At 60.4% G+C, this 47807-nt stretch carries 42 protein-coding genes and 1 rRNA gene; 21 read left to right on the forward strand and 22 right to left on the reverse strand.

Annotation, left to right across the window (positions count from 1 at the left end):
* Positions 1-367: 367 nt before the first annotated feature.
* From GSQ77_RS24125 to GSQ77_RS24195, 15 genes are all read left to right on the forward strand, one after another.
* On the forward strand, positions 368-1339 hold the full coding sequence (locus GSQ77_RS24125; protein ID WP_254067762.1) for an AraC family transcriptional regulator: 972 nt from the start codon (positions 368-370) through the stop codon (positions 1337-1339).
* 294 nt (positions 1340-1633) lie between these two features.
* On the forward strand, positions 1634-3427 hold the full coding sequence (locus GSQ77_RS24130) for an alpha/beta hydrolase (protein ID WP_158905540.1): 1794 nt from the start codon (positions 1634-1636) through the stop codon (positions 3425-3427).
* A gap of 24 nt (positions 3428-3451) precedes the next feature.
* Complete coding sequence (locus tag GSQ77_RS24135) at positions 3452-4858, forward strand: bifunctional enoyl-CoA hydratase/phosphate acetyltransferase (RefSeq protein WP_158905542.1); 1407 nt, start codon at positions 3452-3454, stop codon at positions 4856-4858.
* Positions 4855-6048 (forward strand): acetate/propionate family kinase, encoded by a 1194-nt coding sequence (locus tag GSQ77_RS24140; protein ID WP_158905544.1) that lies wholly within the window; start codon positions 4855-4857, stop codon positions 6046-6048. The genes GSQ77_RS24135 and GSQ77_RS24140 overlap by 4 nt, the downstream gene beginning before the upstream one ends.
* 8 nt (positions 6049-6056) lie before the next feature.
* A complete protein-coding gene (gene fabI, locus GSQ77_RS24145; protein WP_216854953.1) occupies positions 6057-6818 on the forward strand; it encodes an enoyl-ACP reductase FabI in 762 nt (253 codons plus the stop codon).
* A 17-nt stretch (positions 6819-6835) separates the two neighbouring features.
* A complete protein-coding gene (atpD, locus tag GSQ77_RS24150) occupies positions 6836-8329 on the forward strand; it encodes a F0F1 ATP synthase subunit beta (protein WP_174246485.1) in 1494 nt (497 codons plus the stop codon).
* On the forward strand, positions 8326-8745 hold the full coding sequence (locus tag GSQ77_RS24155) for a F0F1 ATP synthase subunit epsilon (RefSeq protein ID WP_158905548.1): 420 nt from the start codon (positions 8326-8328) through the stop codon (positions 8743-8745). The genes atpD and GSQ77_RS24155 overlap by 4 nt, the downstream gene beginning before the upstream one ends.
* Positions 8742-9053 carry an AtpZ/AtpI family protein gene (locus GSQ77_RS24160; RefSeq protein WP_158905550.1) on the forward strand — a complete coding sequence of 104 codons (312 nt, stop codon included), beginning with the start codon at positions 8742-8744 and terminating at the stop codon, positions 9051-9053. Before GSQ77_RS24155 ends, GSQ77_RS24160 begins: the two co-directional genes overlap by 4 nt.
* Positions 9046-9327 (forward strand): ATP synthase subunit I, encoded by a 282-nt coding sequence (locus tag GSQ77_RS24165; RefSeq protein ID WP_158905552.1) that lies wholly within the window; start codon positions 9046-9048, stop codon positions 9325-9327. The genes GSQ77_RS24160 and GSQ77_RS24165 overlap by 8 nt, the downstream gene beginning before the upstream one ends.
* Complete coding sequence (locus GSQ77_RS24170) at positions 9324-10031, forward strand: F0F1 ATP synthase subunit A (protein WP_158905554.1); 708 nt, start codon at positions 9324-9326, stop codon at positions 10029-10031. The genes GSQ77_RS24165 and GSQ77_RS24170 overlap by 4 nt, the downstream gene beginning before the upstream one ends.
* The gene (locus tag GSQ77_RS24175; protein WP_158905556.1) at positions 10028-10276 is read left to right on the forward strand and encodes a F0F1 ATP synthase subunit C; all 249 of its coding nucleotides are present in this window, start codon (positions 10028-10030) and stop codon (positions 10274-10276) included. The genes GSQ77_RS24170 and GSQ77_RS24175 overlap by 4 nt, the downstream gene beginning before the upstream one ends.
* A gap of 13 nt (positions 10277-10289) precedes the next feature.
* Positions 10290-11039 (forward strand): F0F1 ATP synthase subunit delta, encoded by a 750-nt coding sequence (locus GSQ77_RS24180; RefSeq protein WP_158905558.1) that lies wholly within the window; start codon positions 10290-10292, stop codon positions 11037-11039.
* Positions 11020-12639: a F0F1 ATP synthase subunit alpha gene (locus GSQ77_RS24185; protein ID WP_158905560.1), complete on the forward strand. Its 1620-nt coding sequence runs from the start codon at positions 11020-11022 to the stop codon at positions 12637-12639. Before GSQ77_RS24180 ends, GSQ77_RS24185 begins: the two co-directional genes overlap by 20 nt.
* Entirely contained in the window at positions 12636-13532 is an 897-nt protein-coding gene (locus GSQ77_RS24190) for a F0F1 ATP synthase subunit gamma (protein ID WP_158905562.1), read from the forward strand. Before GSQ77_RS24185 ends, GSQ77_RS24190 begins: the two co-directional genes overlap by 4 nt.
* Before the next feature lie 53 nt (positions 13533-13585).
* On the forward strand, positions 13586-14527 hold the full coding sequence (locus GSQ77_RS24195; RefSeq protein WP_158905564.1) for a LysR family transcriptional regulator: 942 nt from the start codon (positions 13586-13588) through the stop codon (positions 14525-14527).
* A gap of 41 nt (positions 14528-14568) precedes the next feature.
* Here GSQ77_RS24195 and GSQ77_RS24200 read toward each other — a convergent pair whose 3' ends face one another.
* The 6 genes from GSQ77_RS24200 to GSQ77_RS24225 form a co-directional block, all read right to left on the reverse strand.
* Positions 14569-15483 (reverse strand): alpha/beta hydrolase, encoded by a 915-nt coding sequence (locus tag GSQ77_RS24200; protein WP_158905566.1) that lies wholly within the window; start codon positions 15481-15483, stop codon positions 14569-14571.
* 84 nt (positions 15484-15567) lie between these two features.
* The gene (locus tag GSQ77_RS24205; RefSeq protein WP_158905568.1) at positions 15568-17094 is read right to left on the reverse strand and encodes a tripartite tricarboxylate transporter permease; all 1527 of its coding nucleotides are present in this window, start codon (positions 17092-17094) and stop codon (positions 15568-15570) included.
* Between the two features lie 54 nt (positions 17095-17148).
* Positions 17149-18138, reverse strand: a complete 990-nt coding sequence (locus tag GSQ77_RS24210; protein ID WP_158905570.1) for a tripartite tricarboxylate transporter substrate binding protein — start codon at positions 18136-18138, stop codon at positions 17149-17151.
* Between the two features lie 97 nt (positions 18139-18235).
* A complete protein-coding gene (locus GSQ77_RS24215; protein WP_158905572.1) occupies positions 18236-18772 on the reverse strand; it encodes a hypothetical protein in 537 nt (178 codons plus the stop codon).
* A complete protein-coding gene (locus GSQ77_RS24220) occupies positions 18765-20075 on the reverse strand; it encodes an aconitase family protein (RefSeq protein WP_158905574.1) in 1311 nt (436 codons plus the stop codon). Before GSQ77_RS24220 ends, GSQ77_RS24215 begins: the two co-directional genes overlap by 8 nt.
* Positions 20076-20294: 219 nt before the next feature.
* Positions 20295-21581, reverse strand: coding sequence for a RidA family protein (locus tag GSQ77_RS24225; protein WP_158905576.1), 1287 nt, complete (start codon positions 21579-21581; stop codon positions 20295-20297).
* A 259-nt stretch (positions 21582-21840) separates the two neighbouring features.
* Here GSQ77_RS24225 and GSQ77_RS24230 point away from each other — a divergent pair, with 259 nt between their 5' ends.
* Genes GSQ77_RS24230 through GSQ77_RS24240 form a run of 3 tightly spaced genes read left to right on the forward strand, consistent with a single transcriptional unit; the run spans position 21841 to position 25872 of the window.
* Positions 21841-22953, forward strand: coding sequence for an ABC transporter substrate-binding protein (locus tag GSQ77_RS24230; protein ID WP_158905578.1), 1113 nt, complete (start codon positions 21841-21843; stop codon positions 22951-22953).
* Between the two features lie 27 nt (positions 22954-22980).
* The gene (locus GSQ77_RS24235; protein ID WP_158905580.1) at positions 22981-24744 is read left to right on the forward strand and encodes an iron ABC transporter permease; all 1764 of its coding nucleotides are present in this window, start codon (positions 22981-22983) and stop codon (positions 24742-24744) included.
* A 30-nt stretch (positions 24745-24774) separates the two neighbouring features.
* A complete protein-coding gene (locus GSQ77_RS24240) occupies positions 24775-25872 on the forward strand; it encodes an ABC transporter ATP-binding protein (RefSeq protein WP_158905582.1) in 1098 nt (365 codons plus the stop codon).
* On the opposite strand, the gene GSQ77_RS24245 is transcribed toward GSQ77_RS24240, so the two are convergent.
* The 12 genes from GSQ77_RS24245 to GSQ77_RS24300 all read right to left on the reverse strand — a co-directional run bounded on the left by GSQ77_RS24245 (position 25863) and on the right by GSQ77_RS24300 (position 38258).
* Positions 25863-26378, reverse strand: a complete 516-nt coding sequence (locus GSQ77_RS24245) for a hypothetical protein (protein WP_158905584.1) — start codon at positions 26376-26378, stop codon at positions 25863-25865. The genes GSQ77_RS24240 and GSQ77_RS24245 overlap by 10 nt on opposite strands.
* Before the next feature lie 192 nt (positions 26379-26570).
* Positions 26571-28910 carry a xanthine dehydrogenase family protein molybdopterin-binding subunit gene (locus tag GSQ77_RS24250; protein WP_158905586.1) on the reverse strand — a complete coding sequence of 780 codons (2340 nt, stop codon included), beginning with the start codon at positions 28908-28910 and terminating at the stop codon, positions 26571-26573.
* The gene (locus tag GSQ77_RS24255; protein ID WP_158905587.1) at positions 28907-29401 is read right to left on the reverse strand and encodes a (2Fe-2S)-binding protein; all 495 of its coding nucleotides are present in this window, start codon (positions 29399-29401) and stop codon (positions 28907-28909) included. The genes GSQ77_RS24250 and GSQ77_RS24255 overlap by 4 nt, the downstream gene beginning before the upstream one ends.
* A complete protein-coding gene (locus tag GSQ77_RS24260) occupies positions 29398-30267 on the reverse strand; it encodes a xanthine dehydrogenase family protein subunit M (protein ID WP_158905589.1) in 870 nt (289 codons plus the stop codon). Before GSQ77_RS24260 ends, GSQ77_RS24255 begins: the two co-directional genes overlap by 4 nt.
* 90 nt (positions 30268-30357) lie before the next feature.
* Complete coding sequence (locus tag GSQ77_RS24265; protein WP_158905591.1) at positions 30358-31185, reverse strand: phytanoyl-CoA dioxygenase family protein; 828 nt, start codon at positions 31183-31185, stop codon at positions 30358-30360.
* A gap of 36 nt (positions 31186-31221) precedes the next feature.
* Positions 31222-31728 carry an aromatic-ring-hydroxylating dioxygenase subunit beta gene (locus GSQ77_RS24270; RefSeq protein ID WP_158905593.1) on the reverse strand — a complete coding sequence of 169 codons (507 nt, stop codon included), beginning with the start codon at positions 31726-31728 and terminating at the stop codon, positions 31222-31224.
* Positions 31721-33049 (reverse strand): aromatic ring-hydroxylating dioxygenase subunit alpha, encoded by a 1329-nt coding sequence (locus tag GSQ77_RS24275; RefSeq protein ID WP_158905595.1) that lies wholly within the window; start codon positions 33047-33049, stop codon positions 31721-31723. The genes GSQ77_RS24270 and GSQ77_RS24275 overlap by 8 nt, the downstream gene beginning before the upstream one ends.
* On the reverse strand, positions 33000-34196 hold the full coding sequence (locus GSQ77_RS24280) for an ABC transporter ATP-binding protein (RefSeq protein WP_158905597.1): 1197 nt from the start codon (positions 34194-34196) through the stop codon (positions 33000-33002). Before GSQ77_RS24280 ends, GSQ77_RS24275 begins: the two co-directional genes overlap by 50 nt.
* Entirely contained in the window at positions 34196-35269 is a 1074-nt protein-coding gene (locus tag GSQ77_RS24285; protein ID WP_158905599.1) for an extracellular solute-binding protein, read from the reverse strand. Before GSQ77_RS24285 ends, GSQ77_RS24280 begins: the two co-directional genes overlap by 1 nt.
* A 77-nt stretch (positions 35270-35346) precedes the next feature.
* A complete protein-coding gene (locus GSQ77_RS24290) occupies positions 35347-36240 on the reverse strand; it encodes an ABC transporter permease (RefSeq protein ID WP_158905601.1) in 894 nt (297 codons plus the stop codon).
* Positions 36237-37085 carry an ABC transporter permease gene (locus GSQ77_RS24295; protein WP_158905603.1) on the reverse strand — a complete coding sequence of 283 codons (849 nt, stop codon included), beginning with the start codon at positions 37083-37085 and terminating at the stop codon, positions 36237-36239. The genes GSQ77_RS24290 and GSQ77_RS24295 overlap by 4 nt, the downstream gene beginning before the upstream one ends.
* Before the next feature lie 429 nt (positions 37086-37514).
* Positions 37515-38258 carry a GntR family transcriptional regulator gene (locus GSQ77_RS24300; protein ID WP_254067764.1) on the reverse strand — a complete coding sequence of 248 codons (744 nt, stop codon included), beginning with the start codon at positions 38256-38258 and terminating at the stop codon, positions 37515-37517.
* A gap of 370 nt (positions 38259-38628) precedes the next feature.
* Here GSQ77_RS24300 and GSQ77_RS24305 point away from each other — a divergent pair, with 370 nt between their 5' ends.
* Positions 38629-39756 carry an alkene reductase gene (locus GSQ77_RS24305; RefSeq protein WP_158905607.1) on the forward strand — a complete coding sequence of 376 codons (1128 nt, stop codon included), beginning with the start codon at positions 38629-38631 and terminating at the stop codon, positions 39754-39756.
* A 104-nt stretch (positions 39757-39860) separates the two neighbouring features.
* Here the strand turns inward: GSQ77_RS24305 and GSQ77_RS24310 are convergent, their stop codons facing one another.
* Both GSQ77_RS24310 and GSQ77_RS24315 read right to left on the reverse strand, forming a co-directional pair.
* Entirely contained in the window at positions 39861-41507 is a 1647-nt protein-coding gene (locus GSQ77_RS24310) for a thiamine pyrophosphate-binding protein (protein WP_158905609.1), read from the reverse strand.
* Positions 41508-41615: 108 nt separating this feature from the next.
* On the reverse strand, positions 41616-42611 hold the full coding sequence (locus GSQ77_RS24315) for a tripartite tricarboxylate transporter substrate binding protein (RefSeq protein WP_254067765.1): 996 nt from the start codon (positions 42609-42611) through the stop codon (positions 41616-41618).
* A 311-nt stretch (positions 42612-42922) separates the two neighbouring features.
* Here GSQ77_RS24315 and GSQ77_RS24320 point away from each other — a divergent pair, with 311 nt between their 5' ends.
* Together GSQ77_RS24320 and GSQ77_RS24325 are read left to right on the forward strand one after the other, a co-directional pair.
* Positions 42923-45334, forward strand: a complete 2412-nt coding sequence (locus GSQ77_RS24320) for a DNA polymerase II (protein WP_158905611.1) — start codon at positions 42923-42925, stop codon at positions 45332-45334.
* Positions 45335-45452: 118 nt separating this feature from the next.
* Positions 45453-46775: a TIGR00366 family protein gene (locus tag GSQ77_RS24325; RefSeq protein ID WP_158905613.1), complete on the forward strand. Its 1323-nt coding sequence runs from the start codon at positions 45453-45455 to the stop codon at positions 46773-46775.
* A gap of 88 nt (positions 46776-46863) precedes the next feature.
* Here the strand turns inward: GSQ77_RS24325 and GSQ77_RS24330 are convergent, their stop codons facing one another.
* Both GSQ77_RS24330 and rrf read right to left on the reverse strand, forming a co-directional pair.
* The gene (locus GSQ77_RS24330) at positions 46864-47496 is read right to left on the reverse strand and encodes a 3'-5' exonuclease (protein WP_158905615.1); all 633 of its coding nucleotides are present in this window, start codon (positions 47494-47496) and stop codon (positions 46864-46866) included.
* Between the two features lie 69 nt (positions 47497-47565).
* Positions 47566-47678 (reverse strand): 5S ribosomal RNA (gene rrf / locus GSQ77_RS24335).
* Positions 47679-47807: the final 129 nt, after the last annotated feature.

Genomic DNA, 47807 nt, shown 5'->3' on the forward strand with positions numbered 1-47807 from the left:
CGACATGACGTTTCCTTTCACTGAGGTAGCTAGAAGTTTTGGCAGACCGCATCGATTCGTCGCACATCGCAGAGAGCGACATCGCTTCTCATCCGCTTCTCATCCGATTCGCGCCCCGGTGCATCCACCCCTAGCTTAGGCGCCCCGCTTGCGCGAGCGCCAGTTAAACCTTGTTAAAAATTCAACCTGCACCGCACCGGCGACAACGTGCGTGTACCCGACGATTTAACAAGTTTTTACTAACATTTGAGACCACGCGACTCTACGATAGCGGCTGTTGATCCGTTAGCGCCTGAGCCACACGGAGGGCCATCGTTCGATCAATCGATCGAACGTTTGTTCTATCGATCAGTTATCGGAGTCAAAAATGGTTATGACTAAACGGTTCGAGTTCGAGCCTTCACGCTCGATGCCCCCGGGCATTGGCTCGGAACGGCAATGGCGCTGCCCCGCCAGCATCGAAAACGGATGCCTCCCGCTCGATGACAATCTGGTGATCTCGAGATGGAAGCGAGATGACGTCGATGTCACCGAGCTCACGCCCCAAGTGGGCAGCCGCTACCACACGATCGCCATCAACCTGAAATCCACCCGAGTGACGTTTTATCAATGCGACCGCCTCATACACGACGGATCCGTGATGCCAGGAACGTTGCAGGTGACGAGCCCAGACAAACCGGTACGCGCTGTGTTCCATTCCGCCTGCGAAGTGTTGCATCTGTATGTGACGCAACCTCTGCTGGCAGAGTGTTATGAAAGTGCATTCGGAACCGCGCCGGCGTCGGCTATCGTAGTCTGCGACCCATCATTCGTGCGCGACCCCGCGATCGAGCGCCTCGGGCTGGCACTGATCAATGCGAGCAATGACTGTGGCGCTTTCGGGCGCGTCTATGCGGACAGCGTCGGGCTCGCTATCGTCTCGCGCGTCCTCGCTCGAGAGTTCAACCACGTTGGGCGTTTGGCCCCGGCATTAGCGAATAGCTTGCCGGTTTGGCAACTCAAACGTGCGATCGATTACATCGACGCGCATTTGAGCCGCCCGATCGGCTTGGCCGATATTGCTCGAAGCACAGGGCTCTCACGTATGTACTTCGCAGCGCAGTTCCGCATAGCGACCGGCTTGCGTCCACACGAATTTGTTTTGCGCCGCCGTATTGAGCGCGCCCAAACGCTGTTGCTTCAGTCCGAGTCAACCTCACTGGATATCGCGTTGAGCACCGGCTTTGGATCGCAATCTCACTTCGCGACTGTATTCAAGCGTCTGGTCGGAGAGTCCCCCGCTCGCTGGCGCACGAACGCTCGCAACAAATCGTGCGCAGAAGCGATGTCGATTGAATGATTATGAGAACGTTCACATGACTTCGGGTTAACCTGATCCGGGCCGTGCGTGTACCCAAGGTGCAATATCAGCCGGCACTTGATCCAGATCAACCGTTCCCGTACTGCGCCCGACTAAAGTCATCTCAATCGCCGAGTTTCAGGGAAGTCAAAGGAACCTCAAATCCTCGGGCTTGCCACCGAAAACTCCACGCACCAACAGCCCTTCTCTCTCGTCCTGGTCGTCCGGATCGCAAAGACTCGCACGCCGGCTCGTCCACATCGCTACAAGACCAGCAAGACTTAAAGGAACTTCATGGACACGCGCTCGCGAACCATTCCGACCGATCATCCCGTGCTTGCACCGCAACCGGTTGCGCGCCCTGCCACCAACCCCTTCCGCGCGCTCGATTACAGGAAGGAGGCCGCGATAGCGCGCTTCACGAGCGGTCTGTCGCCGGCATCGCTATCGCTGGCCTTCGCTGACTGGTTCATCCATCTCGCATCGGCACCGGGAAAACGGGCGGAACTAGCATCGCTATGGGCCGCGAACGCGGGCCGGATTAACGACTACCTGCTGCACGGCTTGGCCGGCGATACGACCAGGATGCTCGCGGCGCCCACGCCAGCGGACCATCGATTTCGCGCCGACGCTTGGCAGACCGAGCCTTTCAAGCTCTGGTCCCAGATGTTCCTGCTCACCGAGCAATGGTGGAGTTGCGCCACCCACGACGTGCCGGGTGCGACCCAACATCATGAAGCCGTCGTCGGTTTTGGCGCGCGGCAGTTGCTCGACATGGCCTCGCCCGGGAATTCACCGTTCAGCAACCCCGAGGTCGTACAGCGAACCCAGGCCACGCTCGGCGGCAATCTGCTGCAGGGTGCCTGCAATATGCTGGAAGATGCACGACGCCAAGCAAATGGCGAGCCAGCCGCAGGCGTCGACCAGTTCAAGGTCGGTGTCGCGCTCGCCGTGACGCCCGGCAAGGTGGTCTTTCGCAATCGACTGATCGAGCTGATCCAGTACAGCCCCACGACCGAAAAGGTTTACGCCGAGCCGATCCTGATTGTGCCCGCATGGATCATGAAGTACTACATCCTCGACCTCTCGCCGCACAACTCGTTGATCCGCTTCCTGGTCAGTCAAGGCCACACGGTGTTCTGCATTTCGTGGCGCAACGTCGACGCCGACGATCGTGAACTCAGCCTGGAGGACTACCGCCGGCTCGGCGTCATGGCGGCACTCGATACGATAAGCGAGATCGTGCCGGACCAGAAAATCCATGCGACCGGCTATTGCCTTGGCGGTACGCTGCTGTCGATCGCGGCAGCAGCGATGGCGGGCGCCGGCGACGAGCGGCTGGCATCCGTGTCGCTGCTCGCGGCCCAGACAGATTTCACGGAGCCTGGAGAGTTGCAGCTCTTTATCGACGACAGCGAGGTCTACTTCATCGAAAGCATGATGTGGTCCAAGGGTTATCTCGATGCCAGTCAAATGTCGGGCGCGTTCCAGATGCTGGAGTCGAACGACCTGGTCTGGTCGCATGTGATCCATGACTACATGCTGGGCGACCGCACGCCGATGTTCGACCTGATGGCGTGGGATGCCGATTCGACGCGCATGCCGTATCGGATGCATTCGGAGTATCTGCGCCAGTTGTTCCTCGGCAACGACCTGGCAGCCAGCCGGTATTGCGTCGACGCACGGCCCATCTCGCTGCGCAACATCCGTGTGCCGATGTTCGTGGTCGGCACCGAGCGCGACCATATCGCGCCGTGGCGCTCGGTCTACAAGATTCACTATCTGTCGAGTACCGACATCACGTTCGTGCTGACCAGCGGCGGCCACAACGCCGGCATCGTCAGCGAGCCGGGGCATGCGAACCGTCAGTTCAGGATCGAGTATGCCGCGGGCGCCGACCTTCGCGTGGGCCCCGACGAATGGATCGCTGCGGTCGAACCGCGCGACGGCTCGTGGTGGCTTGCCTGGACCGACTGGCTTGCCGGCCGTGGCGCCGGGGAGCTCGTCGCGCCGCCCCACATGGGGCCCGCAACCCAGGAGCTGGCAGACCTCGTCGATGCCCCCGGCACCTACGTGCTGCAAGATTGAAAACGAAAGCGCACTGAGACCCCCATGGACGACAACCTTCTTCACAACCGCACCTTCGATGAACTCGCGATCGGCGAGTCGGCCTCGCTGGTGCGCACCGCCGGGCTCGACGATATCGAGCTGTTCGCCGCGATGTCCGGCGACGTGAATCCTGCCCACGTCGATGCCGCCTTCGCCGCGCACGACATGTTCGGCCACGTCGTCGTGCAGGGCATGTGGACAGCCGGGCTTATTTCCGCGCTGCTGGGCACGCGGCTGCCGGGGCCCGGCACGATCTATCTCGACCAGGACCTGCAGTTCCGTCATCCGGTCGTACCTGGTGATATCGTGACGGCGACCGTCACCGTCAAGGAAAAGCGCGCCGACAAGCGGATCGTGATACTCGATACGCGTTGCACCAACCAGCGAGGCGAAACTGTCCTGATCGGAGTGGCGACGGTAATCGCGCCGGCTGAAGCCATCGTCTGGCCACGGATCGCACGCCCGGATATCTCGGTGCGACGACACGATCGCTATGACACGTTTATCCGCGAAGCCCGCGCGTTGCCCGCCTTGCGCACGGCGATCGTGCATCCCTGTTCTGCGGACGCCATCAAAGCCGCGATCGAAGCCCGCGACCAGGGCATGCTAGATCCCGTCCTGATCGGACCGGAAGCGAAGATCCGTGCGGCGGCCGAACTGGCGCAGGTGAGCCTGGCCGGCGTGACCATCGTGGCGGTCGAACATAGTCATGCCGCCGCCGCATGCGCCGTCGAAATGGGTACCGCTGGCAAGGTCGCCGCGCTGATGAAAGGCAGCCTGGAGACGAGCGAATTGCTCGCGGCGATCGTGAGCCCGGCCTCGGGTCTGCGCACCGGAAGGCGCATCAGCCACGTCTATGCGATGGACGTGCCCGCCTATTCCAAGCCCTTGTTCATCACCGACGCCGCCGTCAACGTCACGCCCTCGCTCGAACAGAAACGCGATATCTGCCAGAACACGATAGACCTGCTGCATCTGCTCGGCATCGAGCAGCCGCGCGTGGCGGTGCTCGCTGCCGTGGAAACCGTCAATGCGCGCATGCCGACCACGCTCGACGCCGCTGCGCTCACGGTGATGGCCGCACGCGGCCAGATCCGCGGCGCACTGGTCGATGGCCCGCTCGCGTTCGATAACGCCATCAGCCTCGCCGCGGCAAAAACGAAGGGCATCGTCTCGACGGTCGCGGGCCAAGCCGACATCCTGCTGGTACCTGACCTCGAAGCGGGCAATATGCTCGCCAAGCAACTCGTGTACTTCGGTGGCGCCGACGCCGCAGGCCTGGTGCTCGGTGCTCGCCTGCCTATCATCATGACCAGCCGTGCGGACAGCCTGAGGGTGCGGTTGGCTTCCGTCGCGTTGGCGAGCATCGTCGCACAGCGCACGCTACGTACCGTGGCATTGCAACCATGAGCGCCCCGCTGCTGCTGACATTCAACCCCGGCTCATCGAGCGTCAAGATCGGCCTGTTCAGCGTCGGAGCCGATGGCGCGAAGCGTATCGGCATGGGTTCGATCGACTTCCGGCACACCCCCTTGTCGCTGCACCTCATCGACGGCGACAAGGTTCGTGACATCGCGCTAAAAGCGGTCGTCACCGAGGATCTGCATGAAGTGCTGGACGAAACGCTGAACTGGTTCGCGACGCATTTTACGCTGACGGACCTTGTCTCAGTCGGTCATCGCGTGGTGCATGGCGGCGACCGATTCGCCGGGGCCGTCGCAATCACCGATGAAACGCTCGCGGCCATCGTCGAGCTGGTTCCGCTCGCGCCGCTGCATCAGCCGCAGAGCGTTCGGCTGATTCGCGCGATTCGACATCTGCGCCCTGACCTCGCGCAATCGGCCTCGTTCGATACGGCCTTTCATCGCACGCAAACGGATCTGGTACGCCGCTTCGCGCTGCCGCGCCGTCTCTTCGATAGCGGCGTCAAACGGTACGGCTTTCACGGTCTCTCGTATTGCTTTATCGCCGGCGCGCTCGCGCGGCAATTTCCTTTGCTCGCGCGCAGCAAGGTCATTGCCGCGCACCTCGGCAGTGGCGCGAGCCTATGTGCACTGAGCGAGGGTGCGAGCCGCGACACCAGCACAGGCTTCTCGACCCTCGACGGCATTCCCATGGCTACGCGCTGCGGCGCACTCGATGCGGGCGTGCTCCTCTACTTGATCGAGCAGCAAGGCATGAGCACAGGCGCGATCGAAAAACTCCTGTATGAGCAGTCCGGTTTGCTCGGTGTCTCCGGGATCAGCGCGGACAGCCGTGAACTTGCCACCAGTACACGGCCGGAAGCACGCGAAGCGCTCGAACTCTTTACGTTTCGAATCGCAGGCGAAGCAGCACGGCTTGCGACCACGCTTGGCGGCCTCGACTGCCTGGTGTTCACCGCCGGGATAGGTGAGCACCAGCCTCAGATTCGGGCTGCCGTGTGCGAGCGCCTCGCGTGGCTCGGCATCGAACTCGACGGCCTAGCAAACACCGCCAATGCGAGCGTGATCAGTTCGGTGGCCAGTCGCGTCACTGTGCTGGTCCTCGCGACCGATGAGGAGCAAGTCATCGCTGATGAAGCCGTTTCGATTCTTCATCGCCAAGGAGCAATGGTATGAGTGGCATCATCGATCTATCCGGTAAGCGAGGCCTCGTCGTCGGTATCGCCAACGAGCACAGCATCGCTGCGGGGTGCGCACACATGTTTCGCGCCGCCGGCGCTGAACTGGCGATCACCTATCTGAACGACAAAGCGCAGCCCTATGTGCGCGCGGTCACGCAGACGCTGTCGGCGGCCCTCGTCATGGCTTGTGACGTCACCGTGCCAGGCCAGCTTGAAGCCGTCTTCGAACAGATCAAAGAGCAATGGGGAAAGCTCGACTTCGTGCTCCATTCGATCGCTTTTGCGCCCGCTGCCGATTTACATGCGAGCCTCGTCGATTGCTCAGCCGAGGGCTTTGCGCTCGCGATGGACGTGTCATGCCATTCGTTCATCCGTATGGCAAAGCTCGCCTTGCCGCTGATGACCGATGGCGGCAGCCTGATGACGGTGAGCTTCTACGGCGCTGAGCGAGCGGTCGACCACTACAACCTGATGGGGCCGGTGAAGGCAGCACTCGAATCGAGCGTGCGTTATCTGGCTGTCGATCTCGCGCCGCGCCGGGTTCATGTCCATGCCATTTCCGCAGGGGCAGTTAAAACACGCGCGGCATCCGGGCTAGACCACTTCGACGTGCTCCTCGACGAGGTTCGCGCCCGCACACCGGCGCAACACCTGGTCACGATCGAGGAAATTGGACGCGTCGCGGCCATGCTCGCAAGCGACGCCGGCATGACGTTGACCGGCTCGACCCTCTACGCCGATGGCGGCTTTCATGTGGAGGCCTGACACATATGGATAAGCCCATGGATAAGCGCGTGGACCCGATATCCCCCGACCAGACCGCCCCGCTGCACGATGCGCAAGCGGATGAACCGCATGGCCGGGTGACTGCGGTGCGCGGCGCGGTCGTCGACGTCGCCTTCGATGCAGGCGCGCTGCCAATGATCGAAGAAGCGCTCGTCATCATGACGGACGACGGCCCACCGATACTCGCCGAGGTACAAGCCCATCTGGACGAAAGCACCGTGCGCGCCCTTGCCTTGCGTTCCACGAACGGGCTTCGGCGCGGCGCCCCCGTGCGCGCGTCGGGTGGCCCGATCGAAGTACCGGTCGGTGAGGCGATGCTCGGTCGCCTGATAGACGTGACCGGCGTGCCGGGTGACAACGGCGCACCGTTGCCGCCCGACGTGCCGCGCCGGGCGATTCATCGCAAGCCCCCGCCGCTCGCGTCGCAAGGTGCGGACACGAAGATTTTCGCGACCGGCATCAAGGTGATCGATCTGCTCACGCCGCTCGCTCAAGGTGGGAAGGCCGCGATGTTCGGCGGTGCGGGCGTGGGCAAGACCGTACTCGTGATGGAGTTGATCCACGCGATGGTCCAGCGTTATCAGGGCATTTCGGTCTTCGCCGGGGTCGGCGAGCGCTGCCGCGAAGGCCACGAGATGCTCACGGACATGCGCAACTCTGGCGTGCTGCCGCGCACGGTGCTCGTCTACGGCCAGATGAACGAGCCACCCGGTGCGAGATGGCGCGTGCCGTTGACCGCGCTCACGGTCGCCGAATATTTCCGCGACGAAAAGCATCAGAACGTCCTGCTGCTGATGGACAACGTGTTTCGCTTCGTACAGGCCGGTGCGGAGGTGTCGGGCCTGCTTGGGCGCCTGCCCTCGCGGGTGGGTTATCAGCCCACGCTCGCCACCGAGGTGGCGGCGTTGCAGGAGAGGATCGTGTCGGTGGGCGATGTGTCGGTGACCGCGATCGAGGCAGTCTATGTGCCCGCCGACGACTTCACCGATCCGGCCGTGACTGCCATCGCCGCGCACGTCGATAGCATGGTGGTACTGTCCCGCGCGATGGCCGCCGAAGGCATGTATCCGGCCATCGACCCGATCGCATCGTCATCGGTGCTGCTCGATGCACTCGTGGTCGGCGAAGAACATGCGCAAATCGCCACGGAAGTGCGGCGCGCGGTCGAGCACTACCGCGAGTTGCAGGACGTGATTTCGCTGTTGGGGGTGGAAGAGCTGGGCGCGGACGACCGGCGCATTGTCGGCCGCGCGCGGCGCTTGCAGCGTTTTCTGACGCAACCGTTCGCGGTGACCGAAGCGTTCACCGGCGTGCCCGGCCGATCGGTCGCAGTCGCCGATACGCTCGCCGGCTGCAAGGCGATCCTCGATGGCGAGTGCGACGACTGGCAGGAAAGTTCGCTCTACATGATCGGCAAGTTGGACGAAGCGCGCGAGCGGGAACACGCGACGCAGCAGGCAAAGTCGGTCGACGGGAGCGTAAAGACATGAGTTCGACGCTGCACTTAACGCTCTCCACACCTGCGAGCATCCTCGCCGATGCCGAAGCGATCGTCTCGCTGCGCGCCGAAGATGAGAGCGGCAGCTTCGGCATCCTGCCTGGACACGCCGATTTCCTGACCGTGCTGACGCCATCGGTGCTGCGCTGGCGCGACGCGGAAAACGTCGAGCGCTTTTGCGCAGTGGAAGAAGGCGTGCTCAGAGTATCGGAGGGATGCCGCGTGAACATCGCGTGCCGCAATGGCGTACTCGGCGATTCGCTTGCGGCGCTTGAAGCGCAGATCGACGCAGCGCATGCCAGCCAGATCGACATTGCTCGTAACGCGCGTGTCGAACAGACCCGCTTGCATGCGCAAGCCGTGCGGCAGTTGTTGCACTATCTGCGCCCGAACCGGAGCGACGCATGAACGAGCCCGAGGAACAGAACGATAGCGATCGCATCACACGCGCCGCCCGGCAAGCCAGCTTGCGCGAACGCCAGGGCCGTGACGAACCTGAGCCCTCGCTCGGCAGCCGTCTGGGGCAGATCGGCATTCTCGGCTGGTCTATCGTGATTCCGACGCTGCTCGGACTCGTCATCGGCCACTGGCTCGACCGGCACTTTGGCACCGGCGTGTTCTTTTCCGCCCCGCTTTTGATGATCGGCGCCGCGTTTGGCCTGTGGTCGGCGTGGAAATGGATGCATCGCCAGACACGGAGCAAGCATCATGATTGAACACCTGACGTTGGCCGCACAAGTGCCCACCGGCTTGATCGCCGGCTTCGCCGCGGGCCTGGTTCATTTTTCGACCCTGCACCGCAACGTTCGGTTGCTCGCGTTCGGCTCGGCGAGCAAAGCGTTGGCAATGCAGCTCGCGCGCATGGGACTGATGCTTGTGGTGCTGTTCGTGTTGGCGAAGCTCGGACCCTGGACCTTGCTATGCGGCGCACTCGGCGTGCTGGTCGCCCGGTCGGTCGTGTTGCGCCTGGCCCGTGTGGTGACGCCATGATCCACTCTCCACTTCTCACGACGCCGCTGTTCCATGCCGGCCCGATTCCGGTTACGGCGCCGGTCGTCACGACGTGGGCGATCATGGCGATCCTCGTCATCGGCGCTGCGCTCGCGACGCGTCGATTGTCGCTCACGCCATCGAAATTTCAGACCGTGCTCGAACTGCTGGTCACCACCATCGATGCGCAAATTCTCGACACCATGCAGACCGAACCGCAAAAGTATCGGTCGCTGATTGGTACGCTGTTCCTGTTCATCCTGATCAGCAATTGCTCGTCGCTGATCCCCAACGTGGAACCGCCAACCGCCCACTTGGAAACCGATGCCGCGCTGGCGCTAGTCGTCTTCTGCGCGACGATCTTCTACGGCATACGCACGCGCGGCGTGCTGCGCTATCTCGCCACCTTTGCCGAACCCACCTGGATCATGATCCCGCTCAACGTGGTCGAGCAGATCACGCGAACCTTCTCGCTCACCGTGCGCCTCTTCGGCAACGTGATGAGCGGCGTGTTCGTGGTGGGCATCGTCCTGTCGCTCGCGGGGCTGCTGGTGCCGATTCCGTTGATGGCGCTCGACCTGCTCACCGGGGCGGTCCAGGCTTATATTTTCACGGTGCTGGCGATGGTCTTCATCGGTGCAGCACTTGCTGATAGCTCAAGTTCAGACAAACCCACGATACAACAAGGAACAGGAACGCCATGACCAATCTCATCCAGGCGATCAGCATACTCGCCGCTGCCATCGCCGTCTCGTTTGGTGCGATCGGCCCAGCGCTGGGCGAAGGCCGGGCCGTCGCCGCCGCGATGGACGCCATTGCCCGCCAGCCCGAATCGGCCGGCACCATCTCGCGCACCCTCTTCGTCGGCCTCGCGATGATCGAGACGATGGCGATCTACTGCCTCGTGATTGCGCTGCTGGTGCTGTTCGCGAACCCGTTCGTCAAGTGAGCCCGGAGCGATCATGCACATAGACTGGTGGACGCTCGGGTTGCAAACGGTCAACGCGCTCGTACTCATCTGGCTATTGGCGCGCTTCCTGTTTCGTCCGGTCGCGAAAATGGTCGCCCAGCGGCAGCAAGCAGCCGCAACGCTCATGGCCGATGCGGTGCAGGCAAAAGCAGCGGCGCTCGCTGAACAAAGCCATGCGGCAGAAGAAGCGGCCCGCATTGCACAACAGCGCGGCGATATGCTCGCGGCAGCCTCAGCGGAGGCGGAAAAATTGAAGGCATCACTCGAAAGCGCCGCTCACGCCGATGCCGAGCATCTGCGCGCAGCCGCCAAGGTCGACATTGCAAGCGCCCAGCAAGCGGCAGCGGCGGCCGACACGGACCGAGCTTCGCGGCTCGCGATTGACATTGCGGCGAAGCTGCTCGACCGATTGCCGCAACAAACACGGATTATGGGCTTTATCGACGGGCTCGCGGACGAACTCGCCAAGCTGCCCGACTCGACTCGGGCGGAGCTGGGTCGTGATGGCGTGGCGGCCCGCCTGATAGCGCCACGTGCGCTCAAAGACGATGAACTCGCCGCCTGCCGAGCAGCGCTCACGCACGCGCTTGGCCGTGACTTGCCGCTGCGGGTCAGCGTGGACCCAACCTTGCTGGCGGGCCTTGAACTCGAAACGCCACATGCGATCGTGCGCAACAGTTTCCGTGCCGATCTGGCCTATCTCCAAACCGAACTTCTCGCCCATGATACCGACCACGCCTGACCCCGCCGCAGACGCCTGGCTCGAGCGCGGCCGCGCGGCGCTGACGAAAGCCCAACCCGGCGCGCACGCCGACGCCGTCGGCCGCGTCGAGCACGTCGCCGATGGCATCGCGCTCGTCTCGGGTCTGCCCGACGTACGCTTGAATGAGTTGCTGCGCTTCGACGGCAAGTGCTTCGGTTTCGCCCTCACGCTGGACGCCGACACCATTGGGGCAGTGTTGCTAGACGATGCCGACGCGATCGCCGCCGGCTCAGTCGTCACCGGCACGGGGCAGGTGGTACAGGTGCCCGTCGGGCCGGGCTTGCTCGGGCGCGTGGTCGATCCGCTGGGCCGGCCGCTCGACGACGGTGGCCCCGTGCGGGAAGAGGCGCGGATGCCGATCGAAAGGCCGGCGCCAAGCATCATCGAGCGCGACCTTGTAACCGAGCCGATTGCCACCGGCATTCTGTTGATCGACGCGTTGTTTGCGATCGGACGTGGTCAGCGCGAGTTAATCATCGGCGACCGGGCGACGGGTAAAACCGCGATTGCGATCGACACGATCGTCAATCAAAAGCACAGTGATGTCATCTGCGTGTACGTGGCGATCGGCCAGCGCGCGTCGGCCGTCGAGCGCGTAATCGCGGCCGTGCGCGAGCACGGTGCGCCCGAGCGCTGCGTGTTTGTGTTCGCTTCGGGCGCAGCATCGGCCGGGCTGCAATGGATTGCGCCATTTAGCGCGATGACGATGGCCGAATATTTTCGCGATCGTGGGCAGCACGCGCTCGTCGTGATCGACGATCTGACCAAGCATGCGGCAACTCACCGCGAGTTGGCGCTGCTCACGCGCGAGCCACCGGGGCGCGAGGCCTATCCGGGCGATATCTTCTATCTGCACGCACGACTACTCGAACGGGCGGCGAAGCTTTCTGCCGAGCGCGGCGGCGGTTCATTGACGGCATTGCCGATCGCGGAAACCGATGCCGGCAATCTGTCCGCGTATATCCCGACCAATTTGATTTCGATCACCGATGGCCAGATCGTCTTGAACACCGGCCTGTTCGCGGCTAACCAGCGACCCGCGGTCGATGTCGGCTTGAGCGTGAGTCGCGTTGGTGGCAAAGCGCAGATGCCGGCCTTGCGCAACGTATCGGGGCGCTTGCGTCTGGATTATTCGCAGTTCCTGGAGCTGGAGATGTTTTCGCGTTTCGGCGGCCTGAGCGACGCACGCGTGAAGGCCCAGGTGGTGCGCGGTGAGCATATCCGTGCGTTGATCACGCAGCCGCGCTTTACGGCTCTACGCCCCGTCGATGAAGTGGCACTTCTTGCGGCATTGGCCGAGGGCGTGTTCGATCGACTTCCGGCTGAAAGCATTGCCACGATACGAACCCGTCTTGCGGCGCACCTCGATGCGCATGGCGGCAATGCGGCAGCTACCTTGAAAGAGACCGGCACGCTCGACGCGACCGCTCAGGCGACGCTTGTGGCGGCTGTGCGGGATCTAGCGCAGGCCTGCGCAACGACAGCGCCTGTCTTAGCGGAGGTGCCGAAAAAGCCAGCACCTCCGGCTGCGACCGTGACAACCTCGGCCACTACCGCAGCCCGCCCGAAATCATCATGAGCAACAAGCTTAGCGAAGTTCAGGGCCGTATTTCGAGCGTGCATCAGCTCGAATCGGTAGTGAGCGCGATGCGCGGCATCGCCGCGGCTCGCTCGCGCGAAGCACAAGCCCGCATCGCCGGTATCCGTGCATGCGCGAGCATGATCGCCGACGCTATCGGCGACGCCCTGACTCTCGATCAGAGCGACGAAGCGAGAGCACATCTGAAGGACACTGTCGACGCCGAGGTCGTCATCATCCTCTGTGCAGAGCAGGGATTCGTGGGCACCTTCAATGAACACGTGGTCGAGGTCGCAACGCAACGTACTCCATCGCGTTCGCCTGAATACTTTCTGCTCGGCGATCGCGGTGTACCGGTCGCCATGGAGCATGGCCTGACGATAGCCTGGTCTGCGCCGATGGTAGCGCACGCCGACGAGGTCTCGGCTCTCGCGGATCGCATCACCGAGGCTCTTTATGAGCGTCTGAACGCAGGGAAAGCCGCGCGGGTGACGCTGCTGCATGCGGTACCGAACCCGTCGGAGACAATCGAGGTGATCGAAAGCGCGTTGTGGCCGTTCGACTTCACGCGCTTTAAGCAGACGCCTCGTGGCTATCCACCGCTCGTCACGCTGGCGCCAAAGAAGCTGCTCGCCAAACTCGCCGAAGAATACATTTACACGCAGTTATGCGAGGCGGTCATGCTGTCGTTCGCCGCCGAGAACGAGGCCCGCATGCGTGCGATGATCGCAGCCCGAACCAACGTCCACAACACGCTCGACGGGTTGATCCAAGAGTCTCGCCGCCTGAGGCAGGATGAAATTACGTCGGAAATCGTCGAATTATCATCGGTCACGCTGGCGGCCGCGACCGCGCCGCGAAAACGTCATGGGGACCACAAGAACCTACCGTAGAAGTTATTTTATAAGTAGAATTTTTACTTTCTGCTAATTCATTGTGAAACCCTATGAATGTAAATATCCGTCAACTCGAGGGTTTCATCCAGGTTGCACGGTTGGGCGGCTTCTCCCATGCCGCAAATCGCCTGCATTTGACCCAAGCCGGCTTGAGTATTCTGATCCGCAAGCTCGAGGAAAGTCTCGATATGCGACTGTTCGAGCGCACGACACGCAGCGTAGTGCTGACTGCGGCCGGTCGCGAAATCCTACCGGCGGTAGAACGGATCCTGGCCGATGTCCAATCGCTCGAAACCACCGCTCGCGACATCGGTGCATACCATACCGCGCGCGTTACGCTGGCCCTGCCGCCAAGGTTGGCCGCCACCCGTCTACCCCGCGTGCTTGCGCGGTTCAGCATCGACTACCCCCACGTGGCGGTCACTTTTCGCGAATGCATAGACGAGGAATTGATCAGTCGTGTGTACACGCGCGATGTCGACTTTGGCCTTACATTCGACATCGAGTCCAATGACATGCTCGACTGCGAAGTGTTGGGCGAGGACGCGCTGGTTGCAGTGTGTGCGCCCGATCATCCGTTGGCGCGCAAGCGCACGCTGCGATGGCTTGACCTGGTGGGCCATCCGATCATTACGCTGCCGACCGCCAGCGCCGCGCGAACCCTGATCGAACAACAATTTGCCGCGATAGGCCACCAGCTCAGGCCCGTCTATGAGGCCAATACCCTTGTCGCAATGGAATTCGCCAAGGAAGGGCTAGGCGTTGCCATCGTATCCGCCACAACGCCGGTTCACAATCCGTACACCGACCTCGTCCAACACGTGTTGCGTGGACCCATCGTCAAGCGACAATTGCTTGCCGTGACACGACGAAAATCAACCTTGTCCGAACCGGCACGCGCCCTGATCGATCTGTTTGCAACGGCCACATCGAAAAACGTCAAATCGGCCGTTGCGCCTCGCCGTGCTCGCACGGATGGCAGAGCGCCTTAATAACGCTCGCTATCCGCGATCGAGAGTTGAAGACAGATCGTTCAGGCGAGGTAGACCGGCTTAGGCACCGTAAAGAAGCTGTGCAGCAGGTGATAAACCGTCATGTAGTTCTTTTGCTGGAAACTCGCATGCGAGATCCCGGCCATCACGCTGAATTGCTTGTCCATATTGGACAAGCCCCGGAAGAATGCCAGCAGATCGTCAATACTGGCGATCCCATCGTATTCGCCACGCAAGATCATCGACGGCACTGTGATTTTTTGCGGATCGACCAGCGGTAATTTCGAGCACATGTCGACGTAGGTGCCCGTGGGCATCGAGTCGTCGAGCGTCAAGATAGCATCCGCAAACGCGTTCACCGTTGCTGCGTCCGCGCATTCGGCATGGTCGCGGCTGAATATGCTTTGTACGAACGCGCGATCGATCGGGCGTCGGTTGTTCGCTTTGAAGTCTGCCAGCTTCTTCGTGCGCTCTCGCAAGGTCGGACTGCCTTCGCCTGTCCATACAAAGGCGTCGAGCACCAGCCTCGCAACGCGTTCCGGGTGGCGCTGCGCGAACAGCGCGGCCTTGAGCGCGCCGGACGAGATCCCATATACCAATAGCTTGCCGCCACCAGTGCGCTCAAGGATGTATTCGCTGCCGGCGGCCAGATCGTCGGCGCCATTGCTGATATCGAAGTTGATGGGACGCGATTTATCCGAGCGGCCATAACCCTCGTTATCCATGCACCACGTATTGAAACCACGCTCGGCGAACCAATCCATCGCCGACGAATGCGGGCGGCCGGGCACATGAAGATCGAAGGTCGGCTGCCCCGCCATCGACGAGCCGTGCACGAAAAGAATGGTTCCCGCCGGTTTCGCTGCCGGTGCAGCAGGTTTTTCCCATAGAAACAACCGGACATCGCCCTTCTTGATCCAGTGTTCGTTGCCACCGTTCCACTTCACATCTGCCATAAATAGCTCCTTTAAAGAACGCCTACCTCGGGCTCGGGATTGCGCCGCGAACTGCCGCCGTCAGGGAATGAGACGTTCGATGCCTCATTGAGCCGACACTGCTTCAGCACGACGTGGCGCCTGCCGAGCCTGTTTCGCGCGAAAGAAAAATTGACCAGCGATCAACAGCGCACTGGCTGCGATAAAAGCAGCGCTGATCGGGTGATCCAGGAAGACCATCATGTCGCCGTGCGACTGCAGCAGCGCGCGCCGGAAATATTCCTCGACCATCGGTCCCAGCACATAGCCGAGTAGAACCGGGGCGACGTGGAAGTCCAGCGCGGCGAAGATTGCCCCAGCTATGCCAAAGACCAACACCTCCCCGACTTCGAACAAGCTGTTGTTCGTGCTGTAAACACCCACGGCAATAAAGAACAACGCCGATGGATACAGGTAACGATAGGGAACCTGGAGCAGCTTTACCCACACACCGATCAATGGCACGTTGAGTATCACCAGCAGCACATTGCCGATCCAGAAGCTGGCGATCAAACCCCAGAACAAATCCGCATGTTCGCTGATCAGTTGAGGGCCCGGCTGGATCCCCTGGATCAACAGCGCCCCGAGGATCAACGCCATCACGGGATCTCCCGGAATCCCGAGGCTCATGGTCGGAATGAAGTCGACCTGCGTCTTCGAATGCGACGAAGCTTCCGGTGCCGCGACACCCGCCAGCGCACCGTGCCCAAACCGTTCGGGCTTTTTGGATATTCTTTTTTCTATGGCGTAAGCGATGAACGTCGTGATGGTGGGACCGGTGCCGGGCATCGCGCCAAACACCGTGCCGACCAGAGTGCCACGCACCATCGGCAAGAACGATTGCTTGAGTTCCGCGGCGCTCGGCCGCATATCACGCAGGCGCACCTTGGTGCCACCGCCGATGACCTTCATCCGATTGACGTTTTGCAGAAATTCGGCGACGCCGAAAAGACCGAGCGCCAACGCAACGAGTTCGACCTTGTCAGAGAGTTCCGGCAAACCGAAGGTAAAGCGCATGACGCCGCTGCTGACATCGGTGCCGACGATGCCCAGCAGCAACCCTATCGCCGTCATGGCGACGCCCTTCAGGGCCGACCCTTTCGATAGCGTGGCGCCGGCCAGCAAACCGAGCAACATGATCGAAAATAATTCTGCCGGGCCGAAACTGAATGCAACGCGCACCAACAGCGGCGAGGCAAAGATCATGACGACGATGCCGACCGACGCCGCGAAAAACGACGAGATCATCGTGATGCCAAGCGCTGTGCCGCCCTTGCCTGCCCGAGTCATGGGGTAACCGTCCAGACAGGTCACAGCATGCGGTGGGTGGCAAGGCAAGTTCAGCAGGATTGCGCCTATCGCGCCGCCGTACTGGGAGCCGTAAAAAATGCCGGCAAGCATCAATATCGCCGGTATCGGATGCATCGTGTACGTCAGCGGCAGCAACAGGGAAATCGCCGATAACGCGCCCATGCCCGGCAGTACCCCGATGAGATTGCCGATCAATACGCCAAAGAATGACCACATCAGGTTGTGCGGCTGCAGCGCAACGCCGAAGCCCTGCATCAGGTTGAGTAGCGATTGCTCGATCACGATCGGCCTCGCTCAGACACACACGCTGGTGAATCGGGACTCATGACTCGGGCCTCATTGCAATTGAATCCCGTAGGTATGACCCAGCGTTCTCACATTCGCGATGTACTGCTTGAGCATCGCGTCGAACTCGTCGGGCGTGCTCGACACCGGCTCTCCTCCGATCGCAGTCAGGCTCGCGCGCACCTCAGGCAGCGTCAAGATTCGGGCGATCTCACTGCTCAATTTGACGCGGATATCCTTCGGCGTTTTAGCCGGCACCAGTGCGCCGTACCAATCGTCGCCGGGGTCCCCCGTGACCCCAGCCTGTTCCAGGGTTTGCACTCCGGGCGCGAACTTGTCGCCTAATGCCGAGGTGGTTGCGATGATGGTGAGCTTGCCGTCTTTGGCGAACGGTAACGCGTTCGGCCCCGGCGAAAATGCATAGTCGATACGGCCCGCAACCACATCATTGACGGCTTCGGGCGTACCGCGATACGGCGCGTGCTCGCCCTTGAAACCACCGCCGGTCGCAACCAGCAGAGCATGCAAATGACCGGTGCTGCCAGTGCCGGCGGAGCCGTAGACGAGTCCAGCCGGCTTGGTCTTCGCATAGGCCTGCAACTGCGCGATAGTCTTAATGCCACGTGCCGACGGCGTCACCAGGAAGCTCGGGGTACGCGCCATCAAAGTGACACCGGCAAAGTCGCGCAACGAATCGTAGGGCAAGCTGTTGCTAAGGCCTGACAGCACGCCAAATGCGCTAGGCGCCACCAGGACCGTTTGCCCGTCCGGTTTGGCCGCCGCAACATAGGCCGCACCGATTTCTCCGCCGGCTCCCGCGCGATTCACGACCACGACCGGAACACCCCATGCCTTGCTCAATTGCTGGCCGACCACACGGGCCACAATATCGGTCGCGCCTCCCGGCGTCGCGCCGACAACAAAGGTGATGACGCCGTTGGGATAGGTCGCAGCGGACGGTTCCGCCGCCGCCGACAGTCCGATGGACAATCCCAACAACACGATAGAGCCCGCGACGCGGCGAAGTAGTTTGATCGGCATGGCGCTTCGGAACCTTTCTTTCAAGGGGTTAAGCAACGCGGGTTAAGTCATGCTGCACGGCTGTCCATGTCGGACCGCGCTTATGCAGCGCACTTTTTCAAGCTTGCTGCCTGGCGCCCACGGTCTGCCACCAGTGCGCCAACCACCCTTTGTTGCCACCCTCGGCGATCAGCTCGCGTAACTCTTCAGGCACCGGTGGAAAATCATGGGTTTGCTTGCGCGTGTGATTGGTAAAGCGACCGGTAAAGAAATTGCATTCGATATCGTCACCGGTGTCGCATAGCGTGGTTATGCCCGTGCAATGGGTGAGAACTCGCAAGCCATTGCAAATCGCGGCGCGGTACGACTGCACGGAAGTGGATTCGCACAACAACCCGAGACCGAGCGCCTGCATCGCGACATAGCCATTGCCCTTGGGGCCCATGCCAAAGTTGCGGCCGGTCACGATCAGGTCGCCTGGACGGCAACGTGTATGAAAGCCGGGATCGATGCGCTCGAATAGATGCGGGATCAACACATCGGGATTCATTTCGCGGCCGGTCACGAAGCTGGCGGGAATGACGTCGCCCGCATGGGGCACGTCGTCGCCCAGCTTGTAGCAACGTCCTCGCAAGACCCAATTGAATTCAGACATAAGCACTCTCCATTCGGTCGCGCAAAGCCGCATCGGCCGGCATCGTACGGGGATCAGTGATTTTTCCTGCGAGCGCGGAAGCGGCCACGGTCGCCGGACTGCCGAGGAACAGGCGTGCGTCGATCGGGCCGAACCGTCCATGATTGTTATTGGTCGCGGTCGACAGCGAAACCTCGCCCCGTGCGACAGGTCCAACCACCGCGTCATTGCATGGACCACAGCCAGCCGGCAACAGCATTGCGCCAGCGTCGAGGAATATCTGCATCAAGCCTTCCTCGACAATGCGTCGAGTCGAACGTTCAGAGCCGGGCACGATGAACAGCCGCACGCCCGATGCGATCCGTCGGCCCTTTAAAAAGCTGGCCGCACATAGCAGGTCCTCGTACATGCCGGAACCGCAAGAGCCTATAAACGCATGATCGATAGCGGTGCCCGCAGCCTCGCCGACATCCACGGCGTTTCCGACGTTACCGGGCAGCGACACCTGGGGCGCAATCGCGCTCAAGTCGAATGAGAACCGCGCTTCGTAAGTGGCGTCCGCATCGCTGAACACCGGCGTGAACGCACGTTTGGCATGTTTGGTGCAGTATTCCAATACCGCGGCGGAAGGCGGCACGAACACACCAGCCGCGCGCATCTCGGTGGGTGTACTGCACAAGGCAACTCTGGCGCCTAGCCCGAACTGATCGAGATCGCCCGCGTATTCGAGCACGCGATAGTCGAGATCCACCGATACTTTGCCGGACTTCACCTGTCTCGCGAGATAGAAACCGATGTCTCGCGCTTGCACGCCGTTGGGCAACTTGCCCTTTAGCTCGAGCTGTACGGTCTTGGGCACTTCGACCCAGGTCGTGCCCGTGGCCAGCACCCGCGAGATCTCGTTGCCCACGCGCAACCCGAATGCGCCGACCGCACCCGCGTTCGTCGCGTGCGTGTCGTTGTCGAAATAAAACATGCCGGGCAACACAGAGCCTTGCTCCATCGGGAAGATGTGCCCGTGGCCGCCACGACCTGCATCGTAGAAACCCTCGATACCCCACTGCGCCGCGGCCTTGCGGTTAAATGCGCCGCGCTCGGCAGCACGATCGCTGCCGTACAGCACGTCGTGGTCACTGACCATCATCACTTTCTTGGGTGCTGCGACTTGCTTGATTCCGATCGCGTCGAGTTCGCCCTTGGCTTCGCGCACCAGACCGTCGTGGATCATGACCATGTCGGGATCGGGATACAAGATGTCTCCAGCGTGCACATGCTCACGACCGCTAGTACGCGCCAGAACCTTTTCTATTGCTGTAAATCCCATGAAGCTCTCCGGCTAGGTGGTCTCATCCAAGTAGCCAATTATCGAGAGATTAATTTGATAATAAAAACAACAATTTTTTATCGATTAATAACTATCTGTATTGAATTTGACATGGCTGTGCCGAGCGCGGGTTCTGGCCGCGATTTGAACCGCTTTATCAGGAGGGCCGGCAGCGAGGGCGTGTATTGGGAGCGGATCGGTTGGCCTGTCTGCCCCGCATCAACGCTCGGGGATGAAACCCCATAGGTCGAGAATCAGCGTCGTGCCGGGAACGAACAGCCGCTCGTTGACCTGGATCGCGCTAAACGGCAATCCGATGTCGCCGATGTGCTTTTCCCATTCCCGATAGGTGTCGTAGAAATCGGCAAGATCGGTATGGAAGTGCAGGGCCCGCACGACCTGACTGAGATCGCTGCCCGCCGCCTCGAAAATCGTTTTTGCCTTGCCCAGGATGTCGGCCATTTCGGCGGCCGCGTTCGACTGGTAGAACGGCATCGACGCATCGCTGCGCGCGGCACCGACCACGCCCTCACTATCGATAGCCATCAAGCCTGACACGAACAGCAGACCGTCCAAAGCCCGGGCCGGGGCCATCCCTGGGCAGACCAGCTCGACGTCGCACTCGATCTGCTTGATCCGGTCGCGCGCGCTTTCATTGGCGGCGATTACGTTGACTTCGATCGTTGCGTCCTGGGTGCCGAAGCCCGGATGCTTGACAGGGACGATCGTCGTGGGCGGCACATTGCCGTCGAATGCCTCGCTCCAGGCCTGCCAGAATGCCGGCAGATCGTCGACCCGGCTCAGATAAACCTGCGCCTTGAGCACCAGATCCAGATCGCTACCCGATGCCTGCAGCGCAGGTTGCAAGCGCTGCCGCACTAGGTAGCTGGTTTCCAGCTTGATACGCGTGCCTTTCCACAATTGCCCCACTGGCACCTGGGCTTCGGGCGCCAGGCCGCCGGTTTCGTCACGTGCCAACTGCCCGGCCACGAACACCAGATCGCCCACCCGCAGCGACGCGCTATAGCCGGACTCTTTCGGTGCGCCCACTCGGGCGACGTTAATCGGCTCAGGCGTGAGCCCGCTGTCTTTTGTCACCGCTAACACCTGGAGGTCCATTTGGGCATCCAGATTGAGCAAGCGCTCCACGAGTATGGACGTGCTCGGCGCGACGACCTTACCCAGCGCATTCTTGCGAGCGACGTGATAAGGATCGACCGCGCTCCAATGCGGGTAGTACTGGTCCACGCGCACGACATGGCCAAGACTGCTACCGGCTTGCGCGAGATCGTTACGCAGACGATCGAAAATGAACTCCGCCTCGCGTTGCGCGCGCGGCGGTACCGACAGCGGATGCCCGTCACGCCGCACACCGGCGTCGATGAGGCCGCTCTCGTCGCTAGCCCGCAGCCCCGTGCCAAATACCCATTTTCCGGCACGAACCACGGCCGCGTGGCGCACTCTGCCGCCCGCATAGGAGCGGACTCCAAATCGTTGAATTCCCATTGTGAAACCACTCTCCGAGACGTAAGTTCGAGACGGGAAATGATCAACCCATGTCGTCGGAACTGTCAATCGAGAATATAAGCAGAGAATATAAGCACGCCCCCCGAAGTCCGGGTCAACGGACTGTTCCCCCTGGGCTTATGATTTTGACTGATTGACATGAATCACGGCTATGGTCGATCATTTTTGTAGCGGATGTCTGACTTGCACTGCGGACTTGCATTGCGTTTTTGCTCGAAGAACCTATACGGAAGTGAATATGGCGACAGCTCGTTTCAAACGTCTTTTCCAACGATGCATCGTTCCCGCAGTCGCCACCTTGTGCCTGCAAATGCTCGCGCCATCCGCAAGCGCGCAAGGTGCACCGCCGCAATCGGGTGCCGCGGTCTGGACTTATCTGGCCGCCCTTCCCCCCGCGCAACGTATGACCGTGTTGCAGCAAGAGGCCACGCGCGAAGGCAAGCTCGTGCTGTACGGCGCGATTGCGATCGAACGCGCGCAGATCCTCATCGATCTGTTCCACAAGGATTATCCCAACATCGACGTGCAGTTCGTCAGGCTTACGACAACTGACCTGCCGCAACGCTTGATGATCGAGCAGCGCGCCAATCGCGCGAACGCCGACGCGGTCATCATCACATCGGACCGGCTCGACATCATGTCCGCAGCACTCGCGCCTTACGAGCCGACGAGTTGGTCGGATTTCGATCCACGCTTCTTGAACGGCGGCAAGAACAAGGGTTGGACCGCAGTGAACTACGAAGTGATGATGGAAGCCATCGCATGGCGTACTGACCGGATCTCCAAAATCCAGGCGCCTAAGACGCTCGATGAGGTTGCCGATCCGAAGTGGAAAGGACGCACCGGTACGGTGACTTCGCTGGAACACCTGGTGGACAGCTACGGAACGCTCTACGGCCAAGCGGTGGCAACTGAAAAAGTCGGCAAGCTTGCCGCCCTCGATAACCACCTCTACCCATCGATCGCGGGGTTGTCGGAAGGTCTCGGCTCCGGTCAGATCGACCTTGCGTGGGGCGTATCGGCCATGCGGATCATACGGTTGCAGAAAGCAGGCGCGCCCGTGGACTTTGTGTACGAGTCCCCGGCGTTCGGCGTACCCGACGCTATCGCCGTCACCACGCAAGCCAAAAACCCCTATGCAGCAGCACTGTTCATGGAGTTTCTCACGTCGGCGAAAACCCTCGAAGCCGTCGACAAGACCGAACCCGGCTTGGTGTTCGGCAATCGCAAAGGCACCTACAGCAAACCCGTGGCAAGCTTGCAGGGCCTGACGATCTTCGGTCCGATCTCCGAATCCAACTATCGCACCGAGAATCGCGAAGTGCAGAGCTTGTTCATCCGCAGAAATTAAGCCGTCCAGGCCTGAAGGAATCTCGTCATGTCTGCGCCAGGCGTTGAAACCACAATCGCGTCGAAAGCGCCGGTGAGCTCCCCCCGGCGGCGCCAACTTCCAACGCTCGCACGCAACCTGGCGCTCGCCGCGCTGATTCTTGTCGTCGGCTACCTGATCATTCCACCGATCGGTGCATTACTGCTTGGCAGTGCTACTGATACGCCGCCCGGCGTTGCTCCGCACTTCACGTCCAGTTCGCTGGTGTATGCCTACACGCAGCGTGACCATTATGCGTCGATGCTGCTTTCTGCGGAATTCGCGGCTTGCACGGCGACACTCGTGCTGCTGGTCGGCGGCGCGCTGGCGTGGATCGTCGCGCGCACCGATTCGCCGTTGGGCCGGATGGCCGACATCTTCACGCTAGTGCCTATCCTCGTGCCGGCAATATTGTTTGCGACGGGATGGTTGCTGTTGTTGGGGCCGCGCGGTGGCATGCTGAACCTGTGGGCCATGCAGATCTTCGGGCTCAAGTCCGCACCGCTGAATCTGTACTCGTTCTGGGGCATGGTCTGGGTGGGCGCGTTGCAGGAAATCCCGCTCGCCTTCCTGTGGTTTTGGCCCGCGTTCAAATCGATGAACTCGGATCTCGAAGACGCGGCGCTCATGTCGGGCGCCTCGGCATTGACGGTAATCAGGCGCATCACGATCCCGTTGTTGCGTCCGGCCGTCGTCTCCGGCTGGATCATGTTCTTCATCTATGGTCTCGGTGCTCTTGCGGTGCCGCTGATGATCGGCATTCCGGCGGGCTACGTGATGTATTCGACCGAGATCTACCTGGCCGTGCAACGCATTCCGTCCGACCTCAACCTGGCCAGCGCCTATAGCCTTGCGCTGCTCGCGGCCAGCTTGATCGGCGTGTATGTTTATCACCGCGCCACGCGCGATCTCTCGCGCTTCACTACCGTCACCGGCAAAGCGTTTAATCCGCGCATACAGCGCCTGGGGCGCTGGCGCCCGGTGGCCACGGCATTCGGTATCCTGATGCTGTTCTTGGTGGCGTTGCTGCCCATGCTGGTTTTGCTGTGGAACGCGTTCATTCCGTTTTCACAGCTCCCGTCGATGGCGGCGTTCAAGCTGATGAGCTTGAAAAATTTCCGGGCGGCGCTCGAGTATGGCGAGGCTATCCAGGCGCTGATCAATAGCGTCGTACTGGGAATCGCCGCCGGCTTTATTACGACCGTGCTCGGCTGCACGATCGCGTGGTGCACCCTGCGGCTCAAAGGTCCCAAGTTCCTGCTGGCTACACTGGATCAGATGGCGACGTTGCCAGTCGCCATGCCGGGGCTTATCGTCGGCGTGAGCGTGCTGTGGTTCTACTTGCTGCTGCCGCTGCCCATTTATGGATCGCCCTGGATCCTGCTGATCGCCTACATCACGCTGCACCTGCCCTATGCCGTGCGCATCTGCGGCTCGGGGCTCGCGCAGTTGCATCATGAGCTTGAGGAAGCCGCCGCCATGTGCGGCGCGCACTGGTTCACCGTGTTTCGCCGCATCGTGCTGGCACTGCTTGCGCCTAGCCTGCTGACCTCGGTGATCTATGTCGGGCTGCGCTCGTTCCGCGAATATTCGGCGTCTATCCTGCTCGCCAGCCCGGGCAATCAAGTGTTTTCCGTGATGGTGCTGGACATGTGGGACGGCGGCAACCTCAACATCCTGTGTGCTTATGTGACGATGGTCACGGCTGTGCTGGGCGTGATGGTGGCGCTGCTCTCCTGGGCCGCCAGGCGGTTCGGCGTGAAAGTGGCTTAGTGAATTGACTCAACTAAAGAGCAGGCAAAAGTGATCACCATCAAGCATCTAATCAAGCGCTTCGATTCGGCCTCCGGCGCGACATTGGCGCTGGACAACTTGTCGATCGATATCGAGCCGAATACGTTCTTCACGCTGCTCGGCCCGAGCGGATGCGGCAAGAGCACGCTGCTGCGTTGCCTCGCCGGCCTCGAACACCCTGACGAAGGCGAGATCATCATTGGCGACGCGACCGTATTTTCTTCGGCTGGAAATACCTTGGTGCCGTCCAACCGCCGCAACATCGGCATGGTGTTCCAGTCCTATGCGATCTGGCCGCACATGACGGTAGGTCAGAACGTCTCGTTCCCGCTGGAGGTGCAAGGCCAGAAGGACATCCAGCGGCGCACGCTGGAAGCGCTCGATCTGGTCGGCCTCGGCGGCCTGGACAAGCGCTATGCCTCCAAGCTCAGCGGCGGCCAGCAGCAACGCGTGGCGCTGGCGCGAGCGATCGTAGGCAAACCGAAGGTGCTGCTGTTAGACGAACCACTGAGCAACCTGGACGCCGCCTTGCGTGACCAGATGCGCGCCGAACTGCTCAAGATCCAGCGCGCACTGAACGTGACCACGATCTATGTCACGCACGATCAGACCGAGGCTTTGTCGATGTCCGACCGAGTGGCGGTGATGTCCAAGGGGCGTTTCATCGAGGTTGCCACGCCGCAGGAACTCTACAGTCGTCCACGCACCGCTTTCTCCGCACGCTTCGTGGGTGGCGCAAACATCCTTGAAGGCCGGGCAACCCGCGATGGCGGCCGAACTTCCATCGATACCGGCCTGGGACGCTTGATGTCAAGCGAACCGGCACAGGACGGGCCGGTCACGCTGTTTATCCGACTTGAAAAAATCGTCTGGCTCGATCAACGCAATGGCCAAGGCGCGGTGCACGACGGCATGAATCGCTTCGCTTGCCGGATTGTCGGACGTCGTTACGCCGGCGACACGTCAGAGTTCGATCTGTCGCCGCTGGACGGCGACCCGCAGACCGTGCTGCGCTGCAGATTCCCCGCGCAGATCGGTGGAGCGCCGGGGGACACCATCAGCATCGGCATCGAACCCGAACATGTCCACCTGCTTGCTCAGGAATGAAATCGGAATACGGCCGGATCCGTCTCTTTGTCGCCCAGTTCGCGCAACATCTTGCGCGAGCGATCCAATATCTTGTCGAATACCTTCACGGTATCTCTGTGGTATTCGATCCAGAAATCCAGACTCTTGATATCTTTCGACACCACGTTCAACCAGTTGAAACGCGCGATCAGATGCCGACCACCGGCGGACAAGTGCAGATAGCGGGTGCTTTTTTCGCCGAGATCCGATAGCGATAAAGGGTCGCGACACGAAATTAGAAAACAACTGTTATCCAGACTTCTTCTGAATAGGTCAGGAAGCGGGCTGTTCTCTTTCGCGCTTTTTTCTTTCACATTCCTCAGCACGTCCAGATGGCTTTTCAACTCCGCGTAGATCTCTCCGGCGTTGTTCAACCGGTCCCAGAACGTGAGGATTTCCGCTACGCAGGCGTCACGAATGGCGGCTTTTCTTTCGGCGCTTGGCATGCCGCCTGACAGGTCGTCAGAAACAGGGATTGCGAGCATGGCGGCTTCCTTATGCGAGTACTTCGCGAGTACTTGGTGTACGGCGCCTCGGATGTCCGAGTGATCTGCGCCCCAAGTGGCCGATTTTACGCAACATTGCCCCCGGATGTACACGAGGATATCAAATGATGGCTAGCCACCCGACGAAACGCATCCAAGGTGCCGCATGAGGTCTTGCCTCGGCCCAACGTCTCACATGATATTGGCTTTGTTGATGAGATCAAGCAAACGCAACGGCGTAATCGGGACTTCGTCGATACGGATGCCATAGCCCGTCAGCGCGTCCTCGATCGCCGAAGCAATCGAAGACGCGACCGGCAGCACGCCGCTTTCGCCCGCGCCCTTGACGCCGAGCGGATTGACTGGCGAAGGGCTCTCATGAAGCAGCACCTCGATATGCGGAATATCGGTGGCGGTGGGCAGCAAATAATCGGCGAGCGTCGTCGTGGTCGGCTGCCCATACTCGTCATAGCGCATATATTCGAACATCGCGTTGCCGATGCCGTGGACGATGCCGCCGTGGATCTGCCCTTCCACCATCATCGGATTGATCAGCTTGCCGCTGTCGTGCATTGCGATATACCGCATCAGGCGGATAAAACCTGTCTCGATGTCCACCTCGACTTCGCAGACATGAAACGCATTGCTGTAGGCCAACTGATCGACCCGAAAATGGAAGGTCGCTTCGAGACCCGCTTCCGCGCCCTCCGGAAACGCGTAACCGGGCAATCCTCGCAAACGCAGTGCCACATCGGCCAATGGCACGCCCGAACCCGATTTGCCCGGCATGTGAATCACCCCATTTTCAATCGTCAGATTCGCCGGCAGTTCGTCGAGCATCTGCGCCGCCACCTTGATCGCCTTGTCGCGCACCGCCAACGCGGCGAGGTGCACCGACGAACCCGCCGTCACCGTTTGCCGGCTGGCAAACCCGCCCATGCCGAGGCTGACGAACGATGTGTCGCCGCAGATCACGTCGATATCCTCGATCCGCACGCCGAGGCCCTGCGCACAAATCTGTCCCAATGCGGTCGCCAGCCCCTGCCCCATGGCCAAGGCGCCCGTGAATACGCTGACTCGACCGTCGTGCGACACCCGCACCGTTCCCGATTCGAACGGGCCGCGACCGGTTCCCTTGACGGCCGCAGCGAACCCGATGCCGAGGTACTGCCCGCGACTTCTTGCTTGCGCCTGGCGACGCCGGAAGCCGGGCAGATCCGCTTCGGCCAGGGCTTTTTCGTGGCAATACGCGTAATCGCCACTGTCGTAGGTGATCGGCGCACCCGCGCGATTGACCATGGGCGTCGGGTAAGGCATCCGATCGCGAGGGATATAGTTGCGTAATCTCACTTCGCCCCGATCGATCTTCAACGCATCGGCGACACGGTCGAGCAGTCTTTCCATCGTAAAGCAGCCCTGCGGATACCCCGCGCCACGAATCGGAATGACCGGCACTTTGTTGGTTCTCGCGACCGCGACATCCAGCTCGTAGGCGGGCAGTATGTAAGGCCCGGGCAACGAGGTGGCCGAGTTATAGGGCACATTGATGCTGTGCGGTGCAAAAGCCCCCTGATCGTGCACCATCTGCCCGCGCACGCCGAGCAACCTGCCTTGCGAGTCGACCGCCGCCTCGACGCTCCAATACTGTTCACGTTCCTGAATCGCCGACAAGAAATGCTCGCGTCTATCCTCGATCCACTTCACGGGGCGCTTCAAGGCATGCGCCGCTGCGGCGACTGCCACGTCTTCCGGATAAACCAGATATTTGGAGCCGAACGCACCGCCGACATCGGGAGCGATTACGCGCACTCGCGTTTCCGGCAAGCCCAGCATCTTGCATAGCGTATGGGCTAGCTCGTGCGACATCTGCGTCGAGGCCCAGACGGTGAGCGTTCCAGTGGCTTGATCGGGGTTGGCCAGGATGCCGCGGCCTTCGATCGGGTGCGCCGCACCACGATGTTGACGCAACTCGACCTTCACCACCTTGTGGGCATCCTTGAACGCTTGCGCCGCATCGCCGTAGGCAATCTTGAATCGCTTGAAAAGCTGAATGGGATCGGCGACACAGGCGAGCGGCGATTGAGGGTCAAGCGCCTCCCGGCAATCGATCAAGGCCGGCAACTCCTCGTAATCGATATCGACCAGCGCGGCGGCATCCTCGGCGATCGAGCGCGAATGCGCGACGATCATGACCAGCGCTTCGCCGACATAGCAGGTTTCCGACTCCGGCAAAACGAAGGGCATTGCCTCAGGTCCGAGCTGCCCTTGCGGAAATGCAATTGGCAACCTAGGCTGAGTCAGCAGGCTCGCCATCGTGCTTGCCGTGTAGCACGCGACCACGCCGGGCAGCGCGAGTGCCGCGTCGATATCGATAGCGCCGAGCCGCGCATGCGCCAGTGAGCTGCGCACGAAGGCGGCATGCAAGACACCCGGCATGGGAATGTCATCGACGAAACGACCGGCGCCCTGCAGCAGCTCGGGATCTTCCTGGCGGCGCGCGCGGCGTCCAATGACCTGCGTTGGCTGCGTCATGGTGCGGGCCCCCGCATCTGTGCAGCGGCCTCGAGCGCCGCGGCCACAATATTCTGATAGCCAGTGCATCGGCACAGATGCCCGGAAAGCACCTCGCGGATCTGCGCCTCGCTCGGTTGCGCATCGGCTTGAAGCAACTCCACCAGCGAGATCAGAATGCCCGGCGTACAAAAACCGCATTGCAAGCCATGCTTGTCCCAGAACGCTTGTTGCAGCGGATGCAGCACGCCGTTGCATGCCAAGCCTTCGACGGTCGTGATCTTCGCGCTGTCGGCCTGCGCTGCCAACATCAGGCAAGCGCGAGCGGATATGCCGTCGACCAGCACCGTGCAGGAACCGCATACACCCTGCTCACATCCGACGTGCGTGCCAGTCAATGACAAATTCTCACGCAGGAAATCCGCCAGCGTCTGACGATGCTCCACTTCGCGGTCGTATAGTTGCCCATTGATTTCGACTCGCACCGCAATGTGCGAAAGCGATGTGCTCATAAGGGGGCTCCGGCTAGTCGGGCGGCATCCACCAATGCCCGCCGTGTCAGGACTCGCGCGAGTTGCCGCCGGTACCAGGCAGGCGCGTTGGCATCATCGAGAACCTCGATATCGTCGACCATGGCAGCGGCCGCATCGAGTCGGTCCAGCTTCGGCGTTGCACCCAACAGTTGTGCTTCGGCGAGCGGCCTGCGCAATGGCGTAGATGCGATGCCGCCCAGTGCGATCGCGACGCGATCGATTTTTCCCGCTACGTCGAGCGTCATCAGAACGCCCACTGAAACTACCGCCCAGTCGCCCTTGCGCCGCGCGAACTCATGAAAGCCGTAGCCATGAGTCGATGGCCAGGGCGTGAGCCGTACGGCGTTCAACAATTCGCCGGCCCCCAGCGCAGTAGACATGAAGCCGAGCGCGAACTCGCTCATGGTCACACATCGGCTGTGCCCCACTTTATCGACGACCATCACGCCATCGTAAAGACACGTGACCAGCGCGAGTTCGGCTGCCGGGTCCAAATTACAAAGACTCCCGCCTAGCGTGCCGCGGTTGCGCGTCTGCCGGTGCCCGACGTGGCGTATCGCCAGCGCAAGCAAAGGCAGCTTCGCAGCAATAAGCTCGGAAAACTCGATGGTGCGCTGACGTGTCATCGCGCCCATCGAAATAAAATCGCCTTCCTCGCGGATATGATCGAGTTCCGCCAACCGATTGATGTCGATCAAATGAGCGGGTGCCGCCAGCCTCAGGTTGAGCAGCGGCATCAAAGACTGGCCGCCGGCCAGCACCATGGCATCCGGCGTGTCGGACAGTAAATGCAGCGCTTCGTCCAAGGCGTTTGCGCGGTGGTAGATAACCGGAGCGAGTTTCATTGCACGCTCACCAGGCGCGCGGGCCTGTCGGCGCCACAGAGGCCGCACCGAGTATCGAGCATCGTCGCGCGCCTCACCTCGGCTCGGGCGTTATTTCGCAACATATTCGAGCGGGTTGTAAGGCTTGTCGAGGAACTTCTTGTTCGCAGCGCTGGGGCGCATGCCCACTTCCAGGATCGCGCTATCGGGCACCTTCTTCAGCGGGTTGTACTGAGGGTGGTGATGCTTGATTACCGGATCGTTCGATTTCGCGTTGTAGCAGGAAATCAACACCCATCGCCGCTTGGGCGAGTCGTTACGTGCCGAGGTGTGCAGCATGTTGCAGTGAAAAAATATCACGTCGCCCGGTTCCATCACGCACTGCACCGTTTCGAGTTGCTTCACCAGATGCTCGACACGCGCCGGATCAGCCGACACCTGCTTGCCCGACTGCACATGATCGACGCGGCCCACGAGGTGCGAGCGTCTGAGCACCTGCAGGCAACCGTTCTCGACCGTGCAGGGATCGAGCGCCATCAGGCACGACGCCATCATCGGGAACAGGCAGCCGTTGTTGTACCAATAGCCGTAGTCCTGATGCCACTCCCATGCACCGCCCTCGAACGGCTCCTTGGCATTGAGTTTCGAGTTGTAGTGATACACCTCGTCGCCGATCAGCGACTCCATCGAATCGACAATGCGCTCGCTGCGCGAGAACATGCCGAAGATATCGTCGCCCGGATCGCTCCAGACCGTCATGCGTGTCTGGCTACCGGTCGTGTCACTGCGGATATAGGCCGACTTCTGCATCGCCTCGTCGGTTTCGGCGGTTCTCAAGATGAGGTTCGCCTCTTCGGTCGTAAACATTTTCCGGGCGATCACAAAACCTTCGCGGTGATACTCGGCGATCTGTTGCGGATTCAATGCTAATGCGGACATGTGCGCTCCCCGTGCCTTCGTAAGCTATTCAGATGATCAGATGTATATCGCCATCGCGGTGAAAGACCCCGAACAGTCGACCAGCGTCGCCTTCTTCATGCGGATCTTGAAATCGCTGCCCTGACGTAGCAGGTGAAATTCATAGCGGCCTGCGTACCACCTCGGCTCCGCACGCCGGAACTCGGCGAGCACGAAGCAAGCGTGGGCTCGCCATTCGCCCGATGACTGCGGCTCGGGATCCAGTTCGATATTGGTGACGAGGTGGGTGGTATGCGAGGGCGGCGCCTGGATATGGACATCGGGGTGAGCCAGACGCTTGATGCGGGCGTGCATGGTGTCGCGCGTGTCATAGAAAATCGACACCGCCTCGTCCGGGCTGCTCTGATCGTGTAGCGTGGGAACCCAATACACGCCGTCTTCGGTGAACAGCGCCGACCACTCCTCGAAGCGGCGCTCGTCGAGCAGACGCGCCTCGCGATACAGGAACTGCTCCACCTCGCGCAGCTCGGGCGCGTGTTGGACAACCGCGGCGATGCTATTCATGGCCGGCTCCTTCGCACATGTATGTCAGCCAGTGCTTGTACTGAATCCGGGAAACGAACTCCGAAGTGCCCAGACCTCTCCAGCCACCCTCCTTCCAAGGCTCTTCAGTGCCCATGTGTCCGGCGAACATCACCCATTCGTTTGCGCCGGTAGAAAGACCACGCTGTGCTCTTTCGAAAATTTCCACGTCGTCGGTCTGAATCAGCGAGGCCGCCGAATGCGTCGCGGCAATCGAGCGGATGGCATCGCGGTTCATTTTTTCCGGCGCGCCATCGAGCCACACCGGATAGATGCTCACCTCCGTGCGATCGACCGCGATCGGACGCACCACACGAATATGCTGGCCGAAAGCCTGGAACGTGAGGCTCGGATAGATCACGCTATTGAAGCGGTCGTATTTGAGGATCGCTTCGGTATCGGCTTTGCCATGCTTGGCTTCGAGCGAGGCGACATACGCTTCGTACACAGGCCCGGACGGCAAGGTTTCCACCGGTGGACGCCCCTGATAACCATGGCCGAAATCGAAACCGACCACGCCGAACGCGTCCCAATCGATCGCGCGACGTTTGCCTTCCATCAGTCGTGGGCCGCCGCCGTGCCGTGAGAATTGGCGGCCATCCTCGTCCAGCGTCGAAGCATGCGCGTAGCTCGCATGATGCAGGTCGACGCCGTTATCGATCTGCGTTTTCCAGTTGGCACGCACGGTGTACCGGCTCACTCCGCCGCGAAGCGAAATGGTGCCGTCCGGCGCGCGATCCACCAGATCGTCCAGGCTGTGCTTGATACCGTTGAGGTAAGTCGCCAAATCCGGACCGTCGGTACTCAAGCTGGCGAATACAAAGCCGCGGTAGCTGTCGACCCGGGGCACACGTCGCATCGACCACTGCGGATCGTCGAAATCGAGGTCCTGTGGATAGCTCTTGCGCTGCGGTATCGCTGCAAGCGCGCCCGAGCTACGGTAAGTCCAGCCGTGATAGGGGCAGCGGAACAGCCGCGCATTGCCGTGCGCCGCGCTGCAAACCTCGACGCCGCGATGGGCGCAGCGGTTGAATATCACGTGCAGCTGGTTGTCCTCGTCGCGCGTGAGTAGCACCGGCTCGCGACCGAGCGTGGTCGCCAGGAAGTCGTTGGGCTGGGCCACTTGCGATTCGTGGCCGACGAAAATCCAGGCGCGGCCGAAAACACGCTCCATTTCGAGTTCGAAAATGGCCGGATCGACGTAAGCGTAGCGATGCACCCGGTCCGGCTGTACCAGCGCGCGAATCTGGTCGTCATTCCAGAGCGTCTGCGGTCGGCGCTGGATTTGGATAGTACTGAGCATTTCGACTCCTTGAAGTATCGGCAGACACCACGGCACCTGCGCCAAGTTCCGCCGCATCGCGTTCGAAAAGAATAGCGTGATCGGGTTTCCAGCAAAGATGAATTTCATCGCCTTGCACCGGACCGGCAGCCCCGGCACGACTTTCGACCGTGACCCGCAGCCCAGCCGCAAGCTCGATCACCAGATTCACAAAGTTGCCGACGAAAATGCTTTCGACCACTCGGCCGCGCACGCTGTTGTCCCCCGCCGGCAGCTCGTGCGCGCGCACCACGTGCAGATGCTCCGGACGAATCGCGAGTGTCATCGGATGCCCGTGCGCATGAACCCGCACTTGGCCAGGTGCAGCAACGGGTACGCCCGCGAGCGCGATAGCCTGACCCGTACCGGTATGCACCACGGTCACCGGCAAGAAATTGATGCGCCCCACAAACTGCGCGACGAAACGCGAAGCCGGTCGGAAATAAATATCCTCGGCGCTGCCCGTCTGTTCGACCCGGCCTTGGTTCATCACGACGATGCGATCGGACATCACCATGGCCTCGGTCTGATCGTGCGTGACATATAGCGTTGTGATCCGCAATTTCCGCTGTATCGCCCGCAGCTCATGCTGCATCGATTCGCGCAACTTGAGGTCGAGCGCTCCAAGCGGCTCGTCCATCAGCAATACCTTGGGCGGATGCGCGACCGCGCGGGCAATCGCTACGCGCTGACGCTGTCCGCCCGATAGCTCGGCTGGATAGCGTTTTTCGGTGCCCTGGAGTTTGACCAGGTCAAGCAACTCGGCAACGCGAGTGCGCTGCTCGCTTTCGGTCGCGCGCCGCTGCTTCATGCCGAACGCAATGTTCTGGGCCACCGTGAGGTGCGGGAACAGCGCGTAATTCTGGAACACCATGCCGATTTCGCGTCGGTTCGCAGGGATACTCGTGACGTCGCTACCGTCCATCATGATGCGACCGGCACTGGGTTCGACGAAGCCGGCGATCATGCGCAGCGTTGTCGTCTTGCCGCAACCCGACGGGCCCAGCAACGTCAGGAACTCACCATCCTCGAGATGCAGGTCGAGCGCTGCAAGTATGGTGGTGTCGCCGTAGCGCTTCTCCACTTTATGCAGTTCGACCTTGGCCGTTGAAATCGGATTCTTTTGCATCACCGCGCACCTATCTTCCGATTCCACTTCTGCACGTACGATGCCTGATCGACCTTGGCGTAATCGATCCGGTACATGCCCGCGATCTCCTGCGGCGAGAGCTTCAGGTAGTCCAGCGATTTGTCCTTTTGCAATTGCTCCAACGCCACTTTGCTGCTGGGGATCTGTCCGCCTTCGGTGGAAGTGGCAAGTTGCATGGGCAGCGACAAGAATTGATTAACGATCCAGTCGACCGCTGCGGATTGTTTGGTGCCTTTGATCTTGACCAGGTAACCCTGCTTGAGCACACCGACCTTGCCGTTCACGGGCATGTATGCCATGCCGAGTGATACTTTGCCCGAGAGACGCTGGATGTTCCCGGCTTGCGCGGCGGCCGCCCACACGTCGCCGTCGGTCAACTCGGTTTGCAGATTCGACGACGACGACCAGTAGCTCGCCGGTGCGATGGCGCCAATCAAGTTCAACGCAGGGTCGATATTGGATTCGCTGCCGCCTGCTTCCCAGGCCATGCCGACGATGGCGGGAATCGCTCCGCCTGCGCTGACGTCGGGTAGAGAAACCTTGCCCTTCAGTTTGGGATTTTCCAGATCCGCGTATTTGCTCGGAGCCGGGATTCCGGCTGCCTTGAATTTATCCAGGTTATAAACGATGCCTTCTTCCGTGGCCCATATCATGACTTTGTTCGAATCATATTCATCGGCGGGCAGACTATTTGCATTGGGAATCGCTTTCAAATTCAGCGGTTCGACAAAACCTCCATCCGCCAGGATGGGTAGAAAGTTGTCCATCGTTTCCATGATGTCGAATGGCGCCGGTTGACCGCGCGCGGCAATCAGCTTCGCCATGTTCTGCGCCGGCTGTCCCAACACGTATTCGATTTTTCCGCCCTCGGCCTCGAACGCTTTCCCGACGTGCGCCTCGACAATGTCGCGCCAATTTCCGCCGAACGTCGCGAGCCTGACGGTCACCCCATCAAACTGCCCGGCGAATGCCGGCGCAGATCCCAGCACGAGCACGCTCACCAGCAGCAGCGACGGCGTCCATCCGGTGACATATGCGCATTTCCGTTTCAAGGTCTGCTCCAGATAAATTTGAAAAAATTCGTGGGCGATTGCAAGGCAACCGAGCAAACAACTAAGCAGCCGACTCGTCAGTCCGCTCCGCCCGTCTTGACGAACACGTCGAGTCCCACCATGCGCTGCACCAGCAATACACAGGCAAGCGACAAAACCGTCACCACGGTAGAGACCGCCAAAATGGTGGGCTCGAAATCGAACTGCATCGCGTTGAAGATCTCGACCGGGAACGTCACGTGATCTGCACCGGTCAGGAACACGCCTATCGGCACATCAGTAAAGGAAATCATGAATGCGTAGAGCGCACCGGTGAACAACCCTGGCTTGAGTACCGGCAAGGTGATTTGCCGGAAGGTTCCCCACGCGCTCGCGCCGAGCACCAACGCGGCCTCTTCCAGGCTGTCGTCAAAGCGCTGCAGTAGCGCTACAAGCGTGCCGATCACGAAGGGCGTCGCCGCGAAAGTGTGGGCAATCGCCAAGCCCCAGAACGTGCCGGTCGCATACCAGCCCGTGGTCGCGCCGATCGCGTAGTAGGCTTGCAGGAAGGCGAGTCCGGCTACCACGCCGGGAATCTGCAGCGGTACTCGCAGCAGTGCGAGCAGAAATGACTTGTAGCGTAGATTCGAGCGCACCAGTCCCAGCGATGCAGGAATACCGATCAGGCAAGCCATCACCGTGCAAGCGACCGCCACCTTGACCGAAAACCAAAGTGCTTCGTAGTACTTGAATGGAATGTTCCGGTACGCATCCAGCGTGAAGTGCTCAGGCGGGAATACCACGTAGGCGCGCTGCCCGTAGTCGAACGAGGCCAGCGCCACAAACAGGATAGGCCCGAGTAGGAACAGGTAGGCGAACGTCAATATGCCGCCGTTGATCAGGTTACGACGCAGGTTACGGCTCAGGTGACGGCCGAGGTACTCACCAGGGCTGAAACCCAGGCGATGGCGGATGTCGTGCAAGGGCGTCACAGGATCAGCCCTCGACGAATCCGCGACACCACCGCTACCGACGCGAGGTTGATGATCAGCACGGTGATAAGCAAGAGCGCAGCCAATGCGGCGGCCGTGCCGTAGTTGTTCTCCAGCAGCATGGTTCGTTCGATGACTACCGGTATCGTCAGTACCTTGCCGGCACCAATCAAGGCCGTCGACGTAAAGCCCCCCATGCTGACGTTGAAGATCACTAGCGCACCGCCAACCAGCCCGGGCAGACACATCGGCAGGATCACTTGCCGGAACACCCCGGCCCGGCTAGCTCCCATGCCTTGCGCCGCCTCTTCCAGCGAACGCGGCACGGTGATCACCACGCTATAGAAAAGTAATACGGCAAAGCCCAACGAATAGTGCATCAGGCCAAGCACGACCCCCGTCAGCGTGCCGATCAAGGAGACGGGCGCACCGATCACGCCCATGGCCATCAGCAACTTGTTGAACGGGCCGTTGGCACTGAAGATCAAAATCAGCCCCAGTACTTTGACGACAATGGATACAAACGAGGACACCACGACGGCTGCCAAGAGCGCCATTCCCCAGCGCGACTTCATGCGCGCAATGATGTAAGCGACGGGAAATGCCAGTAGCAAGGTCAGTGCAGTCGCGATCGCCGACACCTCGATCGAGAGCTTGAGCGTTGCCAAATAGTAGCTATCGGATACGAGCTGAGTGTAGTTGTCCAAGCTCAGCGCATGCGCCAGGCGACCCATGCCGAGGTCGCGATGCAGGCTTCCCGTCAGGAAGATGAATTGCGAGGTGCCGAGCAATGCCAGGGAAATCAGCATCGCTGGAAGAAGTACGAGGTCCCAACGCAATTTCATAGTCATATCCCTCGACTACGAAAAGCGGCGCAGATCCGCGTTGGACTCGCGAGCATCAAACCGACGCCCGCCGCAGTCGCCCCGCTACTAATGACCCAGTTCAATTCGCCAACCGACATCGCACACCTTCGTGAGAGAGACACCGTTATAAGGCACCTGCTTCTTGGGCAAAACAAAGCGATTGGAATAAGGGTATGACGCAAGCCGCCCTAACCTTATGATCGTCTTTGAGTAGCAGGTGTCGCAAGCTCCGTGCCAGAAATTGTATCCAATTCCATGTTCGGCGCTCGACGTTCTTAAACAGGTCTTCTCAAGCAGGGACAGGTCATCTCGGCGAAATAGCCAAGCAGATCGTCAGCGAACTCGCAAATGCGACGCACTGATTTGGGTACAAAATCTGGGGTGCTCAGCCCAAGCTGGTGCGTAACTTCATCCAAATAGCGCGTCGGCCAAATCGACCTCTTCATACACGCCATCCAGATTCAGAGCCCGTTCGATGTGATGCAGATGCTCTATGGCCAGTGCCTCTGCGCGCCGCGTGTCGCCGGCTTCGATCGCGTCCACCAAGCGGGCATGTTCGTCATTGGGACATGCCGCCACAGTCGGCGCCTCGAAGGTCAGGATGGCCAAGCATGTCAGCGGGGTCAATTCACGCATGATGCGTTCCGAAATCCGGCTGCCCGAAAGATCGGCAAGCAGAATATGGAATTCTCCGGACAAGCGCACTGCGGTGCGCCTGTCCCCGCTTTCTCGCGCCCGCTCCTCGCGCTCGACCATGGCACGCAGTTGCCTGATCGCACTCGGCGCCTGGCCCCGGCCGATGCGCTTGATCAGGCGCGCCACCACGGCGGGTTCCAGTGTGCGCCGCACATCCAGTACGTCATGCGCTTCCTCGGCGGTAGGCGTTGCGACAAAGGCGCCGCGATTGGGAATCAACGTGACGAGCTGTTCGACCGCCAGGCGTTGCAGCACGCCGCGAATTTGCGTGCGGCTCACGGCAAATAGCTCGGCGATCCTTTCCTCGGTGAGCTTGGTGCCTGGCAGCAAGCGGTGTTCGACGATCGCCTTGTAAATACGTTGGTGGATGTCCGCTTTGGAGGCGGCCTTCAGCGTGGCGGTCAGTTGCCGCTGCGCGCGCGGCAACGTGGCCGTCGGGACTTTGGATGGTTTCAACTTGTTTCCTGGCGTGGTCGTGCGTAGCTGGATGAATCGAGCAATATTCTTGCCATCGCTTCCGATCGAACTCAAGAAGCCCAATGGAAAATTGGATACCATGCATTCTAATATCGTATCCAATTCTTTTCGAAGACATCCGCCTGCAAAGCCCTGATGTGCCATCGCAAACGTCATTGCGGACACGGTTGTCCTGACTGTTTCAAACCCCCGCCCTCTACCGCCTCGACCTTAATTCTTCTAATCTTCAGTCCATCGATCGACCGCAGGCAAACGAGTTTCAAAGCCCAAGGTTGACCTGCTGAAACGTACGGCCGCGCTGAAGCTACAACCCGCTACTACCGGCCACAACCGAATACTGAGGAAAATCATGTCCAAGCTCATGTCCACCGTTAAAGTCGGCCCTTACGAAGTCTCGCACCGGGTCGTGCTGGCCCCGCTGACCCGCATGCGTGCCGAAGAAGGCGCCATTCCGGGCCCGCTGATGGCCGAATACTATGCCCAGCGCACCTCCAAAGGCGGTTTCCTGATTGGCGAGGCGACCATCGCCGCAGCCAACGGCAACGGCTACCTGGGTGCGCCGGGCCTCTACGACGACAACCAGATCGCAGGCTGGAAGCAAGTCACCGACGCCGTTCATGCCAAGGGTGGCCGCATCTTCTTGCAGCTGTACCATGCCGGGCGCCAGTCGCACGCCGACGTTCAGCCCAACGGTGCCACGCCAGTTTCCCCTTCAGCAGTAGCGCACGGCGGCGTCGCCTACACGGCAACCGGCTGGGTGCCCAGCACGCCAAGCCGCGCGCTTGAAGTCGGCGAAATCGTGGACTTGGTGGAAAGCTTCCGCAAGGCTGCTGAACGCGGTGTCGCTGCTGGCTTTGATGGCGTCGAGATTCACGCTGCCAACGGCTATCTGTTCGATCAATTCTTGCAAGACGGTAGCAACAAACGCACCGATGCTTACGGTGGCTCGATCGAAAATCGCAGCCGGTTCCTGCTCGACGTGGCCAACGCCCTGATCTCCGTGTGGGGTAGCGACCGCGTTGCAGTGCGGATCGGGCCGAGCGGCTCCTGGGGCGACATGCATGACAGCAACCCCGAGGCGCTGTTCAGCTACGTGGCCCAGCAGTTGGACAAACTCGATCTCGCCTACATCCACCTTATCGAGCCGCGTGTTCTGGGCAATGTCGATGACGAGAGCAAGGATCAGGCTCCGGTAGCCGCGCAACTGATACGCAAGCACTACAAGGGCACCATCATTGCGGCAGGCGGCTTCACGGCAGATTCGGCAGAAGCGATCATCGCTGCGGGCGACGCCGACCTCGTCGCGTTCGGCCGTCACTTTATCGCTAACCCCGACCTGCCCGAGCGCTTTCGGAATAATTGGCCGCTGAACGTCTACGACCGCCCGAGCTTCTTTGGTGGCAACGAAGTGGGCTACACCGACTATCCGGTCTATAACGCCGAAGCCGCAGCCGAAGCCGAACTCGCAGCGGCCTGAGGTCATCGCCGTGGCAGGGCGTCGCGACGAACGGTCGGGCGCCCGCTATCGGATAATCGCTCAATACTCGACCCATCCTCGATCAATGAGCCGGCAGTTTCGTTTTACGCCGATGCTCGTTTGATCGAAGGTGCGGCAACGCCCTCGATCATGATATTCACGCAGGCTGGCAACTTGGATTGATGCGCTTCGGTCACGGCCGGCAGCACTTCGCCTGCGCTCGTAACGAGTTTCCCGAAGCCGCCAAAGGCTGCAGTCACATTGTCGTAGCGCGTAGGCAGCAATTCACAGCCGATCAATCGCTCCCGCCCATAATCACGCAATTGAATTTGGTACTCCGCATTCCAGCGCGCATCGTTGCCGACGACCGCGACGAACGGCAGCTTGTAACGCACTGCCGTGTCCATTTCCGCTGTATGAAAACCAAATGTGCCGTCCCCCATCACCGCGACAATCGGTGCATCGGGGCGAGCCACCCGTGCCGCAAGAGCGAACGGCAGTGCAGAGCCGATCGCGCCCGCCACGCCATTGATAATCCGATCAGGCGCGTGCAGGCACGCTTGTGCCCATTGCCCGATCTCGCCACCGTCCGAGATGAAGACCGCGTCCGGATGGCTATCGAGTAAGGTCTGAATCGGTGCGCAGGCCTGAACCGGGTGTATGCGCCCATCGATAGCCGAGGTTGCGGTTTGCCAATGCGCAGGCCGATAGTCGATCGCGGTTCTCACATCGCGCGCCCATCCTTCATGCGCCGAGGACGAGCTCTCGCACGCCGCGACGAGCGCATCGATTGCCGAAAACGCATCGGCAATCGCCGTCTGCATCAGACGCTCACCGACCGCGCGATGCGTGCGCGATACTTCCGCCGGCTCCGCGTCGATTTGAAGGAATGTGCAGGTTTTGTCGATCGCCGGCGCTAGTCCGAACTTCAGCGTGAAGTCCAGCCGTTTGCCGAGTAACATCACGCAGTCGGCTTGCGCGAGTACTTCGGCGAAGGCACCTAGGCTAGGATCGCCAATGCCGCGCGGGCTTTCCATGCCGACCACCGGAATGCCGCACGCTGCGGCAAGCCTATCGGTACGCTTGCGGCCGTCCCGCGTCATGCAGGCGGGACCCGCGAGTATCAGCGGACGTTTTGCAGCGAGCAGGCGAGTTATGAACGCGCGCGCGAGCCCAGTCTCGAGAGTTTGCGCTACCGATGCGTACACTTGTTTGTCTGGGTCACCGTCGCCGGATGCATTGCAGGCATCTTCAAGTGCATCGGTAGGCAAGCTGAGATGCACAGGACCCGGCCGACCCGAGCGCGCCACGCGGATCGCATGGGCGAGTTCCGCGGCGAGGCTCCCTGCGCTTTGGACTGTCGATGCGACTTTCACAAGCGGCGCCGCGACATCCGCCTGACGCATTTCCTGGAAGGCCCCCATACCCAACTGGTTGTTCGGCGCATGACCCGATAGGAACACCACGGGCGACTCCGCCATTTGCGCGGTGTAGAGCGCCGACACCGCATTGGCATGGCCCGGGCCACCGGTAACCAGGGCAACGCCGACGTTGCCGGTCAATCGAGCGTAGGCATCCGCCATGTGGACAGCGGCGGCCTCGTGCCGTGTGTGGATCAACTCAATGTCGGCGCCCACGCAGGCGTCGAAGATAGGCATGATGTGATTGCCGGACAGCGTGAAAACATGCTTGACTCCCGCGTTCGACAAAGTTCTCACCAATGCGTCGGCGCCGCGGTATGTTTTCGTCATGAACTTCTCCTGGCTAAATGTTACGTAGCGCTATGTCGCGTCAGGTACCGTGTCGTTAGCTAGCGTTAAGTAGCGCTCGTTGTAATAGATCGTGCTGCCTGTCGATTGTCAGTTCGCGGACAAATGGCGGTCGCGAACCACCTGTTTCCATTTCAACGACTCAGCCTCGATATTGCTTTTCAACTGTTGTGGCGTGTCGCCCTTCGTCTCCATCCCCAAGGCGGCGAACTGCTTCTGCGTATCCGCTTCCATCAGTACCTTCACCGTGTCTCGCTGCACCTTGTCGATGATATTTTGGGGCGTACCGGCCGGCGCTACAAGTGCAAACCATCCCGTGACGTCAAATCCAGCCAGTCCCGCCTCATCGGCGGTCGGCACATCGGGCAGTGCGCTGGAGCGATGCGTGTCCGTGACAGCAAGGGCCTTTACCGTTTTGCCTTTGATAAAAGGTAGCGCTGCGACGATGTTGCTCAGCACGACTTGCACGCGACCGGCCATTAAATCGCCTAATGCGAGCGCCTCACCTTTGTACGGCACGTGGGTCATTTGAATTCCGGCGGCATCGGCGAAAGCCTCGTCGGCCATATGCACCTGACTCCCAATGCCGGCCGATCCGAAATTAAGCTGCATTGGATGCGCTCGTCCTATCGCTATCAGCTCTTTCAGGTTGTCGGCAGGCAAGGAGGGAGCGACCGCTACTACCATGGGGTTGCTTGCCACGGTCGTGATGTAGCTGAAATCCGCGTTCGAGTAAGGCAACTGCTTGTAGATATATTGATTTACCGTGAACATGCTGCCCGATGCCAGCATGAGCGTGTAGCCGTCTGCCGGCGATTTCGCCGTCACGGAGGCGCCGATCATGCCGCCCGCCCCGGGGCGATTGTCGACTACCACCCCCTGTTTCCACAGAACTCCCAAGCGCTGGGCGAGTATGCGTGCGACCACATCGACGGAGCCGCCCGCCGGGAACGGCGCGATGATGCGCACCGGATGGTCCGGCCATGCGTCGTCGGCATGAGCCGTAACGGGCAAGCCATAAAGCACGATTGCAGCGACTAGGGGGGTGAACCGGAACAGCAGGCAGAACGAGGAGCGGTGTGACACGGCGCAATCTCCTTTCTCCGCTGGTACCCGCGCCGTAAAACTCCCACCGGGAAATTCTATCCGCGCGCGAGAATTTCCAGGGAAATTCAGTTCCGCCATCATGCAACGAGCGCACGAGCTAGCCTATCAGGGCAAGTACCAGCGGCCACTGGGTACGTGTCTAAGCGCGGTGCCACATATAAAATGTTGGACGGTGTATCGCATGAAGGCCGCTACACTGACGACTTGCACGCCGGGACGGAAAATGGGGGGATAGCCGCGAACGTGATCACGAGGAATGTATTAACCAACGTGACGCTTGAAAGCACGGCATGCGGCAGGCAAATTTACGAGACTACCAAGGCCTAGACGTGACCCAGTCGCTACAACAAGGATTCATTCTTACCCGTCACTGGCGCGATACCAGTGCAGGAACCGAGATTGAGTTCTGGCTCGTGACCGATCACGGCCCCAAAAAAGTCCGGCTCACATCCCAGACCTGCGTCGCGTTCGCACATGCCGGGCAACGCACGGAGATCGAACCGCTGGTGGCCGGCATGTCCGGCATCGAGATCCAGCCGCTAACGCTCAAGACTTTTCAGCAAGAGCCGGTGATAGGCGTGTATAGCCGCCATTACAGACAGCTCACGACGCTGGAAAAAGCGCTTAAAGACCGCGATATCAAACTCTACGAGGTGGACATCAGACCGCCCGAGCGATACATGATGGAGCGATTTATCACGGCGTCCGTGCAAATCGAAGGGGGCAGCGACGACGGCTCGGTCATCGTCGATTGCAAGCTGAAGCCTGCACCTGAATATCGCCCGGCCCTGCGAGCGGTATCGCTCGACATCGAAACCAGCGCTCACGGCGATCTCTATTCCATTGCACTGGAGGGTTGCGGCGAGCGCCAGGTCTATATGCTGGGCAGCGCCACGGGAGCGGATGCGGCACCACCAGACTTTCATCTCGACTACTGTGAAAATCACAAGCAGATGATCGAGAGGCTCAACGCCTGGTTCAAAAAGCACGATCCCGATGTTGTTATCGGTTGGAGCCTCGTACAGTTCGACCTTCGCATTCTGCAAAGCCATGCCGATAAATGTAAAGTGCCGCTCGCATTGGGCCGCGGCGGCAAATCGGTCGAGTGGCGAGGTCACGGTACCAAAGAGGGCTATCTATTCGCGCCGACAGCCGGACGCATGATAGTCGATGGCATCGACGCATTGAAAGCGGCTTTGTGGAGCTTCCCGTCTTTCAGCCTGGAAAATGTTTCCCGGACTTTGCTAGGTGAAGGCAAGGCGATCGACAACCCTTACGACCGCATGGAAGAAATCGAACGGCGCTTTCGCGAAGACAAGCTTGCGCTAGCGCGCTACAACCTCAAGGACTGCGAGCTTGTCACACGAATTTTTGCAAAGGCCAAGTTATTTGAATTTTTGACGGAACGCGCCAACGTTACCGGGTTGCAGGCCGACCACTTTGGTGGCTCGATCGCGGCCTTCAGCCATCACTATCTGCCACGCATGCACCGGGAAGGCTACGTTGCGCCCAATGTCGGCGAGATCGCGCAGAGTTCCTTTCCGGGCGGATTCGTCATGGATTCGCGCCCTGGCCTGTACGACTCGGTGATCGTGCTCGATTTCAAGAGCTTGTACGCATCAATCATACGCACCTTCCTGGTCGATCCTATCGGCCTGGTCGAAGGCGCGCTCGCACCCGATTCCGAGACTGTGGTGCAAGGTGTCAACGGTACGTTTTTCTCGCGCCACAAACATTGTCTTCCCGCGATCGTCACGCAACTCTGGGAGCGCCGCGACGAAGCCAAGCGCCAGAAAAACGAACCGCTTTCGCAAGTGCTCAAGCTCCTGATGAATTCGTTTTGTGGCGTGCTCGGCTCCCCCGATTGCCGATTCTTCAATCCCGAGCTGGTCTCGGCCGTCACGCTACGCGGGCACCAGATCATGCGGCAAACGCGTCTGCTCGTGGAGGCCGACGGATACGAAGTGATCTACGGCGATACTGACTCGATCTTCATCTGGCTCAAGAAGCGTCACACCGAGAGCGCAGCGCTCGACGTCGGTAACCGGCTCGCCGACACGGTGAATCAATGGTGGGCTCACCATCTGGATCAAACCCTGGGCTTGCAGAATGCGCTCGAATTGGAGTTCGACATTCATTACCAGCGCTTCTTCATGCCAACCATACGCGGCGCCGATCAGGGCAGCAAAAAACGCTATGCCGGCCTGGTGACGAAAGCGGACGGCCGTGAGGAAATCATCTATCGCGGGTTGGAAACCGCCCGCAGTGATTGGACGCCTTTGGCTCAGCAATTTCAGCAAGGCCTCTATATGCGCGTTTTCAAATTGGAACCGTATGACGAGTTCGTACGCGACTACGCGCGAAAAACCCTCAATGGAGAATTCGACGACCTTTTGATTTACCGCAAGCGCTTGCGGCGGCAACTCGTTGATTACCAGCGCAACGTTCCGCCACATGTCCGTGCCGCGCGTATCGCCGATCAATTCAACGCGCAGCGACAGCGACCGTTGCAGTACCAGAACGGCGGCTGGATCAATTACGTGATGACCTTGAATGGACCGGAGCCCACCGAGGCGATCGAATCCAGGATCGATTACGACCACTACTTGACGCATCAGTTGCAGCCGATCGCCGATGCGATTTTGCTACCGATGAACGACAGCTTCAAAAACTTGACGACCGCCCAGGGCAAGCTTTTTTGACGATGTGTTCGATGTGTTCGTTAATGCGGCAGGACTGCTACGAACGCAGTCTCGGCCAAGACATGCCACAATTCCGCCCATCGAATAACTGCATGCCGAAAAGCCGAGGAGAATGTCCGTGATACAAGCGATTGCCCGTTTCTTTACCCAGGTCGTGCATCGATTTTTGCCCGATCCACTTATCTTTGCGATCCTGCTGACTGCGATCACATTTGCGATGAGTTTTGGTCTGACACCGAGCACGCCGACTCAGCTCGTGTTGATGTGGGGTTCGGGTTTCTGGAACCTGCTTGCGTTCTCCATGCAGATGGCCATGATACTGGTTACGGGCCACGCGCTCGCCAGTTCGGGGCCGATCAAGCGAGCGCTGTCCGCGCTAGCCGGCTGCGCACGCACACCGGCTCAGGGCACCATGCTCGTCGCACTGGTGAGCGCGATCGCGTGCGTGATCAACTGGGGCTTCGGGCTCGTACTCGGCGCGATGTTCGCGCGCGAGGTGGCGCGCCGGATTGCGGGGACCGACTACCGGCTTCTGGTGGCTTCTGCGTATATGGGTTTTCTGACCTGGCACGGCGGTCTGTCCGGCTCGGTACCGCTCGTTGCGGCAACCAAAGGCAATCCGATGGAAAAAATCATCGGCTTGATTCCCGTGTCGCAGACCTTGTTCACCGGCTATAACCTGTTCATCACGGTCGGCCTGATCGTAATGCTGCCGCTGCTCGCGCGCGCCATGATGCCCAAGCCCGATCAGGTGGTCACCGTCGATCCGGCATTGCTCATCGATGAACCGGTCGAAGAACGCGTGCTGGGACCCAATGCGACGTTTGCAGAACGGATCGAAGAAAGCCGCTTGCTGTCGATTTTTGTCGCTTTGCTTGTCGCGGCCTATTTGATCATTCGCTCGGCCGCAAAGGGCTTTAGCCTGGACATCGACACGGTCAATATCGCCTTTCTTGCGATCGGCCTCTTGCTGCATAAAACGCCGATGGCTTATGCGCGCGCTATCGGGAAGGCGGCACGTGGCACGGCGGGAATCATGATCCAGTTCCCGTTCTATGCCGGTATCCAGGCGACGATGGATCACTCGGGCCTGGCCGGTGTGATCACCAATTGGTTTATCGAAATCGCGAATGTACATACATTCCCGTTCCTCGCGTTCTTGAGCTCGGCCGTTATCAATTTCGCGGTGCCCTCGGGCGGCGGTCATTGGGTCGTGCAAGGGCCGTTCGTGATGCCGGCGGCGAAGGCGCTCGGCGCCAATCTGGGGAAATCGGCCATGGCCATTGCCTACGGCGAGGCATGGACCAATATGGCCCAACCGTTCTGGGCGCTTCCGGCACTGGCAATTGCGGGGCTTGGCGTGCGCGACATCATGGGCTATTGCGTAACCGCCCTGCTGTTCTCGGGGGTTATTTTTGTCGCGGGTATGTACTTTTTCTAAACCTCGCGCTTCAACGGCAAAATGAGCGCGGCGTGATCTGGGCCGCGCCACTTCACGGCTTTTACGGCGGATGGGATGGCAGGGATTTCTAACTCTTGTCAGTGGCGGGAGACTCTCGATCTTCTCTGGTTCGAACCCAAGCACGATAGACCAGCAGCGCTACATGGGCGTCGTTCGCAGCATAAAGTAGCTGCCGTTCAGTCAAGCGTGGGTTTGACCAATTGCTCGTCCCGGTTTTCTTGGATTTTTGCAGCCTCTGGCCAAAGAAATGCGCCACAGCCACTTTCGCTCCGACCGTGCCCTTGTGGTCAGGTCCACGCAAGACCGCACCCAGGTCGAGCAAGTTGGCGACATCGATGCCCAATCGGGATTTTAGAGCGCTACGATCATTGCCAAGGCCGAATCCAACCTTCAGCAAACGAGGCGATTCCAGAATCGCTTTCAAGGCCGTGATTTCCCGCGCTGGGGAAATCGGGAATAGATACGCCCTGTCGTCGGTAGCCAGTTGGACTAAATGCGGGCCTGTAGATATCTCGCCTTTGAGGAAGGTCGGTTTCGATTCCGTATCGAAACCGATCACTTCGGCAGACATCAGGACCTCCAGCGCTTCACGCGCGCGAGACTCCGAATCCACCAGGCTGACGTTGGCAATCGCAATGCCTTGATAGACTTCGAGCTCGGCACTGCTCAGGGATGCCCTATTCAACTTTACATTGCTCATTTCGCTCTGCCGAGGTTAGAAACGCAAAAACCCCACCTGAGTAGGTGGGGTTTTTGTTTGAATTGAATAGCCTGACGATTACCTACTTTCACACGGGTATCCGCACTATCATTGGCGTGGAGTCGTTTCACGGTCCTGTTCGGGATGGGAAGGGGTGGTACCAACTCGCTGTGGTCATCAGGCATAAGGGGTGAGCTGGGCCGGCGTAGGGAATACGTGATCGGCCGAGCAAATAGGGGGAAGAAGTAGTAAGGGGTTGTGAGCGTAGCGCTGTGTTTGAGCGCTGGCACAACTGTAAATCAACCTGGTGA

Source organism: Burkholderia sp. L27(2015) (genome assembly GCF_009765705.1).
Classification (GTDB): Bacteria; Pseudomonadota; Gammaproteobacteria; order Burkholderiales; family Burkholderiaceae; genus LMUX01.

Coding starts and splice junctions, on each gene's coding strand:
- GSQ77_RS24125 (WP_254067762.1), top strand. CDS start 368: ATGGTTATGACTAAACGGTTCGAGTTCGAGCCTTCACGCTCGATGCCC.
- GSQ77_RS24130 (WP_158905540.1), top strand. CDS start 1,634: ATGGACACGCGCTCGCGAACCATTCCGACCGATCATCCCGTGCTTGCA.
- GSQ77_RS24135 (WP_158905542.1), top strand. CDS start 3,452: ATGGACGACAACCTTCTTCACAACCGCACCTTCGATGAACTCGCGATC.
- GSQ77_RS24140 (WP_158905544.1), top strand. CDS start 4,855: ATGAGCGCCCCGCTGCTGCTGACATTCAACCCCGGCTCATCGAGCGTC.
- atpD (WP_174246485.1), top strand. CDS start 6,836: ATGGATAAGCGCGTGGACCCGATATCCCCCGACCAGACCGCCCCGCTG.
- GSQ77_RS24155 (WP_158905548.1), top strand. CDS start 8,326: ATGAGTTCGACGCTGCACTTAACGCTCTCCACACCTGCGAGCATCCTC.
- GSQ77_RS24160 (WP_158905550.1), top strand. CDS start 8,742: ATGAACGAGCCCGAGGAACAGAACGATAGCGATCGCATCACACGCGCC.
- GSQ77_RS24165 (WP_158905552.1), top strand. CDS start 9,046: ATGATTGAACACCTGACGTTGGCCGCACAAGTGCCCACCGGCTTGATC.
- GSQ77_RS24170 (WP_158905554.1), top strand. CDS start 9,324: ATGATCCACTCTCCACTTCTCACGACGCCGCTGTTCCATGCCGGCCCG.
- GSQ77_RS24175 (WP_158905556.1), top strand. CDS start 10,028: ATGACCAATCTCATCCAGGCGATCAGCATACTCGCCGCTGCCATCGCC.
- GSQ77_RS24180 (WP_158905558.1), top strand. CDS start 10,290: ATGCACATAGACTGGTGGACGCTCGGGTTGCAAACGGTCAACGCGCTC.
- GSQ77_RS24185 (WP_158905560.1), top strand. CDS start 11,020: ATGATACCGACCACGCCTGACCCCGCCGCAGACGCCTGGCTCGAGCGC.
- GSQ77_RS24190 (WP_158905562.1), top strand. CDS start 12,636: ATGAGCAACAAGCTTAGCGAAGTTCAGGGCCGTATTTCGAGCGTGCAT.
- GSQ77_RS24195 (WP_158905564.1), top strand. CDS start 13,586: ATGAATGTAAATATCCGTCAACTCGAGGGTTTCATCCAGGTTGCACGG.
- GSQ77_RS24200 (WP_158905566.1), bottom strand. CDS start 15,483: ATGGCAGATGTGAAGTGGAACGGTGGCAACGAACACTGGATCAAGAAG.
- GSQ77_RS24210 (WP_158905570.1), bottom strand. CDS start 18,138: ATGCCGATCAAACTACTTCGCCGCGTCGCGGGCTCTATCGTGTTGTTG.
- GSQ77_RS24215 (WP_158905572.1), bottom strand. CDS start 18,772: ATGTCTGAATTCAATTGGGTCTTGCGAGGACGTTGCTACAAGCTGGGC.
- GSQ77_RS24220 (WP_158905574.1), bottom strand. CDS start 20,075: ATGGGATTTACAGCAATAGAAAAGGTTCTGGCGCGTACTAGCGGTCGT.
- GSQ77_RS24225 (WP_158905576.1), bottom strand. CDS start 21,581: ATGGGAATTCAACGATTTGGAGTCCGCTCCTATGCGGGCGGCAGAGTG.
- GSQ77_RS24230 (WP_158905578.1), top strand. CDS start 21,841: ATGGCGACAGCTCGTTTCAAACGTCTTTTCCAACGATGCATCGTTCCC.
- GSQ77_RS24235 (WP_158905580.1), top strand. CDS start 22,981: ATGTCTGCGCCAGGCGTTGAAACCACAATCGCGTCGAAAGCGCCGGTG.
- GSQ77_RS24245 (WP_158905584.1), bottom strand. CDS start 26,378: ATGCTCGCAATCCCTGTTTCTGACGACCTGTCAGGCGGCATGCCAAGC.
- GSQ77_RS24250 (WP_158905586.1), bottom strand. CDS start 28,910: ATGACGCAGCCAACGCAGGTCATTGGACGCCGCGCGCGCCGCCAGGAA.
- GSQ77_RS24255 (WP_158905587.1), bottom strand. CDS start 29,401: ATGAGCACATCGCTTTCGCACATTGCGGTGCGAGTCGAAATCAATGGG.
- GSQ77_RS24260 (WP_158905589.1), bottom strand. CDS start 30,267: ATGAAACTCGCTCCGGTTATCTACCACCGCGCAAACGCCTTGGACGAA.
- GSQ77_RS24265 (WP_158905591.1), bottom strand. CDS start 31,185: ATGTCCGCATTAGCATTGAATCCGCAACAGATCGCCGAGTATCACCGC.
- GSQ77_RS24270 (WP_158905593.1), bottom strand. CDS start 31,728: ATGAATAGCATCGCCGCGGTTGTCCAACACGCGCCCGAGCTGCGCGAG.
- GSQ77_RS24275 (WP_158905595.1), bottom strand. CDS start 33,049: ATGCTCAGTACTATCCAAATCCAGCGCCGACCGCAGACGCTCTGGAAT.
- GSQ77_RS24280 (WP_158905597.1), bottom strand. CDS start 34,196: ATGCAAAAGAATCCGATTTCAACGGCCAAGGTCGAACTGCATAAAGTG.
- GSQ77_RS24295 (WP_158905603.1), bottom strand. CDS start 37,085: ATGAAATTGCGTTGGGACCTCGTACTTCTTCCAGCGATGCTGATTTCC.
- GSQ77_RS24305 (WP_158905607.1), top strand. CDS start 38,629: ATGTCCAAGCTCATGTCCACCGTTAAAGTCGGCCCTTACGAAGTCTCG.
- GSQ77_RS24310 (WP_158905609.1), bottom strand. CDS start 41,507: ATGACGAAAACATACCGCGGCGCCGACGCATTGGTGAGAACTTTGTCG.
- GSQ77_RS24320 (WP_158905611.1), top strand. CDS start 42,923: ATGCGGCAGGCAAATTTACGAGACTACCAAGGCCTAGACGTGACCCAG.
- GSQ77_RS24330 (WP_158905615.1), bottom strand. CDS start 47,496: ATGAGCAATGTAAAGTTGAATAGGGCATCCCTGAGCAGTGCCGAGCTC.